This window comes from Hungatella sp. SL.1.14 (assembly GCF_024460495.1).
GTDB classification, from domain to species: domain Bacteria; phylum Bacillota; class Clostridia; order Lachnospirales; family Lachnospiraceae; genus Hungatella; species Hungatella hathewayi.
In genome coordinates this window covers 57672-111219 of record NZ_JANFYJ010000024.1, presented here as the reverse complement: position 1 = coordinate 111219, position 53548 = coordinate 57672, and the positions used below count along the sequence as shown (strand labels likewise).

33 protein-coding genes, 1 tRNA gene and 1 riboswitch (1 of these 35 running past the window's edge) are annotated in these 53548 nt (G+C 49.2%); of the genes, 25 read left to right on the top strand and 9 right to left on the bottom strand.

What is annotated here, in order from left to right:
• Positions 1–2204, top strand: a 2204-nt coding sequence (locus NE473_RS22890; protein WP_256265393.1) for a doubled motif LPXTG anchor domain-containing protein, incomplete at its 5' end; no start/stop codon positions are given.
• Between the two features lie 421 nt (positions 2205–2625).
• Here the strand turns inward: NE473_RS22890 and NE473_RS22885 are convergent.
• Positions 2626–3066, bottom strand: coding sequence for a GNAT family N-acetyltransferase (locus tag NE473_RS22885; protein WP_055652493.1), 441 nt, complete (start codon positions 3064–3066; stop codon positions 2626–2628).
• A 616-nt stretch (positions 3067–3682) separates the two neighbouring features.
• Between NE473_RS22885 and NE473_RS22880 the strand changes: the two genes are divergently transcribed.
• Positions 3683–4558: a hypothetical protein gene (locus NE473_RS22880; protein WP_055651256.1), complete on the top strand. Its 876-nt coding sequence runs from the start codon at positions 3683–3685 to the stop codon at positions 4556–4558.
• 15 nt (positions 4559–4573) lie between these two features.
• Positions 4574–13465 (top strand): doubled motif LPXTG anchor domain-containing protein, encoded by an 8892-nt coding sequence (locus NE473_RS22875; protein WP_256265392.1) that lies wholly within the window; start codon positions 4574–4576, stop codon positions 13463–13465.
• Positions 13466–13565: 100 nt separating this feature from the next.
• On the opposite strand, the gene NE473_RS22870 is transcribed toward NE473_RS22875, so the two are convergent.
• A complete protein-coding gene (locus tag NE473_RS22870) occupies positions 13566–13976 on the bottom strand; it encodes a DUF3842 family protein (RefSeq protein ID WP_081034964.1) in 411 nt (136 codons plus the stop codon).
• Positions 13977–14160: 184 nt separating this feature from the next.
• Between NE473_RS22870 and NE473_RS22865 the strand changes: the two genes are divergently transcribed.
• A complete protein-coding gene (locus tag NE473_RS22865) occupies positions 14161–14487 on the top strand; it encodes a cupin domain-containing protein (protein ID WP_022031041.1) in 327 nt (108 codons plus the stop codon).
• Positions 14488–14585: 98 nt separating this feature from the next.
• Here the strand turns inward: NE473_RS22865 and NE473_RS22860 are convergent, their stop codons facing one another.
• Positions 14586–15995, bottom strand: coding sequence for a spore germination protein (locus tag NE473_RS22860; protein WP_055651253.1), 1410 nt, complete (start codon positions 15993–15995; stop codon positions 14586–14588).
• A gap of 495 nt (positions 15996–16490) precedes the next feature.
• Positions 16491–16563: transfer RNA gene (locus NE473_RS22855), tRNA-Val, on the bottom strand.
• A 149-nt stretch (positions 16564–16712) separates the two neighbouring features.
• Here NE473_RS22855 and NE473_RS22850 point away from each other — a divergent pair.
• A complete protein-coding gene (locus NE473_RS22850) occupies positions 16713–17585 on the top strand; it encodes a YitT family protein (protein ID WP_006772272.1) in 873 nt (290 codons plus the stop codon).
• 14 nt (positions 17586–17599) lie between these two features.
• Here the strand turns inward: NE473_RS22850 and NE473_RS22845 are convergent, their stop codons facing one another.
• Together NE473_RS22845 and NE473_RS22840 are read right to left on the bottom strand one after the other, a co-directional pair.
• Positions 17600–18994, bottom strand: coding sequence for an MATE family efflux transporter (locus NE473_RS22845; protein ID WP_006772273.1), 1395 nt, complete (start codon positions 18992–18994; stop codon positions 17600–17602).
• Positions 18995–19081: 87 nt separating this feature from the next.
• The gene (locus tag NE473_RS22840; protein ID WP_006772274.1) at positions 19082–19522 is read right to left on the bottom strand and encodes an FMN-binding protein; all 441 of its coding nucleotides are present in this window, start codon (positions 19520–19522) and stop codon (positions 19082–19084) included.
• Between the two features lie 118 nt (positions 19523–19640).
• Here NE473_RS22840 and NE473_RS22835 point away from each other — a divergent pair, with 118 nt between their 5' ends.
• Positions 19641–23138, top strand: a complete 3498-nt coding sequence (locus tag NE473_RS22835) for a PD-(D/E)XK nuclease family protein (RefSeq protein WP_055651252.1) — start codon at positions 19641–19643, stop codon at positions 23136–23138.
• The gene (gene addA, locus NE473_RS22830) at positions 23128–26862 is read left to right on the top strand and encodes a helicase-exonuclease AddAB subunit AddA (RefSeq protein ID WP_055651251.1); all 3735 of its coding nucleotides are present in this window, start codon (positions 23128–23130) and stop codon (positions 26860–26862) included. The genes NE473_RS22835 and addA overlap by 11 nt, the downstream gene beginning before the upstream one ends.
• Positions 26863–26951: 89 nt before the next feature.
• On the opposite strand, the gene NE473_RS22825 is transcribed toward addA, so the two are convergent.
• Positions 26952–28421 carry an ATP-binding protein gene (locus tag NE473_RS22825; protein ID WP_022032901.1) on the bottom strand — a complete coding sequence of 490 codons (1470 nt, stop codon included), beginning with the start codon at positions 28419–28421 and terminating at the stop codon, positions 26952–26954.
• 214 nt (positions 28422–28635) lie between these two features.
• On the opposite strand from NE473_RS22825, the gene NE473_RS22820 reads away from it, so the two are divergent.
• The 12 genes from NE473_RS22820 to xdhC all read left to right on the top strand — a co-directional run bounded on the left by NE473_RS22820 (position 28636) and on the right by xdhC (position 41492).
• Entirely contained in the window at positions 28636–29478 is an 843-nt protein-coding gene (locus tag NE473_RS22820) for a hypothetical protein (protein ID WP_055651250.1), read from the top strand.
• 27 nt (positions 29479–29505) lie between these two features.
• Entirely contained in the window at positions 29506–30552 is a 1047-nt protein-coding gene (gene selD / locus NE473_RS22815) for a selenide, water dikinase SelD (RefSeq protein WP_055651249.1), read from the top strand.
• 4 nt (positions 30553–30556) lie between these two features.
• On the top strand, positions 30557–31690 hold the full coding sequence (locus NE473_RS22810; RefSeq protein WP_055651248.1) for an aminotransferase class V-fold PLP-dependent enzyme: 1134 nt from the start codon (positions 30557–30559) through the stop codon (positions 31688–31690).
• A 28-nt stretch (positions 31691–31718) separates the two neighbouring features.
• Positions 31719–32624, top strand: coding sequence for a selenium metabolism-associated LysR family transcriptional regulator (locus NE473_RS22805; RefSeq protein ID WP_006772281.1), 906 nt, complete (start codon positions 31719–31721; stop codon positions 32622–32624).
• Between the two features lie 100 nt (positions 32625–32724).
• Complete coding sequence (gene yedE, locus NE473_RS22800; protein ID WP_055651247.1) at positions 32725–33822, top strand: YedE family putative selenium transporter; 1098 nt, start codon at positions 32725–32727, stop codon at positions 33820–33822.
• 27 nt (positions 33823–33849) lie between these two features.
• The gene (locus NE473_RS22795) at positions 33850–34065 is read left to right on the top strand and encodes a sulfurtransferase TusA family protein (protein WP_055651246.1); all 216 of its coding nucleotides are present in this window, start codon (positions 33850–33852) and stop codon (positions 34063–34065) included.
• Positions 34066–34302 (top strand): putative Se/S carrier protein, encoded by a 237-nt coding sequence (locus NE473_RS22790; RefSeq protein WP_022032894.1) that lies wholly within the window; start codon positions 34066–34068, stop codon positions 34300–34302.
• Between the two features lie 241 nt (positions 34303–34543).
• Positions 34544–34639: riboswitch (purine riboswitch) on the top strand.
• A 141-nt stretch (positions 34640–34780) separates the two neighbouring features.
• A complete protein-coding gene (locus tag NE473_RS22785) occupies positions 34781–36061 on the top strand; it encodes an amidohydrolase family protein (protein ID WP_055651245.1) in 1281 nt (426 codons plus the stop codon).
• A gap of 146 nt (positions 36062–36207) precedes the next feature.
• Positions 36208–37602, top strand: coding sequence for an NCS2 family permease (locus NE473_RS22780; RefSeq protein WP_055651244.1), 1395 nt, complete (start codon positions 36208–36210; stop codon positions 37600–37602).
• Between the two features lie 211 nt (positions 37603–37813).
• Positions 37814–40102 carry a xanthine dehydrogenase subunit XdhA gene (gene xdhA, locus NE473_RS22775; RefSeq protein WP_022032891.1) on the top strand — a complete coding sequence of 763 codons (2289 nt, stop codon included), beginning with the start codon at positions 37814–37816 and terminating at the stop codon, positions 40100–40102.
• Positions 40103–40120: 18 nt separating this feature from the next.
• The gene (gene xdhB, locus NE473_RS22770) at positions 40121–41008 is read left to right on the top strand and encodes a xanthine dehydrogenase subunit XdhB (protein ID WP_055651243.1); all 888 of its coding nucleotides are present in this window, start codon (positions 40121–40123) and stop codon (positions 41006–41008) included.
• Complete coding sequence (gene xdhC / locus NE473_RS22765) at positions 41001–41492, top strand: xanthine dehydrogenase subunit XdhC (protein WP_006772291.1); 492 nt, start codon at positions 41001–41003, stop codon at positions 41490–41492. Before xdhB ends, xdhC begins: the two co-directional genes overlap by 8 nt.
• A 99-nt stretch (positions 41493–41591) precedes the next feature.
• On the opposite strand, the gene NE473_RS22760 is transcribed toward xdhC, so the two are convergent.
• Together NE473_RS22760 and NE473_RS22755 are read right to left on the bottom strand one after the other, a co-directional pair.
• Positions 41592–42980: a condensation domain-containing protein gene (locus tag NE473_RS22760; RefSeq protein WP_055651242.1), complete on the bottom strand. Its 1389-nt coding sequence runs from the start codon at positions 42978–42980 to the stop codon at positions 41592–41594.
• A 91-nt stretch (positions 42981–43071) separates the two neighbouring features.
• Positions 43072–44070 carry a LacI family DNA-binding transcriptional regulator gene (locus tag NE473_RS22755; protein ID WP_022032888.1) on the bottom strand — a complete coding sequence of 333 codons (999 nt, stop codon included), beginning with the start codon at positions 44068–44070 and terminating at the stop codon, positions 43072–43074.
• Between the two features lie 330 nt (positions 44071–44400).
• On the opposite strand from NE473_RS22755, the gene NE473_RS22750 reads away from it, so the two are divergent.
• The 6 genes in view from NE473_RS22750 to NE473_RS22725 are tightly spaced (at most 20 nt apart) and all read left to right on the top strand, a layout consistent with a single transcriptional unit that may run on beyond the window.
• Positions 44401–45630, top strand: a complete 1230-nt coding sequence (locus NE473_RS22750; protein WP_055651241.1) for an extracellular solute-binding protein — start codon at positions 44401–44403, stop codon at positions 45628–45630.
• Between the two features lie 13 nt (positions 45631–45643).
• Positions 45644–47020 carry a carbohydrate ABC transporter permease gene (locus NE473_RS22745; RefSeq protein WP_055651240.1) on the top strand — a complete coding sequence of 459 codons (1377 nt, stop codon included), beginning with the start codon at positions 45644–45646 and terminating at the stop codon, positions 47018–47020.
• A gap of 1 nt (position 47021) precedes the next feature.
• Complete coding sequence (locus tag NE473_RS22740) at positions 47022–47888, top strand: sugar ABC transporter permease (protein WP_022032885.1); 867 nt, start codon at positions 47022–47024, stop codon at positions 47886–47888.
• Between the two features lie 3 nt (positions 47889–47891).
• Positions 47892–49937: a type I pullulanase gene (gene pulA, locus NE473_RS22735; protein WP_055651239.1), complete on the top strand. Its 2046-nt coding sequence runs from the start codon at positions 47892–47894 to the stop codon at positions 49935–49937.
• Positions 49934–51883 carry an amylo-alpha-1,6-glucosidase gene (locus NE473_RS22730; protein ID WP_055651238.1) on the top strand — a complete coding sequence of 650 codons (1950 nt, stop codon included), beginning with the start codon at positions 49934–49936 and terminating at the stop codon, positions 51881–51883. The genes pulA and NE473_RS22730 overlap by 4 nt, the downstream gene beginning before the upstream one ends.
• A 20-nt stretch (positions 51884–51903) precedes the next feature.
• Positions 51904–53548, top strand: partial view of a glycogen/starch/alpha-glucan phosphorylase gene (locus NE473_RS22725; protein WP_055651258.1) — the 5' portion only. 614 nt of this gene lie beyond the right edge of the window; 1645 of the gene's 2259 nt are visible here — the first part of the coding sequence; its start codon is at positions 51904–51906; its stop codon lies beyond the right edge, outside the window.

Genomic DNA, 53548 nt, shown 5'->3' with positions numbered 1-53548 from the left:
CGGTGCTGAGCGGCCAGAGTCTTGCAAATGCAGGAAAAGATCTTGGAATTACAAGCCGTCCCGGCTATACGTTTGGAGGCTGGTACACGGGTAAGGGCGGAACAGGAGTACAATTTACGGCAGATACGGCAATTGCCGGCAGTATGATTGTATTCGCAAAGTGGATTCCCAATGACTCAGTCATGGTGACGTATAATAAGGCGGCAGAAGATGCTTCTGATGTCGTACCAAATACGACAGAGACGGTGCTGAGAGGCCAGAGCCTTAAAGATGTAAAGAGGGTACTTGGAAGTACGAGCCGCCCGGGGTATACATTTGAAGGCTGGTATACAGAAGAAAACGGAGGCGGGAAAAAGTTTGATGAAGTGTTTGCAATAAACGAAAACATGACCGTCTATGCGAAGTGGACAGCAAATGAAAAAGTAACGCTGACGTATGATAAAGCGGCAGAAGATGCAGCGGCAGTCATGCCGAATACCGAAGAAACGGTACTGAGTGGCCAGAGTCTTAAAGATGCAGGAAAAGGACTTGGAATCACAAGCCGTCCAGGTTATACGTTTGCAGGCTGGTATACAGAAGCAACCGGTGGAAGACGATTCACCCAGGAAGATAAGATCACGGAAAGCATGACCGTTTATGCGAGATGGACTGCAAATAATAAGGTAGTGCTGACGTATGACAAGGCAGCTGCAGATGCATCGGAAGTCGTGCCGAATACGACAGAAACCGTGCTGAGCGGCCAGAGCCTTACGAATGCAGGAAAAGAACTTGGAAGAACGAGTCGTCCTGGCTATACGTTTGAAGGCTGGTATACAGAAGAGAACGGAGCTGGAAGCGAATTTACAGAAAATGTGGTATTAGAGTCTGATACTACAGTTTATGCCAACTGGAAGATTAAAAAAGATTTATACAAAGAAATAAATTATTATTATGATGATATTCAAGCTCCTTTGGAAACAATAAAAAGCAATTCTGCGACTTTTGGTGAACTGATATTGCAAAATATTACGGTTCAGGATGAGGTAACGTGGGTAGATGGAAAACACTATGCTTTAGACAAGATTATCGGAAAAGATAAAGTAGTATCAGAAAATGCAGATGATAACATTGTCAATATCTACTACGCCCTTGACGAAATAGGCACTGGACCGGATCCTGATAAGCCGGACCAGATTCCTGATAAGTACCAGATAACCTTTACGTATACTGCAGATACCAATGGTAAGGTAGAGGGACGCTTGAAAGAAGTTGTTACAAGGGAAAAAGCAACAGATGGAAGTTTCAGTACCACGAATCCAGCTTATCCGGAGGCACTGGTGACAGCAACGGCAGATAGCGGCTACAGTTTCCAGAATTGGACCTCCAGTGAGGTGGGAGAAGCTGCTGGAAAACCAGTAAGTACATTTGCATCTGAAGCAGATATCAAGAAAGCTGGTTTTACAACAGATTCAGTTTTCACAGCACATTTTTATGCAAAAGATGATACAACATACAGAGTAGAATACTACTACGAATCTCAGGGCAAGTATCCTGCATCTACAGATAGTTTCGAAATAAGAACTGGTAAAACCGATGCGTCCGTATCTGTTACAGATAACGATAAAGCGAAAAACGGATATGTATATGATACGACAGCGTCAAATGTGGAAAGCGGAATTGTTAAGGGAGATAACAGTCTGGTATTAAAACTCTACTTTAAGCAACAGTTTACAGTAACGTATCAGCCGGGAGATCATGCGTTCTTTACAGAACAAGTGATCGGTGGAATTTCTTACGGTGATAAGACGCCGGAATTTACAGGTGAAATGAATATAACCGGAAGATATGTATTCGATGGTTGGAAACCGTCTGTTGCAGGAACGGTAACAGAAAATGCGGTTTATGTAGCACAGTGGAGATATACTGGCGGCAGTGACGGTGGCGGAGGCGGAAACACTCCGAATCCTAATAAGCCATTCGTTCCGGAAGGCCCTGCCGGCGGAACGGTAACTGTTGAGCCGGGAGATGTGCCTTTGGCTAATCTGCCTGAAGGCGGACCAACAGATAATTTAATCCTGATTGATGATGGCAACGTACCGCTTGCAGGTCTTCCAAAGACCGGTGATCGCGCAGGAGCACATGCAGGATTAGCAGCACTGCTTTCTGGATTCTTGTTGGCAGCGTTTACAGTGTTGAGCAATAGGAAGAAGGAAGAAGAAAAGTAAATAGTTAAAAAGCAATATAAAAAATGGCGGCGGCCTGACAGAGTTTATAATCTGTCAGGCCGCCGCTATTTTTATCCTGTTTTTTTAGAAACATAATTTAATATTATTTATTGCCTGAAAGCGAAAAAATGCTTAAAAAGCTATGCGAATTTTTGCAGTGTGTCCAACAAACCCGCATGAAATCAAGGTTTGCATATATGCATTAAAAGTCCCGTTACGCTTTGCAACGTGCGCTTCCAATCAGGATCATTCTCTAAGGCGGTAAAGTTTCCCCGTATTCAGCGCCCGTAAGGGCGCGTAACCACTCTGCCCTGCTTGCTGCTATTGGAAACAACTAGATTAAGTAGTGTGCCTTATACCAATATGACGTAACTAAGTCAGCACTATGAATCTATAATTTAGTTTATCATATAGAATACCATCAAGTATCAAACCTTTTCAATTCGACAAGAGATTTGTTTCGATACACCAAGTCCGTTCTTGAAGTGAATCCTTGTGCTTCCCAAAAAGAGTTTCCGTTTTCATTCCTATCAAACACTACGAGTGCTACCTTGGTAATACCTATATTTTCAAGAGCCGTCATAGCGGTATCTACAAGTTGGGTAGCAATGCCTTGATGACGATAAGAGGGTAAAACAGCAGTGTGGTATATAAATCCTCTGCGGCCATCGTTGCCAGCCATAATAACCCCAATGAGGGCGTTATTCTCTACTGCAACAAAGCAAGTATCTGGATTTCTGTTCAGAAACCGTTCCACTCCTTTTTTTGAATCATCAATATCATTTAACCCCATTCCCTTGCAAGACATCCACAAATCATATATAGCCGTGTAGTCATCAATTTCCATAATTCTTATATCCATTTAACAATTTCCTCCTGATTTTCAACTTGTTGAGTCCGCCGTATCTGCCAAAGGTGTATATATTTTATTCTAAAGCTGCGCTTTGTAAAAGTCAACTTGAGAGCGACATAGTTAAAAACTGTTTTTTATCTAAAATATTTCATGGCAGTTTCTTTTAAAGAAAGATATTTCAAATCTAACCTCTTAGTAACTCCCCCAACAGTTACGTTTGATTTAGAACTGATTTTCAATAATTGATTGATAATTTGTAAGATTGGAGTCGATTATCATAAAAAGTTGAAAGTTGTGAGAGTATAAAATGAAGATACAGATTAAATATAAGATTGATATTGTGTAGAATAAAATGTAGAAATAAAATATAAAAACAAATAAAAAGATAGAAAATTAATAATAGTACATATAATTTATTTTATTGTATGGTTGAATTGAATTTTTATAGTCAAAATATCATGATGTCTTACAAAAATATTAATTATAAGAGCATTATACTGTAGTGTGGTCACAAACTGGTTACATTTCAAGAATTTTCCATAATTTATTTTCTTTTTTTAGCTTTCCTGTATATCAGACGGTGCGGATTAAAACCCATAAAATAAATTATAGGAAGGTGGACAATTTGTCAATAGCAAAAATGAGTATGATCCATAATTCATATCGTTATTTTACTATTTCCGTAGATAAATATCAGGACCGATGTATGAAGGGGGTTATCTATCATGCAGGAAAAACTCCGGGAATCCGTTTTGATAATTTCCTCGAAATGGTGATACATATGAATCGCATCTTTGACAGTATGGCGTGTCCAAAGCAGGCGATGGAATTGAGACAATTTTCAAATGTTGAATATCCCGAACCGGCAATCCGGGAATGTAACCGCTACCAGAATGGCAGACTGGCAACGTTCCAGGTATACGTGAAGTTTCGATACAACGCCAGCTGGCAGGGAGATATTACCTGGCTGGAAGGTGAGCAGACTGAAAGCTTTGAGAGTCTGCTCCAGATGCTTCAGTTGATTGACAGAATATTTACTGGTCAATCGGAAATGGAGAAGGACATTAAGATTACCAGAGTCTGCCAGATAGCTGTTAATTCCTCTGAAAAGGGTCTGCTAATAGGAAGGGTACAGAACGCAGTTATTAATCGTTTGGAGAAGTTTAAGGGAACGATTGGCCTGGCAGATGCAATGGTACGTCTGTTTGAGGCAGGGGAGGGAGATCATGATTCCGGAAAAATCATCTCAGAGGAAACATGGGATTCCTATCGTTTAGGTGGGAAGGAAGCAACATTCCTGATAAAAATCCTGTTCAGGGAACACTCAACCTGGCAGGGAATCATTTACTGGCGTGAAACCGGTAAAAGGCAGGCTTTCAGAAGCTTTTTGGAAATGGTTATATTGATGGCTTCTGCATTGGAAAGCGGTAAGAAAAGGAGTGAGTGCGAAGATAGATCTATTACAACTAATAATAGAAAGAAAGTCCTGATGGAGGGCTAAGGAAGGAGAAAAAGTATGAAAGGACTTAGAAAAAAGTTCAGACGAGGGCTTGCCGCGTTCCTGGCATTTGTTCTGACCATGACATCGGTTAATACGGTATCATTGGCAGATGTAACAAATGCATTAGAGACAGAAAAGGCTACCTTTGTCATGAGCGGAGAAGATATCGTAGAATCCGCTCAGGCTGCTATTGACAGCGGCAGCACCTTTACTTACGAGGATCTCGGAATCGAGGAGACAGGAAGTACAGCTAAAGAGTATCAGAAGCTATTTACAAATGGCACTGTATATGAAATCGCCCCTTCTTATGACCTGGATGAAGAGGAAAATGCAGACGGAGCGAATCTTCGGATGTTTATTCGGGTAAAAGGTGAAACAGAGGGGTATCAGATCACTGGAGAGGAAGAAATTATTTTCCTTTACATCAATGATTCTGAATCCAAAATTGCATTTCGTTCCAGAATCGATGACTATGTAACGGATAAGGTTACGGTTAAAGGGAATTCTTCTTTTGCAGAAACCGAAAAGCCGGCACTTGATGAGAATGGAAATGCATTGGAGGGAGATAAGCCAGCCCAGAATCAGGAGGAAGCCACTGCTCCCGAAGAGGAAAACGGAAGTGTAGAAGAGACGAAGGAGCCAGAAACAGAGGCACCGACACAAGTTCCGGAAACAGAAGAATCGATACAGGAACCTGAGACAGAAGCACCAGTGCAGGAACCGGAAACAACAGCTCCTGCAAAAGAGCCGGAGACAGAAGCGCCCACACAGGAAGAAATAGAAAAGCCAACGCAGGCTCCGGTACAGGAACCAGAGACTCAGGCTCCGGAAACTGAGGCTGTAACACAGGCCCCGGAAGTACAGGAACCAGAAACAGAAGCACCTGCACAGGAACCGGAAACGGAGGCACCGGCACCGGAAGCAGAGACAGCAGCACCGGATACAGCCAATGAAACTGCATCGATTATAAGGAATAAAACCTTCACTTTAACAACTGCAATGGAAGCAGCTCCAGGAGAATCAGATGTATCAATTGTAGATGAAGAGATACCGAAAGCGGATAGTCCGAAGCTGGATCCGGAAGGAAATAATTCTTCAGAAAGCCCTGCAGCCGTAAGTACAGGAAGCAATGCAGATAAAGGTGATCACGCCGATTCTGGAGAGAATAAACCTTCAGAGAAGATCGAAGGCAAGACCTATGGTCATGTATTGCTCAATGAAGAGAGCTATGCGAAAGCATATGTAACGACTCTTAATAAAATGGGGGTATCTGTTGAAGTAACGGAAGGATTAACTCTTACGATTCATCACAATGCGTTTTATAATGATGAAGATATATCGGAAGATGAAGTGATTAGAGGGCTGAAAGCAGGAGATGTGATCAATCCAGCCGATTATGCGTGGGAAAAAGATACGCTTACCTATTTGGGCAGTATACCGGATCAGATAACAATCAGTGATGAAGCAGATAATAAAATTGAATTGTTTTATGATGAGATTCCGATAGAAAAGGAAGAAGACGAAGTACAAATTCTGAATGCTGTGCCAAGAAATTATTACCGATCGAGACTTTCAGATGATAATACGACGCCTGGTAAAGTGTTTCCTACCAAAACAGCAGAATGGGTAGACGAAGAAAATGGTATTGCTAAAATTGACTTCACTATCTATGGAAATCCTGTTCGTAAGGGCAGTGATGTTATTTTAATAGTCGATAGCTCAGGAAGTATGGCAGGAACTAAATGGTCGACGGCCAAAAGTGGAGCGAAAGGGTTTGTAGACAATTTATACGGAGCGGTCGATGGAGTTCCGTCAGATAATCGAATTGCTATCGTTGATTTTGATAGCAGTGCCAAAGCTTATCCGGGTATCAATAATTCGACACAAACATTTTTAAAAGCGGATGATAAGATTGAGGTTGGCGATAGAAGACCTGTAACCTATTCTGCGAAAGATTATTTCAAAACTTATGTCCTGGATAATCAAATGAGTGCTTCTGGGGGTACAAATTATGATTATGCTTTCCAGGCTGCTCAGAAAATAATTGATAACCGAACGGATACTTCCAGGCCTGTATACATTGTTTTCATGAGTGATGGTGAGCCTCGCAATAATGCCATGTCACCCTACCATGACGGCCAGGCTGAGGCAGCTGAATTAAGAGCGCAAGGAGTAACGATTTATTCAATTGGTCTAAATATTGGAACAACCAATTTTAATAGATTTATCGTTCCATTAGCCTCTGATCCAGCCTCAACTTACGCAAAAAATATAGTTAACACAGGTGATCTGGTAGGCATCTACGACGCCATTGCCAGTTCCATTAAAATCGCCGGAACCGAAGCAACCATCACCGACGTAATCAATACAGAAGCCTTCGAGATTGCAGCGGACTACAACAATGGCATGTGGTATGAAGCAAGCACAGGTACCGTAAGTAAAAGTTCAGACAATAAAACGGTTACATGGGATTTTGGCAATATTTCTGCCAATAAGGAAACACTTACTATCTATATTAAAGTAAAAGATACCGTGCCGGGCGGAACCGCACCGGATACGAACAAAGAAGCCAGAGTCGATTATACGGATCCTGATGAACAGTCACAGACTCAGGATATCCCAAGCCCCAATCTGGCGGTTGGAGATGTTGGTACCATTACATTAAACTACTATCTGGTTAATGAAAATGGTGTTACAATCAATGGAACCGGTGAAGTGATTGATTTCGAACGCCGTCAGCAGCTGGGGACACAGCTCTATGGAGATGCACCTCAGAAGTTTGGCAGCTATTCCGTCCCGGCGCCGTCAACCATAGAATATAATGGCATTCAATATCAGTATGTGGCAGCGAGTGCAGACCATGATGGAAGCAGCAGTCCTGCAAATGTAGAACTGAGTCCTGCTAAAAAGGCAGTTCATTTATACTATGGATATCAGCAAATCAAAGATGTCACAGTAACCTTTAATGGAAATGGAGGTACGCCAAGCGCAGACAGTGTGACAGTACCGAAAGATACTTCTTTGGGCAGCCAGATTGCAACTGCGGAACGTGATGATCACAATTTCCTCGGCTGGAATACACAGCCGGATGGTACAGGAAGTTCCTTTACTTCTAATACCATCGTTACAGATGACATCACTGTATACGCGCAGTGGCAGAAAAAGCAGGCGCTGACCATTAAGGCTTCTGATGTAGAAAAAGTTTATAATGGTGAAACGCAGTCTGTATCAGCAGAAGGTTACGAATGGAGCGGCTTAAAGGCAGGTCATAAAATTAAAGAAATTGAAGCCATCGGTTCTGGCCGCGATGTGAAAGACGGCGGCTATCCGATCAACTTAACAGGCACTGCGAAAATTGTAAATGACTCAGATGTAGATGTAACAAAAGAATATACAATTACAACAGAGCCGGGAACTTTGACTATTTTACCGAAAGCAGTGACGATTACGGTAGATAACAGTTCTAAGTATTATAATTCCAATGACCCGGTTTTCACCGGTAAGGTAGAAGGTCTTGTAAACCAAACGGATCTTGGCAATGTAACATATGTGAGAACGAATAAAGCTGAGGACGTAGGCGTTTATGAAAAGGTACTTGCTGCTAAGTATATTGAAAATAAGAACTATGCAGTAACGGAGACCAGAGGCAATTTTGAAATTAAAGTAGCTACGATACCGGGTGCTTCGTTAACAGCGAAGGGCGGCAGCTGGCCATATGACGGAAACGCACATTATGCGGCGGCAAGTCTTAATAAGGCGGATGGCTATACCGTATACTACAAAGTAAAAGACGGTGAATGGACAATCGATCCGCCAAGCGTGACCAATGTGTCGGAAGGCGTTGTAACCGTATCTGTAAAAGCGACACGAAAGGGCTATGTGGATCTGGTGACTGATGATGTCAAGTTACAGATCACAAAGAAGCCGGTGACTATCACTGTAAAAAATGCTGAAAAGACCTTTGGTGAAACGGATCCTGTTTTTGAAGGAACGGTACAGGGGCTTGTAAATAAAACAGATCTCGGTGAAGTCACTTATAAAAGAACGAATAGTACCGAAAATGTAGGAACCTATAAGGAAGTCCTGATTCCAGAGTACAAAGAAAACACCAATTATAACGTAACTGTAAATAAAGGTGACTTTACGATAAAACCGGCAAAGGATCCGGAAGCAGACTTAAAGATAGCCGGCGGCAGTTGGGTATATGACGGAAAAGAGCACAAAGTTAAGCTGAATGTCATAGATTCTGCACTGGCGGCTCTCAAGAGATATAAAATTGAATACAGTACCGATGGAGGCCTGACCTGGTCGAAGGAAGTACCGGGAGTCACGAATGTAACCGACGGAACAATTACTGTAATTGCCAGAGGAACACGTGAAGGCTATGAAACGCTGGTATCAAACACAGCCGATTTGTCGATTACTCCGGCTCCGGTAACGATTGAGGTTGATGATGCATTTAAGTATTTTGGAGAGAATGATCCCGACTTTACAGGAACGCCAAAAGGGCTTGTAAAGGCCGGAGACATCGGAACCATAACTTACAGCAGAACCAATAAAGATGAAGATGTAGGTGTATATTTGGAAGTATTGACTGCATCTTATACTCCAAATACCAATTACGATGTAACCATAGATGAAGGTGATTTCGAAATCAAAAAAGCATCGATCGAGGGTGCTGTACTGACAGCAGTTGGCGGAGAATGGACTTATGACGGAGATGCACATGCGGCAAAGGCCAGTTTAGAGAATGCATCTGGGTATACAATCTATTATAAGACCGGAAACAGTGAATGGACTACTGCAGCACCAAGTGTGACAAATGTAGCAGAAGGTACTGTAACAGTATCTGTAAAAGCAGACCGGTATGGATATGAAACACTGGAGGCAGACGATATAACACTTAAAATTCTGCCCAGAGATGTGACTATTCAGGTCGCGGATGCAGAGAAGTTCTTCGATAAGCAGGATCCGGCATTTAGTGGAACCGTGTCCGGATTAGTAAAAGCAGGGGATATTGGAACTGTAACATATTTCAGAGAAAACACGGCGGAAGAAGTTGGTAAGTATCCAGAAGTGTTGTCTGCAGACTATACACAAAATGACAACTATACTGTCTATGTGAAAAAAGGCAATTTTGAAATCAAGACGGCGACGATGGAAGGCGCTTCATTAGAAGCAGCCGGAGGAAGCTGGACGTACGATGGAGAAACGCATTACGCACAGGCAAAACTTACAAACGCTGATGGCTATACCATCTATTATCAGGTGGGGAATGGCGAATGGAAGACGGAAATACCAGGCGTCACCAACGTATCAGAGGGTGAATTAACTGTATCAGTGAAGGCAGTGAAAGATGGCTATGTAGATCTTGTGACCGAGGATGTCAAACTTGTCATTACGCCAAGAGAAGCCACGATCGTTGTAAGTGATGCAGAAAAGTTCTTCGATGAAAATGATCCGTTATTTAGTGGAACAGTGAATAATCTGGTAAAGACGGGCGACTTGGGAACTGTTAGATATTACAGAACCAATGATGAAGAGGCAGTAGGAACTTATACCGAAGTATTAACGGCAGATTATACCGCCAACGACAACTATCATGTAAGCGTACAGAATGGCGACTTTACGATTAAGACCGCTTCTATTGCGGGGGCAGAATTAACTGCGACCGGAGGAAGCTGGATCTACGACGGCGCGGCCCATGCAGCAGCCGGAGAAGTAGAGAACGCATCCGGCTATACGGTTTACTACAAAGTCGGAAACGGCGGGTGGACCACAGATGCCCCGAGTGTCACCAATGTAGCGGACGGAATTGTGACGGTATCTGTAAAAGCAACCAGAACCGGTTATGAAGACCTGACAGCTGCCCCGGTTACACTGGAAATTATTCCAAAGGACGTAACGATTATCGTTGATCCTGCGGAGAAGTTCTTTGATGAGGCGGATCCGAAGTTTACAGGAACCGTGACAGGACTTGTAAAGGATGGCGATTTAACAGGGCTGACCTATATCAGAACAAACGATGATGAGGAGGTCGGCATTTATGAGGGAGTACTTGCAGCGGCCTATATCCAAAACGCGAACTACAATGTAACCGAGCATAAGGGAACGTTTGAAATCAAGACAGCGACCATAAAGGATGCCAAAGTGACGGCAGCCGGAGGAAGCTGGGTATATGATGGAAACGCACATGCGGCTACTGCATCTCTTAGAAATGCAGATGGATATACCATTTACTACAAAGCCGGTAACGGCGACTGGACCACAGCTGCCCCGAGTGTCACCAATGTGGCAGATGGAATTGTAACCGTATCCGTCAAGGCAACAAAGACCGGATATACAGATTTAACAACAGAAGATGTAACCATTCAGATTACAAAGAAGCCTGCGGCCATTACGGTAAACAATGCGGAGAAGTTCTTTAACGAGGCAGATCCGGTATTTACCGGAAGCGTAACAGGACTGGTAGCGGACGGCGATCTCGGAAGAGTAACCTATGTGAGAACCAATGATGCATCAGGCGTGGGAACGTATGAGAAGGTGCTGGATGCCGTTTACACAGACAACACAAACTACGAAGTAACCGTAAAACGCGGCGACTTTAAGATTAAGGAAGCGAAGGACCCGGAGGCAGAGCTTAAGATTGCCGGAGGAAGCTGGATCTATGACGGTAAAGAGCACAAAGTTAAACTGGACGTCATCGATTCCGTTCTGGCAACGCTGAAGAGATATAAGATCGAATACAGTACGGACGGAGGAAATACCTGGTCTGAGACTGTACCGGGAGTCACCAATGTAGCAGAAGGAACCGTAACTGTAACCGCAAGAGGAACCCGTGAAGGTTATGAGACTCTGGTATCCAACGAGACAACGATCCAGATCACAGCCAGAACCGCAACGATCCGGGTAAAGGATGCAGAGAAGTTCTTCGATGAAACGGATCCGATATTTACAGGAACAGAAGAGAACCTGGTAAAAGCAGGGGATCTCGGAACGGTAACCTACAGAAGAACCAACACAGACGAAGCGGTCGGAACGTATCAGAAGGTGCTGACAGCTGAGTATACGCCAAACACCAACTACCTTGTAACTGTCGTAAAGGGAGACTTCGAAATTAAAACAGCCTCCATAGAAGGCGCAAAGGTCAGCGCTGTCGGAGGAAGCTGGATCTATGACGGAGCAGCCCATGCAGCGGAAGCGGTCCTGGAACATGCATCCGGCTACACGGTATATTACAAAGCCGGTAACGGAGACTGGACCACAGAGGCCCCGAGTGTGACCAATGTACTGGAAGGAACCGTAACGGTATCCGTAAAGGCGACGAGAAGCGGCTATGCAGATTTAATGACAGACGATGTAACCTTAAAGATTACACCGAGGGAAGCCACGATTACAGTGGATCATGCAGATAAGTTCTTTGATGAGCAGGATCCGGATTTTACCGGAACAACAGCAAACCTTGTCGCATCGGGAGATCTGGGAACCGTAACGTATAAGAGAACCAACACAGATGAGGCAGTCGGAACGTATCAGAAGGTACTGACCGCAGAATATGAGTCAAACAGCAACTACGTTGTAATTGTAGAAAAGGGAGACTTTACCATTAAGACGGCAATCATAGAAGATGCGGTGCTGACAGCAGCCGGAGGAAGCTGGATCTATGACGGAATGGCCCACGAAGCAAAAGCAGAGCTTACTAATGCACCTGGCTATACGATCTACTATAAGACAGGAAACGGCGAATGGAGTACAACAGCTCCGAGTGTAACCAACGTGGACGATGGAACCGTAACGGTATCTGTGAAGGCGACGAGAACCGGTTATGAGGATTTAGCAGCTGAAGATGTGACGATCACCATCACAGCAAGGCCGGCAACGATTGTTGTAGACAACAAGTCAAAATCTTATAGTGATATTGACCCGTTATTTACCGGTCAGATTCAGGGATTGATTGCCGACGGAGATTTAGGCAGTGTGGTTTACCACAGAATTGATGCGGATAAGAACAAAGAGGCGGTTGGTGCAGATATTACATTGACTGCAAGCTACCGTGAAAATTCCAACTATAAGGTAGAAGTTAAAAACGGCAAGCTGAACATTACTGCGTTAAATACTAACACGGTGAATGTGACAGGAGAGACAGTAACTTATGATGGAAAGACACATGGACTGAGAGAAGTGACAGCGCTGAAGGAAGGTTCCACCATTCTTTATTCGGTGGATAACCAGAACTTTAGTGAGACAGCACCTGTATTTACAGAAGCAGGGAATCATACAGTCTATGTAAAGGCTGTTAATCCAAATTATGATGACACGGCAGTTGTAACAGGTATTGTAGTCATTCAGAAACGAGAGATAACAATTACGGCAGCCAGTGCGGAACGGAGATACAATGGATTAGAGTTAACCGCACCGACAGCGGCCATTACGAATGGAACGCTTGCAGACGGCCAGGTTCTGGGATCAGTCAAAGTGACAGGTTCACAGACGGCGGTTGGCAGCAGCCAGAATGTAGCCAGCGATGCAGTGATTGTGGCGAATGATGAGGAAGTTACAGCTAATTATCACATCACTTATCTGGCAGGTACTCTTAGAGTAACGTCAGGCAGCAGCGGAGGTGATAACGGCGGCGGAGGCGGAGATACTCCGAATCCTAATAAGCCATACGTTCCGGGAGGTCCTGGAACTGTAACGATTGAACCGGGCGAAGTACCGTTGGCGAATTTACCTGAGGGCAGCCCGACAGACAACTTAGTTCTGATCGATGATGGCAACGTACCGCTTGCAGGTCTTCCTAAGACCGGCGACCGTGCAGGAGCGCATGCAGGTCTGGCGGCAGTGCTTTCCGGATTCCTGATGGCAGCATTTGCAGTGCTGAGCAGCAAGAAGAAAGAAGAGAACTAACGCCCAGAACTAAAAAATAAGAAGATATAAAAGGCGGCGGCCTGGCAGATAATCACTTCTGTCAGGCCGCCGCCTTCTGTATCCATTCATTTCTGTTTCACTATTTTTCGGTCAGCATCTCTACCTGCGCCACCACCTGGCTGATATAAGCGCTCAAAGGAAGCTCTTCGCAGCCTACCACGTAATGATTGCACTTATTTACCGGTATCAGGATTTTCTTTGCCTGGCTGGAACCGATGGCTTCCGCCATGGCCGGCGTGATCTCACCGAGCAGTGAGTTGGGGATTACGATGCCGATCGGGCCGATAATAATGTCTGCGCTCCGGCTGGCCACTACCACGGGATTTTCACCGGTTGCACCGGCGTCGGCACCGGCTTTCAGCATGGATGAGGTAGCGATGGAGTTTGTTCCGATCGCTGTTATTTCAAGTTCCGGATGGGATTTTTTTAACTGGACGATAACGGCATGTCCCATTTTGCCGCCCTGTCCGTCAATTACGATAAGTTTCATTTGTACATTCCTCTTCATTGTAAGATTTCTTTATCATTATAAAGCATTCCCATCGGGTTTACAAGAACGGTTACGCGAGTCTTCTTTCCCTGTTTACGGAATGACTTACCTTGTAGTATAATTAAAACTATCAATGCGGAGGTACATAACAGATCCGCAATCACAGAAACAGGAGGAAGTTATCATGTATGTAGAAAACAAAAATGTTCCGCTTACAGACTTAGGCGGCGGTGTGGTGCGAAAGGTTCTGGCATACAGTGAGAATTTAATGAATGTGGAACTGAAGTTTGAAAAAGGAGCCATCGGCGCCAAACACAGCCATCCTCATGAGCAGATCGGCTATATCATCTCGGGTTCCCTGTTATTTCAGGAGGAGGGAAAGGAAGATAAAGTTCTGGTAACAGGAGACAGCTACTATGTAGAGCCGAATGCAGTACATGGCGTGGTGGCGTTGGAAGACACCATGCTGCTGGATATCTTTACACCGATGAGAAAAGATTTTGTGGAATAAGGAATCAAAACAAAAAAGAATCGTAGAAAAAGAATTATAAAAAAGAAGCCCGGAAGTACATACATATCTACCGGACTTCTTTTTTTCGTGCGGCTTCCTTATTTCTCCTTATGAGGCAGTCTGCCGCGCAGAAAGCGTTTCTTTAGTTTGTTCCAGTTAAACGGTATCAGCGGATAGATATAGCTCTTTCCCGCGATCGTCTTATTAAATATGACCGCGCAGACGGAGAGGATGACTCCGATGGCAAAGCCCCAGTAATTAAAGACGGCGGTAAGGACCAGCAGGATCATTCGCATGAATTTGAATGCATAGCCCAGTTCGAAGCTGGCCTGGGAATAGTTTGCAACGGTGACGAAGGCCATATAGAGCATGGTTTCGCTGTTGAACCAGCCGGATTTTACGGAGTATTCCCCCAGAACGATACCGGCGATCACACTGAGCGGTGTGGTCAGCATACTGGGCGTATTGACGGCGGCCAGCCTCAGACCGTCGATGGCAAACTCCAGTATGAGCAGCTGAAAGATAAGCGGCACATGGGGCGGCTCAGACAATTGAATGAACTCCAGCCAGGATGGGATGACATCCGGATTCTGCATCAGCAGCAGCCACAGCGGCGTTAAATAAAGTGTCAGCACGGAGATGGCCATACGTGACAGACGCAGATAGGTTCCCGTTACCGGAGGGAAATAGTAATCGTCGGCCTCCTCGATGATATCGAAGACAGATGAGGGCAGAATCATGGCGGCAGGAGAGTTATCTACCAGAATAATGATGTTTCCCTCCAGGATTGAGGCGGCCGCAGTGTCAGGGCGTTCGGAGAATTTAAACTTTGGAAATGGATTATACCATTTATGCGGATAAAGGCATTCCGCCAGGCTTTCCTGGTTCATGGTCAGCGCGTCTACTTCCAGTTTATTGATCCTGTCCTTGATCATGGCCAGAAGCTTTTCATCTATCCGGCCCTGCATGTAGCAGAGGGCGATATCGGTGTGAGAACTCTCTCCGGCGCTGGTAATCTCCATGGTAAGCTTCGGATCGCGGATACGGCGGCGGATCAGGGCCGTGTTGAAAATAAGAGTTTCCACAAACCCGTCACGGGAACCGCGAAGCACCTTGTCCTTTTCCGGTTCCGATACGCCGCGGGCCGGATAGGTGCGGCAGTCGATGGTGAAGCAGCAGTCATATCCATCGATAAACAGGCATGACACACCCATGAGAAGCTGGCCGATCATCTCAGAATCACTCCTGACCAGTCCGACCTCTCCATAGGGCAGGTATTTTTTTGAAAATGCGTGGGCGTCTTCCGGCATGGCGTCTTCCTTCAGCGTTGAAAATGCCTGAAGAATCTTTAACCATACCTCGTCTTTGGTGAAGCCATCTATAAAATAGAGACAGGCCTCCCGCCCACCCACATGGATGACCCGGTAGACGACGTCGAAATTCGTGTCCACATTCAATTTTTCTTTCAGATAAGACATGTTATCAGAAAGCTTACTGGAAAAGTCCATATCATGGTCTCCTTTTTACTGTATTGGTAGTCCGCGGATTCCGCGGCAATGGAAGGGAATTGGTGATAAAGAAAGTATGCGCATTTTTGGTGAAAATATGTTTCATGAAAATGTGTACGCATGACAAAGACGTTTTTGCATACATTGTATAAAAAATTGCGATAATGATTCTTCCAGTCCCGTCCTTTTTTGGTGAAATACACTAAAATGATTGACTTTTTCCAGTATTGATGTTATGATTGTCCATGTGAGAAGCACAAAGGGGTGCCTTGCATGTATGATTTCAGGCATGGGGATGCCAGAATTGTATAAACTTAATAATGTGACGGTTTTAGATCGTGACGAAGGACTGCTTTCTGTGGGGGATAAGCAGTCCTTTTTTGTATATTAAAAACGTGCTCCTGTGACATCAAAAAGCCGTTCGGCAGATTTCCTTCTGAACATGAAAAAAAACGCCGGAACCTTATAAAAGAAAGGTTACCGGCGGTTTCGCCATGGAGACAACAGGGCTCGAACCTGCGACCTTCTACACGTCAAGCAGATGCTCTCCCAGCTGAGCTATATCTCCATACCGCTATTTTAATCGATAAGGGCAAAAAAATCAATAGTAAGAATAAAATTTTTTAAGTTGTCTTAATTTGTATTGATGGAAGCGGGAATTTTACATATAATAGCATTAGACTGCTTCAGATAAGACAAGGAGAGGAGCTTTTTACGATGTGGAGGAAATTAAGGAAGAACAGGCGTTTTCGAACAGTTATGACGACGGTGGCGGTTATTGGTTCCGCGCTGCTTCAGACATTCGTCATTCAGGCGTTCATAAGGCCGGCAGGGCTGCTGTCCGGCGGATTTACGGGAATTGCGATCCTGATTGACCGGGTGACCTCCCTGTTCGGCGTCAATATATCGACTTCCCTGGCCATGGTGATTTTGAATATTCCGGTGGCCTGGGCCTGCAGCAGGAGCATCAGCCGGCGGTTTACATTTTTTTCACTGCTCCAGGTATTTCTGGCCAGTATTTTTTTGAAGCTCTTTCACTTTTCTCCGATTTTCGAGGATGTGATTTTGAATGTGATTTACGGAGGCGTACTGTACGGATTCTGTATCGTGCTGGCTTTAAGAGGCAATGCGTCCACAGGCGGAACGGACTTCATTGCCCTTTACGTATCCAATAAGACCGGGAATTCCATCTGGAGCTATGTATTTGCCGGAAACGTGGTGCTTCTGTGCATCTTTGGTGCCATTTTCGGCTGGGATTACGCAGGGTACTCCATCCTGTTCCAGTTTGTGTCCACGATGATTGTGTCTACGTTCCATCACCGCTATGAGCGGGTGACGATGCAGATTACCACCTCCAAAGGTCCGGAGATCACGAACGCTTACGTAAAGACCTTCCGGCACGGCATATCCTGTGTGGATGCCATCGGAGGCTACAGCAAAAAACACATGTACCTGCTTCATACCGTGGTGTCCTCCTACGAGGTGGAGGATATCATCACTCTGCTTCACGAGGTGGACGACCATGTAATCGTCAATATGTTCCGGACCCAGCAGTTTTACGGCGGTTTTTACCGTGCCCCGATGGAATAGGGCCAATCCTGTTTTTAACGGTTCCGTCTGCGGAATCCATACCAGTGGTATTTTTTCAGCTTGGAAAACCAGTTAAAATAAAAGAAAAACAGGATAGAAGTGATAACCCATGTCAGCGGGTAGCTGAAAATAACAGTCTGAATCGTCGGGCGAAGCGGTACCGCGGCCCAAATCCAGACGACACGCAGCGCACAGACGCCCAGGCAGGTGATGATCATGGGAATCCAGCAGTCACCGACGCCTCGCAGGGAGCCGGAATAGATCTCGATGCAGACGTAGGTGAAGAAGGTCGGAACGAGATACTGCAGGATCTCGGTTCCTTTTTCGATCACCGCCGCGTCTGTTGTGAACAGCAGGTAAATATAGCTTCCGCCGCAGTACAGCAGGATGCTTAACAGGAAGGTGGCGGCAAAGCTCATGGCCAGACACACGTGTACTCCCTTATGAACCCTGTCCTTTTTCCCGGCGCCGTAGTTCTGTCCCACGAAGGTGGTGACGGAGATACCAAAGGCGTTTATGATCATCCAGAATACACTGTCGATCTTGCCGTAGGCGGTCCAGGCTGCGATGGTATCGGTTCCCAGCGCGTTGACGCTGGACTGTATGATGACATTGGAGGCGGAGTACATGACAGACTGAAGCCCTGCAGGGAAGCCGATCTGGATAATCCGCTTCAGCATGTCCAGATCCAGCCGGATGGACTTTGGAATCAGGTGGTACGATTCCTTCGTCTTCATCAGTACGATGATCACCAGCACGGCGCTGACTAACTGGGAGAGGATGGTGGCCAGTGCGGCTCCCATAACGCCCATGTGCAGGCAGACGACGAAGACGATGTCCAGGATAATATTGGTAAAGCAGCTGGCAATCAGGAAGTACAGCGGCCGTTTTGAGTCCCCGATCGCCCGCAGGATACCGGCTCCCATATTATAGATCAGGTTCCCGATGACTCCCAGAAAATAGATTCTCATGTACAGGACCGCATGATTTAGGATGTCGTCCGGAGTTCCCATGGCGGATAAGGCCCACGGCGCGCCGGCCACGCCGATGACCATGAGCACGATGCCTCCGGCAATGGAAAATGCGATCGATGTATGGACCGCCCTGCTTACCCGGTCCGGCTGTTTGGCGCCGTAAAACTGGGAAATAATTACGGTGGCGCCGGAAGAAAGCCCTACGAAGAATCCCACAAGAAGATTGATCAGGGTTCCCGTAGGACCTCCTACGGCCGCCAGTGCTTCCTTCCCAACGAAGCGCCCTACAATCACGGCATCAGCGGTGTTGTAGAGCTGCTGGAAAAACGTTCCGAATAAAATTGGAAAGAAAAACAGAAGAAGCTGTTTCCAGATTACTCCTTCTGTAATTTGATTCTGCCCTATGGCATTCTGTGTCCTGCTTTTCTGACTCATATCCCGTTCCTCTTACTGTAAAAAATTATGTATTCTGATCTCATTATACAGGCAGAAAAGAGAAAACACAATCCCCATACCATATTCTTATTTTGCAGCTTCAGCTTTGGACAGCGCCTTGTCGACTGCTTTTAAGAGGACGGTGGAGGTGTAGCGTGTCTCATCGGAATAGGAGATGTTTTTGGTGGACTGGTTCTTTACAATCTGCTCCGAGAGAGTGTCCATGGCCGGCTGCATCAGCGGATACATGGTGGTGACTGCTTCGCTTAGAGGAACGAGGGTGACCGATGTAATTTTATCCGCGTCCACGGTTACTTCCACATTGACATCCTGGTTATTCAGCGTGATTGCCGAAGAGTAAACTCCGGGTACATAGGCGGCCGCTTCTCCGGAAGTGGGAACGGTATCTTTTTTCGGCCGGAACATAATAAGAAACAGTGTGATTAACAGGATTCCGAGGCCGACAAAGATGGCGGTGTAGATGATTTCTTTCATCCGCAGTACAACAATTTTTGTTTTAGAGCTCATATAAAATAAGGTCCTCCGAACGGGTTTTGATATAATGTATTCTGCTTGGGGGCGGTTTATGTTATACTATTCCTTACAGTGAGAAAAGACTTGACAGAGAAGGAGCATCAGAAGAGATATGTCCATACAGCTGCTTTTAGGCGGTTCCGGTTCCGGAAAGACGCACCGCCTGTATACTGATTTAATAAAGGATTCCATGGAGAATCCGGATACAAAGTATTTTGCCATTGTCCCGGAGCAGTTTACCATGCAGACGCAGAAGGAGATTGTGACGCTGCATCCGAACCACGGGGTGATGAATATTGATATTGTCAGCTTTCAGCGCCTGGCATACCGTGTTTTCGAGGAGCTTGCCATCGTAAATCCGGACGTTCTGGATGATATGGGGAAATCCATGATATTGAGAAAGGTGACGGGGGGAAAGCAGAAGGAGCTGCCGCTGTATCAGTCGCATTTGAACCAGAACGGCTTTATCGGTCAGTTAAAGTCCATGCTTTCTGAGCTTTACCAGTATGGAATCACGCCGGATATGCTGGAGGCGAAGATTCCCGAGACGACCAGCCCCATGCTTCGCCAGAAGCTGGAGGATATCTCCGTGATATACAAGGCGTTTCAGGAGTATATCAGGGACCGCTATATTACGACGGAGGAGATTCTGGATGTGCTTTGCAGGCATCTGCCGGAATCAAAGCTGATCAGGGACAGCGTGATCACCCTGGACGGCTATACCGGCTTCACACCGGTCCAGTACCGCCTGCTGGATCTTTTTCTCCGTTACAGCCGGCGGGTGGTGGTGACCGTGACCGTCGATCCGGCCGTGCCGGAGCGGGGAAAAAGAGGAGTGCAGGATTTATTTTACATGAGCTGTGAGATGATTGATAAGTTAAACGCGCTGGCCCATCAGAATCACGTGAAGCGGGAACCGGATATCGTACTCGACGAGCATCCGGCCGTCCGGTACCGCAGGGGAGCAAAGAGGCGGGCGGAGCAGGAGGCGCGGGTGGAGCGGAAGGCGCAGGCGGGTCAGGAGACGCTGACGGTCTCTCCAGCTTCTTCCGCCCTCGATTTTCTGGAACAGAATCTTTACCGCTACAGCGGCCGCGAGTATTCCGGCAAAGCGGAGGAGATCCGCCTGGTGCAGGCCGTGAATCCGGCGGAGGAGATCTCCTGTGTGGTCCGTGAGATCGGAAAAATGCTGCGCGAGGGTTACCGGTACCGCGATATGGCGGTGATCACCGGTGATATCGGAAGCTTTGCGGGAGAACTGATTCATCAGTTTGATGCGTCGGAGATCCCTTACTTTCTGGATGACAAAAAGAGTATTCTGAAAAACCCCATGGTCGAGCTGGTGCGCGCGGCCCTGGAGACGATTCAGAAGGATTTCTCATACGAAACCATGTTCCGCTACTTAAGAACCGGCCTCGTGGTGAAGCCGGAGGATGAGCGTAAGCTGGACCGGCTGGAGAATTACGTGATCGCCATGGGAATCCGGGGACATAAGCGTTGGAACACCCCCTGGGAGGGCTGGTACCGCGGCGGCAGGGATTTGAATTTAGAAGAGTTAAACCAGCTCCGGGAAGAGATTATGGCGCCTCTCACGGCCTTTATCGAAGCATTCCGGGAAGAGGACAGAACGGTTCGCACGATGAGCGAGGCTGTGGTGCGTCTGCTGGAAGCGCTTTCAGTGGAAGAAAAGATGCTGGCCAGAGAGTCCGCATTTCAGGAACAGGGAGAGTTTGGACTCTCTAAGGAATACGGTCAGGTGTACGGCCTCGTCGTCGATTTGATGGATCGTCTCGCCAGGCTTCTGGGGGAGGAGAAGGTGAGCCGGAGGGAGTATGCGGAGATTCTGGACGCAGGATTTTCTGAAATCAAGGTGGGCCTGATTCCGGCGGCTGTAGACCGGATCGTGGTTGGAGATATTACCAGAACGCGTCTGGATCATATCAAGATTCTGTTTTTTATCGGGGTGAATGACGGAATTGTACCGCAGAAGAAGGAAAACAGCAGCCTGTTTACCGATAAGGAGCGGGAATTCTTAGGCAGCCATCACATCGAGCTGGCTCCCACCGTGCGGGTGGAGAGCTTCCGGCAGAGATTTTATCTGTATCTCGCCCTGACGAAGCCGGAGGAACGGCTTTACCTTTCTTATTCGGCCATGGATGCGTCGGGGAAGAGCCTGCGGCCGTCTATTTTGCTGGGAGAATTAAAAAAGCTGTTTCCGCAGCTGACTGCCGTGGCCGCGTCGGATGAAGCAGCGGGGATACCGTTTTCCATAAGAGAGGCCAGAGGAAGGCTGACCCGCGGGCTCCGGAATTACGGGATCAGCCGGGAGGATTCGGAGTTTCTGGAACTGTTCCGCCATTTTATGATGAATGAGGAGCAGAGGGAGAGCGTGGAGAAGCTGGTGGATGCGGCGTTTTATGCCTATGAGGAGCGTGGAATCGGTAAGATGGCGGCGAAGGCGCTGTACGGTACCGTGCTGGGAGGCAGCGTCACGAGGCTGGAACAGTATGCGTCCTGTGCCTATGCCCACTTTTTAAATTACGGTCTGGAACTGGCGGAGCGTCAGCAGTATGAGCTGGCTGCCATGGATATCGGCAATCTGTTTCACGATTCCATCGATCTTTGCTTTAAGCGGATGAAGGAACAGGGAGGGGACTGGAAGACCATCGGAGAAGAGGAGCGGAAGGCGCTGGTGCACGGTGTCGTGACCGAAGTGACGGAGGAATACGGCAATACGATATTGAAGAGCTCCGCCAGAAACGCCTGGCTGGCCCGCAAGGTGGAGAAAATCACGGACCGCACCATATGGGCGCTGGCGGAACAGCTGAAGAAAGGCGATTTCACACCGGTAGGATTCGAGGTTTCCTTCTCGGCCGCAGATAACTTAAAGGCGATGAAAATCCGTCTTTCAGAGGCGGAGGCCCTGCATTTGAAGGGGCGTATCGACCGTATGGACTTATGCGAGGACGAGGAACACATCTATGTAAAGATTATCGATTATAAATCCGGCGGGACTTCCTTTGACTTAACCGCACTTTATTATGGCCTGCAGCTTCAGCTGGTGGTCTATATGGATGCGGCCCTGGAGATGGAGGAACGGCGCAATCCGGACAAGACGGTGATTCCGGCCGGTATATTCTATTATAATATCAACGACCCGGTGATTGAGCGGGAAGGCGATATGTCGCCGGAAGCCATCGACAGGCGGATTTTAAAAGAACTGCGTATGAACGGCCTGGTAAACAGCGAGCTGGAGGTCATCAGCCATCTGGATCATGAAATTGAGACGGAGTCCGATGTCATTCCGGTGGCGATGAAGAACGGTCTGATTCAGGAGGCGAAATCGTCTGTAGCGGGCGGAAAACGGTTCTCTGCTTTAAAGCGATATGTCAATGAGAAGCTGAAGACTGAGGGACGCGAAATACTGGACGGAGTCGTGGCGGTGAATCCGTACAAGCAGGGAAATAAGACGGCCTGCGACTACTGTCCGTACCATGCGGTGTGCGGTTTCGATTTAAAGACTTCCGGTTTTGGCTTCCGGAAATTCAAACCACTGAAATCAGAAGAAATATGGCCGGTCATAGAAGGAGAGCAGCAGGATGGCAATTAACTGGACAAAAGAACAGAAAGCGGTTATTGAAAGCAGAAACCGCAATCTTCTCGTTTCCGCTGCGGCGGGCAGCGGAAAGACGGCGGTTTTAGTGGAGCGGATCATCCGCATGATAACAGAGGGGAAGAACCCCCTGGACATTGATCAGCTTCTCGTCATGACCTTTACGAAGGCGGCGGCGGACGAGATGAGGGAGCGTGTGCTTCTGGCCGTCGATGAAAAACTGAAGGAGGACCCTGAAAACAGCCATCTGCAGATGCAGGCAGCCATGATACCGTATGCGCGGATTACCACCATCGACAGCTTCTGCCTGGGAATTATCAGGGAGCACTATAACCGTCTGGATATCGATCCCGCCTTCCGCGTGGGAGATGAGGGAGAACTTCTTCTGCTCCGCGGTTCCGTGATGGAGCAGATGCTGGAGGACTATTACGAGGCCGGGGACGAGGAATTTTCACGGTTTGTGGAAACGTATGCCACAGGCAAATCGGACCGGGGCATCGAGGATCATATTATGGCCGTCTACAATTTTTCCGGCAGTAATCCGTGGCCGGAGGAATGGCTTACGGCCTGTGAAACGGAGCTGGAGAACTGTGAGGAAGAACGGCTCATGGAGACGGAGTGGATGCATTTTCTGATGTGGGATGTCGCAATGCAGACCGGGGAGCTGTGCGTCCAGCTGGAGGAGGCGGTTACCGTCTGTGAAGAGGAAAACGGCCCTGCGGCCTATATTCCCATGCTGACATCAGATTTACGCATGCTGCGGGAGATTGGAAAGGCGGAAGATTATGCCAGTCTTAACGAACTGTTAGGCTGCGCAGCCTTCGACCGTCTGGCCTCTATCCGGAGTAAGGATATTGATGTGGACAAGAAGGCGTTTGTGACGGGCTGCAGGGACCGGGTAAAGAAGGCGGTCGGAAAGCTCCGTGATTTGTACTGCTTTGAATCCATGGAAACCGTGGTGCGCGATATGAGGGGAACCGCGGGCGCGGTGCGGATGCTCTTAAAGCTGGCCGGAGAATTTAACGACCGGTACCAGGCGGCGAAGCAGGAAAAGAACCTGGTGGATTTCGGGGATCTGGAGCATTACGCGCTGGAGGTGCTTCTGGAGAAGCCGGGCGGAGAGTCAGAGGAATGTGCGGGAGATTCTATGGATGATTCCCTGGATGCGAGCGGACGAAGGCCCTCGGCGGTGGCCGATGAATTGAGCCGCCAGTTTGAAGAAATCCTGGTGGACGAGTATCAGGACAGCAACGACGTGCAGGAGACGCTGATTCACGCCATCTCCAGGGAGCGGTTCGGAACCCCCAACGTGTTTATGGTGGGGGACGTCAAGCAGAGCATCTATAAATTCCGCCTGGCCAGGCCGGAACTGTTTTTAAAGAAGTATGAGTCTTATCCAAGGGAAGAAGGATTATACCAGACGATCGAGCTGCATCAGAATTTCCGGAGCCGGGACAGCGTCCTTTCCGGCATCAATGAGGTTTTCTATCAGATTATGACAAAGGGTCTGGGCGGAATCCTCTATACGGAAGACGCGGCGCTCCATCCCGGAGCGGTATTTGAGCCCACGGAAGAGACGGTGGGAGGAAAACTGGAGCTTCACCTGGTAAATACAGGAGGGATCCAGCTCAAACAGCTGGAAACGGAAAGTGATGCCTTAGATTACACATCCCGCGAGATGGAGGCCAGGCTCATCGTCAGCCGAATGAAGGAACTGGTAAATCCTGAGACCGGGTTAAAGATATGGGATAAAAAGGAGAAGCGCTACAGGACCGCCTGTTACGGCGATATGGTAATCCTTCTGCGCAGCTTAAGCGGATTTGCGGAAGATTTCGTCAATATCTTAATGAACGAGGGAATACCGGCCTATGCGGAGCGGAGAACAGGCTATTTTACCGCGATCGAGGTGGAAACGGTGCTGTGCTTCTTAAGCGTCATCGATAATCCGATGCAGGATATTCCGCTGGCAGCAGTCCTTAAGTCCCCCATGGTGGGCGCCTCAGACGAGGATCTGGCCCGTCTCATGGCTGTTTTCAAGAGAACCGCGAAAAAGGGCCAGGACAGGGGAATCTATGGGGCGTGGCTGTATTATCTGGAAAACTGCCCGGAGGAAGAGCGGGAAGAAGAGCTGTACAGAAAGCTGGCGCTGTTTTTCGATGAATTGGCGGAGTACCGGCGTATGGCCGGATACTTATCCATCCATGAGCTTTTGTATGTCATTTATGAGAATACCGGATATTACGATTATGTCGCAGCCATGCCTGCCGGAGATGCAAGGCAGGCGAACCTGGATATGCTGGTGGAAAAGGCGTCAGCCTATGAAAAGACCAGCTACTCGGGACTGTTTCATTTTATCCGCTATATCGAGAAGTTAAAGAAATACGACACGGATTTCGGAGAGGCCGCTCTGGCCGGAGACGGGAATACGGTCCGCATCCTGAGTATCCATAAGAGCAAAGGACTGGAATTTCCGATCGTATTTCTGACTGGTATGGGGAAGAAATTTAATAAGCAGGATTTGTACGGTAAGATCCTGATTGATCCGGATCTGGGAATCGCTACGGATTATCTGGATCTGGATCTGCGGGTAAAGACATCGACGCTAAAGAAGAACGTCCTACGGCGGCGCCTGGAGCTGGAAGCGCTGGGAGAAGAACTGCGCGTCCTGTACGTGGCCATGACCAGGGCAAAGGAAAAACTGATTATGACGGGAACGGACCGTTATCTCGATAAAAAGCTGGAGCGATTCTCCGATATTAAGAGAACAGCCGGCCAGATTCCGTTTACGATTCTGTCCACGGCGGATTCGTTTCTGGACTGGCTGCTTATGAGTCTTTCCGGTAAGCTGTCGGAGTCGGCCCTTCTGTCGGAAGCAGGCGTGGAAACCGGCCTCATGACCGTGCGGGAATATTCTGTGGCTGACCTGGTTGGTGTGGAAATCGAACATCAGGCGGAGAAAAAGCTGTCAAAGGAGGAACTGCTGAACTTCGACTGCAGCCGTATTTATGATGAAGCGTATGCCGCAGGAATTTCCGCAGCATTTTCCTACCATTATCCGCATACCGCAGACATCGGCCTTCATACGAAGCTTTCCGTATCAGAACTTAAGAAGCAGGGACAGATGGTCGATGAGGAGGAGAGTACGTTTCTGCCTACGATTCCGGCTTTCCTGATGGAAGAGAACGGGAAAAAGGAGCAGGGAGGAGGAGCCTTCCGCGGTACCGCCTATCACCGGGCGCTGGAGCTGCTGGAATTCCCCGCCATCAAGACTTTTGCCGATGTGGAGACGGCTCTGGAGACATTTCACAGAGAGAAATACATGGACGAAGAGAGTCTGGCTCTTCTGGATGCAGGGATTATATGGAACTTCTTAAGTTCCCCTCTGGGCAGGCGCATGAGTGCCGCACAGTCCAAAGGTCTTCTTTACAAGGAGCAGCAGTTTGTCATCGGAATTCCGGCCCGCGAGATGGAGGTCTGCGATTCCGGTGAACTCGTCCTGATCCAGGGAATCATTGACGCGTACATGGAAGAGGGGGACGGCCTCGTTCTGATCGACTATAAGACTGATCACGTGGTGAAAGGCCATGAATCGCTGCTGACCGAGCGGTATGGAATTCAGCTGGAGTACTATAAGCGGGCGCTGGAACAGATGACGGGGAAACGGGTGCTGGAGAAAATAATATATTCGCTGACGCTGCAGGAGGAGATTGTGATAGAGTAAGGGATGGTTTAGGGCATTTCTCTAAAAGATAAAATTAGAGTAATGCCCTTTTTTGCTCCAACGTTTTTTTGCAGCGGGCAGTAAAGTGGTTACTTATACTCACTGCTCTTTGAAAAACGGGATACCATCTGATCCATACTGATACAAACCAATTTTTCTTCTGCCTCGAGCTGAAGGACCTGCTCCGTAAAACCGCTTTGGGAAAAAAGATAAAAGGAACATTCGGTATCTCCTGTATTTTCCCATTTGGATTTCAGGGTTTTATAATCTCTCAGATCGAAGGGAGAGGCTTTATACTTGCATTCCCCGAGAAGATAGTGTTTGCTTTGATGATCCACGGCCATAATATCAATTTCGGTTTCATATGTTCTGCGGGATTTATGTCCATTTCCGCCATCTGTAAGCTTTGTGATTTTTCCCCACCATCGGCCGATCTTTGTGTATCGGTATGGTAATTGTTCCTGCCTGTTCAGCAGGCGAATATAATCACGGCACAGGCTTTCGAACACGAAGGCCGTGAATTCGTGTAATTGAGGGGTTACCACATATTTCATTACACCTTCCGTATCTCCGGCTTCTAAGTCTGAGTACGTAGTGAAGACGAAGGAATACCAGAAACGGAAGAAGTTATCTGTCAGCTGATAAAGTCCTTTGTTTGATTTTGCACGTTCCTTTACACTGTCAGAAACCGAGAACTCCCGTATGACTATCTGGAGATCCATTAGATTTTTTAAGTATACAGCAAGTTTTGATTTTTCGATTTGAGTTTTGTTGAAAATATCATTTAAAGTGGTGTTTCCTAATGCAATGGCTTCAATAATAGTATTATAAACGGCAGTTTCTCTGAGTTCCTGCCGCAATAAAAATTCTACTTCACTGTATAATACGGATCCTTTTGTTAATATATTTTTCCTGATATTCTCTTCCACACTGATACGATGGTCAAATTGTTTTAAATAGTGAGGAATTCCTCCTAAAATTGCGTAGACCGTTATCTGGTCCTCAGGCGGATAATCAGGAAAGAATTTTATAACATCAGAAAACGGCATTTCTGTCATTTTGTAGATACCTGTAGCACGTCCATAGAGGGGATTTTTTTCCGCCAGTATCTCCTTTTCGATAAAACTCATTGCACTGCCACATAGAATAATCATGATATCAGCATTTTTTAGAGATGAATCCCACAGATTTTGAAGAATGGAGGGGATGCTCCCATTTGCTCTGCACATATAGGGAAACTCATCGATCACAAGCAGTTTTTTACCGTTTCCAGGGAGCTCTAAGCTGCTTGTAATGGCCGATTCCCAGTCCTGAAATTCGTGTATATATTGTGCTGCCGGAATCCCTGCTTTTAATACTTTTTCTGAATAAGAAAGTAATTGCTGCCGGTCTGTACATTCGCGGCAGGAATAAAAGATATGGGGTTTCCCTTTACAGAATTCTTTTAATGTTTCGGTTTTTCCAACGCGGCGCCGTCCGTATAGAACGATCAGTTGTCCTTCTTTACTTTTATATTTTTCTTCTAAAAAAGATAATTCCATTTTGCGTCCTATAAACATTTTGAACCTTCTTTCTAATCGTGATTATTATAATCATGATTATATTTTACCCTGTTTTATGTAAAATATCAACTGTATACGATACAATTTTCTACCTAAAAACTATTTAGCATTGCTAAAATATTTTTATGTGATACAATGATAATAGATAATATCTATAAATAAAGGACGAAGGACGTCAATCTGAAAGCAAACGATTTAGCAGGAGGGCGATATGGATATAAACTATCATGAAATTGCGGAAAGGGCCGCTTCCCATGCGTTAAAGAGCAATATTACACTTGACTATTCAGAAAAAAGCATTGCGGAAGTTGAGTCAATCTTAGGAACGTATTATGACCATCTTGCAGAGTATGACGGGAAGGATGGAGCAGATACGCTGTGGAATGTGGCAGTTCACTATGGCATTTATCTGGGTGAAACCATGCTGCGCCTCGGGATGAAGGAAAAGGGATTTGCCTGGTACATAGACGACGACATGCCGGTTCTGAAAAATCAGGCGAAAGCTCAGATTTCTCCCGTCACAAAGGCTCACAAGCGAATTTTAAATGGACCGGAGGACAATGTAAAGAGCTTCTGCGATGTGGCTTTTCTGCTTGCAGACGGGAAGTTCCCGGATAAAAACGTTCATCGGGCAATCAACGTGCAGCTGCCCTCCGGTCAGGTGATAGAAAATGTGTTATACCGGGATATCGCTTCTTACATTACGATGATTGAAACGGGCAGGGAGGATTTCCTGATTCTGGAATCCCAGGACGGCTTCTTTCAGTTTTACGGTGTGAACAACCAATTCGTCTGCGAGGTGCGCGTAAATCTGCCGGATGGCGACTTTCATACCTACTCTGTCATTGATAAGGCTAAAGAGCAGCAGACCCGGAGGGTTCAGCTTACCACGCCTTATGGACAGTTTACACCTGCAGAGCGGGAGGTGGTGTCTCTGGAAGTGGTGAACATGGTTGTCCGGGCATACTATGAACATGTGAAGACAGACGACTTTCTTGGAGCGATTCCATATATTGATACCACGGAGATAACGAAGCGGTGTATGGGGCTTTAAATCTATGAATAAAGGAGCAGAGAAATCATGATACCAGACAACGAAGTAAGGCTGACACAAATGACAAAGACAGCAGGATGTGCTGCAAAGATTGGTCCGGGGACTCTGGCAGGAGTTCTGGAAAACCTTCCAAAAGCCGATGATCCGAACCTGATGGTCGGAATCGAGACCTCTGATGATGGAGCCGTATACCGGGTGAATGACGAGCTGGCGCTTATACAGACGCTGGATTTCTTCACACCGGTGGTGGACGACCCTTATACCTTCGGCCAGGTGGCGGCTGCCAACGCATTGAGCGATATCTATGCCATGGGCGGAGAACCGAAGGTGGCGCTTAACATTGTGGCGTGGCCCAACTGCGTCAATCCGGCATTTCTCGGTAAGATACTGGAGGGCGGCGCTTCGAAGGTCGCGGAAGCGGGCGCTGTCCTGGCAGGAGGACATTCCGTCCAGGATGATGAACCAAAGTACGGCTTAAGTGTGACGGGGTTTGTTCATCCGGACAAGATTTTTAAAAACTGCGGTGCAAGACCGGGAGACGTACTGATTCTGACGAAGCCGCTGGGAACCGGCATCGTGAATACGGCGGTGAAGGCTGATATGGCTTCCGCGGAGGCGAAGGAGGAGGTGATCCGGGTTATGACCTCTTTAAACAGGACGGCCAAGCGTGTGATCGAGCAGTTTGACGTACACAGCTGTACCGACGTGACCGGATTCGGTCTGGCCGGACACAGTGTCGAGATGGCTGAGGGCAGCGGTGTGACACTGGAAATCCATATGTCGCAGCTGCCGATTCAAAAGGAGGCTCCGGATCTGGCAAAGATGGGGCTCATTCCGGCGGGAGCATACAGAAACCGTGCGTTCGTTGAGCATAAGGTGGACTTTGGGGACACGGAGGAATTCCTGTGTGATATCTTCTGCGATCCACAGACATCCGGAGGACTTTTAGTCAGCGTGACACCGGAGGATGGGGAAAAGATCGCGGCCGGGCTTCGGGAAGCCGGTCTGGAGACCGCATTTGCAGTAATCGGATGTGTGAAAGAGCTGGAAGATAAATTTGTGAAGCTGAGGTGAGCGTATGATCTATCTTGATAATGCGGCCACCTCGTACCGAAAACCGGAGGCGGTATACCAGGCGGTCTTAGAGGCCATGCGCCATATGGGTAACTCCGGCAGAGGGGCCCACGGCGCGTCTTTGGATGCCTCCAGGCAGATTTATGCTGCCAGAGAACTGCTGGCGGAGCTGTTTCATGCGGGAGATCCCTCCAGAGTGGCGTTCACGTCCAACTCCACGGAAAGCCTGAATATGGCGCTCTTCGGTCTCTTTGGACCGGGTGATCACGTAATCACCACAATGCTGGAGCACAATTCTGTTCTGCGGCCGTTATATGCGTTGGAAGAGGCAGGGATGGAACTGACGGTTCTTCCTGCCGATCAAAAGGGCTGTATCTGTTACGGGGATTTCGAAAAAGCGCTCAGACCCAATACAAAGGGGATCGTCTCTACCCATGCCTCTAATTTGACCGGAAATATGGTGGATATCGGGTGGATTGGACGCTTCTGCAGAGAAAAAAAACTCCTTTATGTCGTGGATGCTTCTCAGACCGCAGGCGTGTTCGACATTAATATGGAAGAAATGAAGATAGATGTTCTCTGCTTCACCGGACACAAAGGTCTTCTGGGACCCCAGGGGACGGGAGGAATCTGTGTGCGCGAGGGCATTGCCGTGAGGCCTCTCATCGTGGGCGGAAGCGGCGTCCACAGCTACTCAAAGACCCATCCGGCGGATATGCCGGCGGCTTTGGAGGCGGGAACTCTAAATGGTCATGGAATTGCAGGACTTTATGCGGCCTTGTGCTACATCCGGGAAACGGGCATGGATCAGATCCGGGAAAGAGAGCTTTCTCTTATGAGGCAGTTTTACGACGGGGTGAGAGCGATTCCAGGGGTGACCGTATACGGTGATTTCTCCGGCCTGCGGGCTCCGATCGTATCGCTGAATATCAGGGATTACGATTCCGGCGAGGTGGCGGATGAACTGGCATACCGCTATGAGATCTGCACCCGGGCGGGCGCTCACTGCGCTCCGCTGATGCACCGGGCTCTGGGGACGGAGAGTACCGGAGCCGTCCGTTTTTCCATGTCCCACTTTAATACGGAAGCGGAGATCGATGAGGCTGTCCGCGCGGTGAGCGAGATTGCGGCGGAATAGCAGGCTGCTTTTGACAGGGGAAATACTTATGAATCTGAAACAACTGGAGGCCTTTGTCTGTGTGGCAGAGGTGAAAAGCTTTTCTCAGGCCGCTAAAAAACTGTATCTGACCCAGCCCACGGTCAGCGCCCATATCCATTCGCTGGAAAAGGAGCTGGGCGCCAGGCTGTTTATCCGGACGACGAAGGACGTGGAATTATCCCCGGCCGGAGAACTGCTGTACGGCAACGCCAGGAAGATGCTGCAGCTGGAAAAGAATATTCTCCGCGATTTTACGAGAGCGGATACGCCGGGAATTCAAAAGATTACGGTGGGCGCTTCCACTGTTCCGGGGCAGTATATTCTTCCTCAGATCCTCTCTCTGTTTTCCAGGACGTATCCGGGGAACCAGCTGGAACTGATGGAGGCGGACAGCCTGGAGGTCGTCCGCATGGTTCTGGATGGAAAGGTGGAGATCGGCTTTACCGGCACACGTCTGGAGGATCCGACCTGCGTATTTGAACCGTTTTACTATGACCGCCTCGTGGTGATCACGCCCAATGCAGAGGCATACCGGGAATACGAGAAGACCGGCTTTCCGATAGAACGCTTCTATGAGGAAAAATGGATTATCCGGGAGGAAGGGTCCGGGACGCGGAAGGAAACGGAACGGTATTTAAAGGAGCACGGCGTGGACTTGAGGCGCATGAATGTAGTGGCGACCATCAGCAATCAGGAGACCATCAAAAAGTCAGTCAGCACCGCCATGGGAATCGCCATGATCTCCAGCGCAGCGGTGGAAGACTATGTGGCTTCCGGCCAGCTTCTACGTTTTCCGCTGGCGGAGGGCGACATTTACCGGAAACTTTACATGGTCTGGAGCAAGAGCAATAAGCCAGGTAAAGCCGCCAGGCTGTTCATACAGTTTGTGAGGGAACTGTATGCTTACTTATAGATGAAAGCTATAAGTATAATGCGATTATCAATTAGACAGGTGTCCCTTTCTTTGCTACACTGAATTCATAAATTTTTCCATTTATGAAAAGGGGGACAACATGAATTTGACGGAATCGAAAAAAACACTGGCGCTATCGGGGGTAATGCTGGGGATCACGGCGGCGGCGCTGGCCTTCTTCGGAAACCCGAAGAACATGGCAATCTGTATCGCCTGCTTTATCCGTGATACAGCGGGAGCCATGAAATTACACCAGGCGGCGGTGGTACAGTATGTGCGGCCTGAGATTGCCGGAATTGTGGCCGGGGCGTTCTTAATCTCTCTGATTACAAAAGAATACCGCTCCACGGCAGGCTCTTCACCGATGATACGGTTTGTGCTGGGGATGGTCATGATGACCGGCGCCCTTGTATTTCTGGGCTGTCCGCTGCGTATGCTGATCCGTATGTCGGCAGGCGATTTGAACGCCTATGTGGCGCTGGCTGGCTTTGTGGGCGGTGTTTTTACCGGAACAGCTGCACTTAAGAGGGGCTTCAGCCTGGGAAGATCGTATGAATCACGAAGCGCCAGCGGATATGTTCTGCCTGTTCTTCTGGTTCTCATACTGATCTTGAGCGTGACGACGAGCCTGATGGCGGTCAGCGAGAAGGGGCCGGGAAGCATGCACGCGCCTGTACTCATCGCACTTGTGGGCGGACTGGTATTCGGAGCCGTCTCACAGAAATGCAGGACCTGCTTTGCCGGAAGCTTCCGTGATGTGATATTAATGAAAAACTTTGATTTAATAACAATTATCGGAGCATTTTTCGCAGTGATGCTTCTGTTTAACATGGTAACCGGAGGCTTTAAGCTTTCCTTCGACGGTCAGCCGGTAGCCCATGCACAGCATTTGTGGAATATACTCGGTATGTATGTGGTTGGATTTGCAGCCGTGCTTGCAGGCGGATGTCCACTCAGGCAGCTGGTTCTGGCGGGACAGGGCTCTTCCGATTCCGCTGTCACCTTCCTGGGAATGTTCATCGGAGCGGCCCTCTGCCATAACTTCGGACTTGCCGGAGCGGCGGCAGCGGCAGCGACGGACACCTCGCCGGCGGCAGCAGGAGGCCCGGGAACAGCCGGAAAAGCCGCGGTCATCATCTGTATTGCGGTGCTGTTTGCCATTGGTTTTCTGCCGGGAATTCAGCGGGAGAAAAAATAGAAGAACAGAGATCAGGAGGAACCCCACATGTATGAGGTAGACGCAAGAGGCTTATCGTGCCCCGAACCGTTAATGCTGGTATCGGAAGCGCTTGAATCCCACCCGGGAGAGCAGATAAAGGTTCTGGTGAGCGAGCCGCATTCCAGAACGAATGTAGAAAAGTTTGTGAAGAACAGAGGACTTACCGTACTGGTAAAAGAGACTGGTTCGGAGTTCGAACTGACGATAGAAGGACAGAGATAGATGAGGCAGAAAGAAAATAAAGTGATCGTGACGTTCCATACAACGGCGGAAGCGATCGCGATGGAGAAAGCCTGTTTAAACGGCAAAATTCCGGGCCGTCTGATTCCGGTTCCGCGCCAGATTTCTTCCGGATGCGGATTGGCCTACTGTGCCGCTGCAGAGCTGGAAGAGATGGTTTTAACGTATATGGAGGAACACGGGCTGCATTATGAGGCGGTTGGCGTGTATCTGATTTGATTCAGGGATAGAAAAGGCGGTCAGAATTCCGGCCGCCTTTTCTGATGCGGCCGGCGCGGAAGAAAACCTGATAAATTTTTAGACTTATAGAAAATAACTATAAGTACTCTGCCTGAATTGTATTCAAAATATCCTTCTAAAGGACGGAAATAAAGAAAAATGCACAAAAATGAAAATAGTATTGACAAATAGTTGTACAATATGGTAGACTCAAACTGTCAGAGGTCAGAAAATTTAATAGAGATAAGTATTCAACAAAACTTATATATGCTCATAATTGGTTGAGCGTTTCTACCAACTACCGTAATAGTTGTCTATAAGTTTTTGCATGACTGTCAGCACGATCAGTAAAGACTGCATAAGACACCAGTCATGTGAAAATTATAGGGGTGACGGTGGTTTTTTTTTGAAATGGAAGTCGTCCGGACGCGGTTTTTAGCTGTCTCTCCTATAACAGGAATACGGAATAGGAGGGAAAATGACCGGAGATAAGAATTTTGTACTGAAGGGAAACATCTGCTACAGTGAAGATGCGAAGAACTTAAAACTGGTGGAGGCAGGATGGCTTGTCTGTAAGGAAGGGCTGTGTGCCGGAGTTTTCGAGACGCTGCCGGAGGAATATGCATCGTATCCGGTAACCGACTGCGGCGATCAGATCATCACACCGGGGCTTGTGGATTTACATGTCCATGCACCGCAGTACGCGTTCCGCGGCCTGGGAATGGATTTAGAGCTTCTGGACTGGCTGAATACCAACACGTTTCCGGAGGAATCCAAGTACCGCGACTTAGAGTACGCGAAGAGCGCCTATGGAATTTTTGCTGATGCCATGAAGAACAGCGCGACCACGAGAGCCTGTATATTCGCCACCATCCACAATCAGGCGACGGAGCTTCTCATGGATCTGATGGAGGAAACCGGATTAAAGACCATGATCGGCAAGGTCAACATGGACCGGAACTCACCGGAGTATCTGTGTGAAGAGAGCGCGGAGCAGTCCGCGGCCGATACGGTGAAGTGGCTGGAGGACACGGCGGGAAAGTACGAGAACGTCCGTCCGATTCTGACGCCGCGTTTTATACCGTCCTGTACGGATGACCTGATGAGAAAGTTAAAAGCGATTCAGAAGAAGTATGACCTTCCGGTTCAGTCTCATTTATCTGAGAATCAGGGTGAGATTGCATGGGTACAGGAACTCTGTCCGGAATCACGCTTCTACGGCGATGCCTACGATCAGTTTGGCCTGTTCGGAGGCGGTGTAAAGACAATTATGGCTCACTGCGTATCCTCGACAGAGGCGGAGATTGAGTTAATGAGGGAACGGGGCGTATACGTCGCCCACTGCCCTGAATCCAATACAAATCTGTCATCCGGTGTAGCGCCGGTGAGAGAATATCTGGACCGGGGAGTTCACACGGGGCTGGGCTCTGACGTGGCCGGCGGCAGCAGGGAATCCATTTTCTATGCCATGGCCCATGCGATACAGGTGTCAAAGCTGAGATGGAGACTTCAGGATACCGGCTTAAAGCCGCTTACCGTGGAAGAGGCCTTCTATCTGGGAACCCTGGGCGGAGGCTCATTCTTTGGAAAGGTCGGAAGTTTCATGGAAGGCTACGAATTTGATGCGTTGATCCTTGATGACAGTGCAATTCGCCATCCACAGCCGCTTACTTTAAAAGAGAGGCTGGAGCGTTTTATCTATCTGTCCGATGAGAGGCACATAAAAGGAAAGATCGTAGCGGGAAAACGGATTTTTTGATATAATGAATAAAAATGGATTGAATTACAACTGAATATTGAAATTCAAATAGTTCCATATACGAAAGAAACCAATATATAATGAGCTGCGTGGGGCTGCTCTGTTATATAAACGAAAATCATTCAACTATCAAGGAGGTAGGAAGTATGGAAACGAAGGGAAACGAGAACTTTTTAGAGAAAATGTTCCATTTGTCAGCGAACCACACGGATGTCAAGACTGAAGTAGTAGCCGGTATCACCACTTTTATGACCATGGCTTACATACTCGCAGTCAACCCGAGCATTTTAAGTGCGGCAGGTATGGACAGCGGAGCCGTATTTACGGCAACAGCACTGGCGGCGCTGGTAGCGACACTGTTAATGGCAGTATTTGCAAACTATCCTTTTGTACTTGCACCTGGTATGGGATTAAATGCATACTTCGCATACACGGTTGTTTTAAACATGGGCTACACCTGGGAGATGGCACTGGCGGCCGTATTCGTAGAAGGTCTCATCTTTATCCTTCTGTCTCTCACCAATGTGCGTGAAGCGATCTTCAATGCGATCCCGATGAACTTAAAACACGCGGTATCCGTTGGTATCGGTCTGTTTATCGCATTTATCGGTCTTCAGAACGCGAAAATCGTTGTGGACGGTGCAACACTTGTTTCTGTTTACTCCTTTAAGGGTGCTTTAAGTGATGGAACCTTCAATTCCGTAGGAATTACTGTTTTATTAGCGATCATCGGTATTCTGATCACCGCGATTTTAGTTGTTAAGAATGTAAAGGGCAATATCTTATGGGGAATCCTGGCAACCTGGATCCTCGGAATGATCTGCCAGGCGGTTGGCTTATATCAGCCGAACCCGGAACTCGGCATGTACAGTGTATTCCCGGATTTATCCTCCGGTTTTGGAATCAAGAGCATGGCTCCAACCTTCTTAAAGGTAGATTTCTCCAGGGTACTGTCGCTTGACTTTGTGGTCGTCATGTTTGCATTCCTGTTTGTAGATATGTTTGATACGTTAGGAACGCTGATTGGTGTTGCTTCCAAGGCCGACATGCTTGATAAAGACGGAAAGCTTCCGCGCATCAAGGGCGCTTTGATGGCAGACGCCGTCGGTACATCGGTAGGTGCGTTATTCGGTACCTCCACAACCACTACCTTCGTAGAGAGCGCTTCCGGCGTTTCCGAAGGCGGCAGAACAGGTTTAACGGCAGTGGTAGCAGCCATTTTATTCGGCTTATCCTTATTCCTGTCCCCGATTTTCTTAGCCATTCCGTCCTTCGCGACGGCTCCGGCTTTGGTAGTAGTAGGCTTCTTAATGCTTACCTCCATTACCAAGATCGACTTCAACGATTTTACCGAAGCGATTCCGTGCTACATCGCAATCATCGCAATGCCGTTTATGTACAGCATTTCTGAAGGTATTGCCATGGGCGTTATCTCCTATGTAGTAATCAACCTGGTGACAGGCCATGCAAAGGAGAAGAAGATCAGTACGCTGATGTATGTTCTGGCGGTACTGTTTGTACTAAAATATATATTGATTTAATAATATATAGAGCAACTGAAAATAGCAGCCTGAGCAAATCAGGAGAACCGGTCATGTAGACACTGTCAAACGGCTGGCGGCGACATCACTTTGATGGACGAAATTGTCCTGAAAAAGTCTCGTCGCTGCCAGCTTTTCTTATTTTTTAAGAACGGGAAACAGCCGGAAGCCTGATTAGCAGGAGAATAAAAGAAACAGGAGGTAGGATACCATGGGAGTTGGTAATAACATGGTCCGCGTTGACGCCATCGAGAAAGTGACCGGCGGCGCTAAATATACAGCGGATTTGGAACCCAAAGGACTTCTTGTGGCTAAGGTCGTAAGAAGCACAATTGCCAATGGTGTAGTAAAAAGCTTTGACTTGGAGGAGGCGCTGGCTGTACCGGGAGTCGTTAAGATCGTTACGTGTTTTGACGTTCCGGATATCCAGTTTCCGACGCCGGGCCATCCGTGGTCTGTGGAGACCGCACATCAGGATATTGCGGACAGAAAGCTGTTAAACACCAGAGTACGCGTCTACGGCGACGATATCGCGGCAGTCATTGCCGAGGATGAGATCGCGGCAAACCGCGCGGCACGTCTGGTAAAGGCAGAGTATGAGGAGTACGAGCCCATGCTCACCGTCGAGGCAGCCATGGCCGAGGGCGCCACGGTGCTCCATGAGGAGAAGCCGGGCAACGTGATCGCACATTCCAGCTTTGTTGTAGGGGAAGGAACCTATAAGGAGGCGGTGGAAGGCGAGGACGTGGTGGAGATTGATCATGTCTATGAGACGCAGAGCGTTCAGCACTGCCATATCGAGACTCCGATTTCCTTTGCCTACATGGAAAAAGGCAGAATTGTGGTGACGACATCGACGCAGATTCCTCATATCGTACGGCGTGTCATCAGCCAGGCGCTGGGAATCCCGGCCGGTGAAATCCGCGTGATCAAGCCTTATATCGGCGGCGGTTTCGGCAACAAGCAGGACGTTCTGTACGAACCGTTAAATGCGTTCCTCTGCACCCAGGTGGGCGGAAGGGGCGTCCGTATGGAGATTTCCAGGGAAGAGACTCTGGCCTGCACGAGAGTGCGCCATGCCATTAAATGCCATGTGAAGGCGGCTGTCAAAAAGGACGGCACGCTGGTGGCGAGAAAATTTGAGGCGTATTCCAACCAGGGCGGTTACGCGTCCCATGCCCATGCGATTGTGGCAAACACATCCAATGAGTTTAAGCAGATTTATCACGATGAGAAAACACTGGAATCCGACGCATATACCGTCTATACAAACATTACCACAGGCGGCGCCATGAGAGGATACGGAATTCCGCAGGCGGCATTTGCGGCGGAATGTATGGCGGATGACCTGGCCGCGGCCATTCATATGGACCCGCTGGAATTCAGAATGAAAAACTGTATGCCGGAGGGCTATGTAGATCCTCATACCCACGTTGCATGTAATACATACGGCTTAAAGGAATGTATGGAAAAGGGCCGGAACTATATTCACTGGGATGAAAAACGGAAAGAGTATGAGAATCAGACCGGTCCTGTCAGAAAAGGAATTGGCATGGCGATCTTCTGTTATAAGACAGGCGTTTACCCGATCTCTCTGGAGACTGCTTCCTGCCGTATGATTCTGAACCAGGATGGCTCCATGCAGCTGCAGATGGGCGCTACAGAGATCGGCCAGGGCGCGGATACCGTATTTACCCAGATGGCGGCGGAGACAACCGGAATTACGGAGGACAGAGTTCACATCCTTTCCACCCAGGATACGGATATCACACCGTTTGATACGGGCGCTTACGCATCCCGGCAGACGTATGTCAGCGGTATGGCCGTGAAGAAGGCCGGACTCATTTTCAAGGACAAAATTCTGGATTATGCGGCATACATGCTGGATAAAGAGAAGGACTCCATGGATATCCGTAATAACGTGGTAGTCGATAAAGAAAGCGGAGAAAAGCTTCTCGATATGGCCGAGCTTGCGACGACGGCGTTCTACAGCCTCGACCGTTCCATCCACATCACGGCGGAGGCGACCAGCCACTGCAAGGACAATACCTTTGCAACAGGCGCCTGTTTTGCAGAGGTGGAAGTGGATATGCCGCTTGGCAAGGTGAAGGTGACTAACATTGTCAATGTTCACGACAGCGGCACGCTGATTAATCCGAAGCTGGCTGAGGCACAGGTACACGGCGGCATGAGCATGGGACTCGGATACGCGCTCAGTGAAGAACTTCTCTTTGATAAGAACGGCAGGCCGTTAAATGACAACCTGCTGGACTACAAACTGCCTACCTCCATGGACACGCCGGATCTCCATGTACAATTTGTGGAACTGGACGATCCGACGGGTCCATTTGGAAATAAAGCGTTAGGGGAGCCGCCGGCCATTCCGGTCGCACCGGCCATCCGGAACGCAGTGTTAAATGCAACTGGTGTAGCGGTAGATTCCCTGCCTCTTGACCCGCAGAAGCTTGTGGCTCATTTTAAGGCAGCGGAACTGATATAGAAGGGACGGTGATAATCCATGTATGATATTGAAAAATTATACCAGGCAAAAGATATAGGGGATGCGATCCGTGCCTTGAAGGAAGACCCGGAGGCCGTCGTCATTTCCGGCGGCAGCGACGTGCTCATTAAGATCAGGGAGGGCAGGCTTGCCGGATGTTCCCTGGTCAGCATTCACGGAATCAAAGAGCTGGAAGGCGTGAGAATGGAAGAGGACGGCACCATCGTTATCGGTCCGGCGACTACATTTTCCCATGTGACCAATAACAGGATCATTCAGAAGTATATCCCGATTTTAGGGGACGCCGTGGATCAGGCAGGCGGACCGCAGCTGCGCAACATCGGTACGGTGGGCGGCAATGTCTGCAACGGTGTGACCAGTGCGGACAGCGCATCGTCACTCTGCTGCCTCGACGCCATTCTGGTGGTGGAAGGACCGGAGGGAGTGCGGGAGATACCGATCCGCGAGTGGTATACCGGTCCGGGAAAGACGGTTCGGAAGCATGATGAGATCCTGACGGCGATTAAGATTAAAAAGGAATCGTATGAAGGATTTGGCGGCCATTACATCAAGTACGGCAAGAGAAACGCCATGGAGATCGCTACCATGGGCTGTGCGGTCACGGTAAAACTGACCGGAGATAAGAAACACATCGAAGAAATACACATCGGCTACGGTGTCGCCGCTCCGACCCCCATCCGCTGTTTTAAGGCAGAGGAAAAGGTAAAAGGCATGGAAATCGGAAACGAGCTGTTTGGGACACTGGGCAAGAGCGTTCTGGAGGAAGTAAATCCGCGTACCAGCTGGAGAGCTTCCAAGGAATTCCGTTTACAGCTCATCGAAGAGATGGCAAAACGTGCCCTGAAACAGGCGATTATAAATGCAGGGGGTGAGTGCAATGCTTAAGATTGTTCATATGATTGTCAACGATAAAGAGGTTGAGGTGGCAGTAGACGACAGGGAATCCTTACTGGAGACGCTGAGAAACCGTCTGGGCCTTACCAGCGTGAAAAAAGGCTGTGAGGTTGGAGAGTGCGGCGCCTGTACTGTCCTGGTGGACGGCGAGGCCATCGACAGCTGTATCTACTTAACCATGTGGGCGGAAGGCCGCCGGATCATGACGGTAGAGGGCTTAAAAGGTCCTAACGGCGAACTGAGTCCGATTCAAAAGGCATTTGTGGAGGAAGCGGCTGTTCAGTGCGGCTTCTGTACACCGGGCCTGATTATGACCGCAGTGGAGATCGTGGGAACCGGCAAACGGTACAACCGCGAGGAACTGAGGAAGATGATATCCGGTCATCTCTGCCGGTGCACGGGATATGAGAATATCTTAAACGCCATGGAGAGAATCGTGGAAGAGACCTATAAGGTCGTTGGAAAAGAGGATTAAAGGGAGAAGCGGAAAACTTTTGGTTAAACGTGTTTCATAGAGAGCAAAAAGCCGGAGCCGGGACATTTGGGAGAGTGTCCCGGCTCCGGCTTTTTGGCGTCACAGCTGCCGCATCAATTCCCCTACAGGAAGCGATTCACGGCGAACTCCGAGGGAGAGGACCGCTGAAAGAAGTTCATAGACAGCGTCGATATCTGATTTTCCAAGCTCGGCCTTCTGGTATTTGAAATAGAAGTCAAGCCCCTGATCGCATGAGGTCTGCATGACGGTTAAGTAGAGCTTCTGGATATCCGCCCTGTTTGAGAACCATTCGGTTCTCAGCGGGATGCGATTCAGCCACGGGTTGGAGGAGGAGAGGGGAAGCGGCTGATAAGTCAGTGCGGCTCCCTCGTAGGTGGTGAGCGGCGGCATGGGAAAGGTATCGGCAAAGAGCCTGTTTACCGTTTCCGGATCCATATTGCTGTGGCGGTAAATGCTGTTTTGACAGGAGGTGATCTGCCGGATTCCGCTTAGAAAAGGCGTGTCGGGGGAGATCACGGTGCGGCAGGGGTAACAATGAATCCGGCAGCCCCCGCAGGTGCGGCTCTGCCTTGAAGTGCGGCGTGATATGTAGTTGCGGATGGTGACATCCCTTTCCTCCCCATTAGTGAAGGACAGAGCGGTGCGCATGGACATGAGAAACAGATTCGTCATGGACACCGAATGTTCCCGGCAAAAGGACTGCAGGCGGGCTGTTTCCTTTTTGGACAGGGTAAAACGCGCCATATCGCCCTCCATAGGCTGTATGACCCGGTCGGCCGCCCGAAGGCCAGGCATGCCGTGGCGGAGACGGCTCTGCTCCAGCGTCCGGGAACCGCCAAAATCGGTATAGACGGGCTCTCCCGCCGTCAGCAGCTGCTTCCAGAAGGCGAGATCCTTCTCCTGTCTCAGGGAATCCTGTTCCCGTTTTAAATCGGACTGCAGGACTTCTTCATAACGCGCGGGCATGGCCGGGACAGGGGCTCCGTAAAGATAGTGGCAGTACAGCCGGAAGGTATCGTTCATCATGGAAATCAGCCCTGCGGAATCCATGATGCGGTGGTCGATGCAGAGATAGACACCGTTAAAGCCGCCGGGAAGGGATACCATGACATAGCGGTGGAGAGGGGCGTCTGCCTTCTCGAAGCCAATGGTGCTCCAGGAGGTCATCAGGTCTTTGATCTCCGCTTTGGTTTTATCCTTCAGATTCCGGTAGGTGATATCGGGAGTGTGTTCAGGAACGATGTACTGGCGGATTCCGCCTTCCCTGTCAGGGGAGGTAAGCTGAACCCGCAGACAGTCGAGACGTTCGGTCTCTTCCGTCAGACATGCCTTTAACAGAGAAAAATCCACCGGCATGCGTATGGAAACACACACGCCGATGGTAAGGACCTGAGTCGTGCCGAATTCTTCGCAAGCGTTCTGAAGCATACGCTGGGAAGCCGTAAGGGGATAGAGATGGTATGCCATGGAGTCACACAGCCTTTCTTATGATGCATAGGTGTTACAGTATATGTGCAATGGGGAAGGCAAATACCATCTTTGTTCAGCAGTCCTTTCTCTATTGGATTGGGCCGCAGGATCCCCGCATCACCAGCTGGGAATGCAGGAGAATGGTGCCGATCGGTACGTCATTTAAGAGGCTGTCGAGAGCGTAGTATCCGCATTTGCCCAGCTTTGGGCGGTCCTGGCGGATGGTGGTGAGAGGGGGATCGGTGTAAGGGCTGATCGGGAGGTCGTCAAAGCCGATGATACTTAACTCCTCCGGAACTCGCTTTCCCAGCTCCTTAAGCTGGACTAAAGCAGCGTTGGCCAGCTGGTCGTGGCTGCATACAATCGCGGTTACGCCGCGGTCTAAGAGCCGCGGCAGGTGCTTCTGGATACATTCGGAGATGTAATAGGAGCTTCCGGAGAGCTGCGGGTCCGAGGAAAGGCCGTTTTGTTTAAGCGCTCCATAGAAGGCCCTGTGACGGAGCAGAAAGACCTGGGAGCCCAGAGCGCCGCTTAAGTAGCCGATCTTTTTGTGGCCCAGGCTTTTTAAGTATTCCACCGCCAGCTCCATCCCTTCATTATTATCGACGCCTACGCTGGCGACGGCCGGATTGCCCTTGATGTCGTTGTCAAAGAGTACCGCCGGGGTGTGGCTTGTCCGGAAATCTTTCATCCAGGCATCGTTTAAGGAAATGCCGAGAACGAAGGAACCAATGTAGTCGTTCTCCAGCATGAATACGTCGTATGGGGTGGATTTCTGCAGCTTGTCGGTAAAGGGGACGACATCCACGGTCAGGCCGGCCGGCTCCGCCATCTTGCGGAAGCCGATGATCAAATCGTAGCCGAAATGGCCAGGCGAGGTGTATTCCATGTTTCCCTCGCCGATCAGGACACATACTTTTTTTGAAACACTTCGTCTGCGTCTCATTTTCGTGTATCCCATCTCGACAGCTGTCTCTAAAATTGTTTTTCGTAATGTTTCGCTGATATCCGGGGCATCGTTTAAGGCCTTGGACACCGTACCTTTGGAAATTCCCAGTTTATCAGCAATATCTGTTATGGTTGCCATTTTTCTTCTCCAGTCGTATCGATCGTTACGTTTCGAAATAAGCGGCTGCATGGCGGAACGCCGTTGCAGCTGACTTTCTTATTATAGTAAAAATAGTGAGAAAAAGCAATAAAATGGCAGCAAATAAAATAAGAAATTTCGACTTGTTTCGTCTGCGGCGAAAAAATAATGAATTATACCATGGTGATACAATGGAAAAACGGAAATATCTAATAGAAAAATTTGGAAAAAATAACGAAAAACGGGTTGACGAACAGAAAAAGAAGGAGTATGATACAACTATACGAAACATAACGAAACTTTTATGGAGAAATCAGGAGGAAGAATGCAATGAAGAGAGGGTTGGTTTTAGCTCTGGCTCTGGCTGTGACGGCGGCTGTGGTAAGCGGCTGCGGGAAGGCGGCTTCGGGGCAGGGAAGCGGGGAGGAAGTCCGGCTGATGGTCTGGTCCCCTTCGGAGGATCAGTCGAAGGACAGCGGCCAGTGGCTGCAAAAAAGCTGCGAGCGCTTTGCCGAACTGCATCCGGAATGGAATATTACGTTTGTGTATGGTGTGGCGGACGAGGCGACGGCGGCGAATCAGGTCTCCCAGGACGCGGAGGCCAGCGCGGATGTGTTCCTCTATGCCAATGATACGCTGACGATCATGACGGACGCCAACGCCCTGGTGAAGTTCGGAGGAAAGTACCGGGAGGAGATCGAGGCGATGAACTCTGCGGAGGTCATCAATTCCGTGACCATGGACGGCGAGCTTTACGGAGTCCCGTTTACGACCAACACCTGGTATATGTACTATGACAAGAGCGTATTTTCGGAGGAAGATATTAAGAATCTCGATACGATGCTTTCCAAGGGCACGGTTTCATTTCCATTTACAAACTCCTGGTATCTGCCTGCATTTTATATAGGAAACGGATGTACTCTGTTCGGAGACGGAACAGACGAGTCAAAGGGGGTGGACTTCGGAGGGGAGAAGGCCGTTGAAGTTACGGAATATCTGGTTGATTTAATCGCGAATCCGAATTTTGTCGTGGATGCCGACGGTTCAGGGATGGCGGGGCTCCGTGACGGGAGTATCCATGCGCTCTTCTCCGGTTCCTGGGATATGGCGTCGGTGAAGGAAATTCTTGGCGGCAATATGGGAGTAGCGGCACTCCCCACTTACACGCTAAACGGTGAGGAGAAGCAGATGAAGTCCTATGCCGGTTCCAAGGCCGTAGGCGTGAATCCTGAATCTTCCTATATGGTGCCGGCCGTCCAGCTGGCCGTTTACTTAGGATCGGCGGAGGCCCAGAAGCTTCACTACGAACTGAGAAACGTGGTACCGTGTAATCTGGAGCTGATGGAGAATCCGGACATCGCGTCGGATGCGCTGGTTACAGCCCAGAACGACACATTCAACCGCACGTCAATTCTTCAGCCGTTTGTGGCAGGCATGAATAACTGCTGGGTGCCTGTGGAGAATATGGGAAAAGGGATCCGGAACAAGAGCGTGACCCATGAGAATGCGAAGGAACAGACGGAAGCCATGAATGCTGCGATGAACAGCAACGGAATCTAAGGGGGACAGGGAAATGGGAAAGTTAAATAGAATCAATGAATTTACAACGCCGTATTCCTTTCGGGAGGCGCTGCGCCGCGGAGGCCTGGAGACGAAGCTTTCCATGATTTTGGCGGGGCTGGGGAATATCGTACATAAACAGGTTGGGAAGGGCCTTCTGTTTCTGGCGGCTGAGGCTGCCTATGTGGTCTTCATGATGACAACCGGTTTTCGCTGCATTGCAATGCTGGGGAGTCTGGGAACCGTGGGTCAGCAGGAAATCTGGGATGAAGTGAATCAGGTCTACCGGTACACCAAGGGAGACCAGTCCGTGCTGATCCTGCTGTACGGCGTGGCGGTGCTGTTTCTGACCGCTTTGATGGCGGCCGCATGGCACGGTGCCGTGAAGAGCGCCTACAAAGCGGAATGTCTGGATAAAGCGGGAAAACACGTGAACAGTTTTTTTGAGGACTTAAAGAGCCTGCTTCATGAGAATCTGTATCGCTTATTTATGACTCCTCCGCTGACCTTTATTTTCGGGTTTACCGTGCTGCCGCTGATCTTTATGATCTGCATGGCCTTTACCAATTACAGCAAGATTGACAACCATCTCGTCCTGTTTGACTGGGTAGGACTCGATAATTTCCGGGCGCTGTTCGATTCCGGCAGTATCCTGGGAAGTACCTTCTGGTCCGTGCTGTCGTGGACTCTGGTCTGGGCGTTTTTTGCAACCTTTACCAACTATATTTTCGGGATGATCCTGGCCATGGCCATCAACCGGAAGGAGACGAAGGCAAAGGGATTCTGGAGGTTCTGCTTCGTGTTATCCTGCGCCGTTCCCATGTTTGTGTCCCTTCTGATCATGAGAACGATGCTGCAGCCTAACGGCGCGGTCAACGTCCTTTTAAGAAATGTGGGGCTGATCGGCGCGGATGCCAGCCTTCCGTTTTTCACGAATCCCACCTGGGCCCGTGTGACGATTATTGTGATCAATATCTGGGTCGGTGTTCCCTACACCCTGCTTCAGCTGACAGGCGTCCTTCAGAGTATTCCGGAGGATTTATACGAGGCGGCAAGAGTGGATGGCGCGAATTCCTTCCAGACCTTCTTTAAGATTACGCTTCCGTATATGCTTTATATCACCACACCGTATTTAATTGCCACCTTTACCGGCAATGTGAATAATTTCAATGTCATCTACTTACTGTCCAGCGGCGATCCGGTGACGGATTTGGCATCCACGGCGGGGAAGACGGATCTTCTCGTCACATGGCTTTACAAGCTGACCATTGATAAGCAGTATTACAATATCGGCGCGGTAATCGGTATCCTGACATTTATCATTCTGGCCGTGGGGGCGCTGTTTACGTACAGAAACAGCAAATCCTATAAAGAGGAGGAGGCGTTCTAAGATGAAAAAGATGAGATCGGCAAAGCAGGTACGGACTGTAAATAATATTCTGGTTCACACGGCGCTTGCCATACTGGCGGCTGTCTGGGTGTTTCCGATCCTGTGGGTGATACTTACCAGCTTCCGTGCGGAGAAGGGGTCCTATGTGTCCACATTTTTCCCGAAGGCATTTACACTGGCTAATTACAGCAGGCTTTTTACAGATACCACCATTTTGAATTTTCCCCGAATGTTTGCCAACACGCTGTTTATCGCAGTGTGCTCCTGCATTCTGTCCACATTTTACGTTCTGGCAGTTTCCTACTGCCTTTCAAGACTGAAATTCCGCATGAGGAAGCCTTACATGAACATGGCGATGATTCTCGGCCTGTTTCCGGGATTTATGTCCATGGTGGCGGTGTATTTCATCTTAAAGGCACTGGGGCTGACAGAGGGGAATCTGATTCGTCTGGCGCTCATTCTCTGCTATTCGGGAGGCGCAGGCCTGACGTTCCAGATCGCCAAGGGCTTCTTCGACACGGTTCCGAGGGCGATCGACGAGGCTGCCTTAATCGACGGCTGCAACCGCTGGCAGATCTTTTCACGGATTACACTGCCGCTCAGCAAGCCGATTATTATTTACACGGTACTGACATCCTTCATTGCACCGTGGGTGGATTTTATCTTTGCAAAGGTGATCTGCCGGGCCAATTCCGACCAGTACACCGTAGCCATCGGCCTGTGGAGGATGCTGGAGAAAGAATACATTGACAGCTGGTATACAAGCTTCGCAGCCAGCGCGGTACTGATCTCCATACCGATTGCAGTCCTGTTTTTGTGTATGCAGAAGTATTACGTCAACGGTATGTCCGGGGCGGTGAAAGGTTAACTTATGACGACAGAGAAAATGACAGCGAGAGAGCTGAAACGCTTCTATGCGGACAGCACATTTAAGAAAAATTATATATATGACGGCCATGACCTGGGCGTTTCCTGCGGTGGTGATGGAACCGTGTTTAAACTGTGGAGCCCAACCGCAGAACGGGTGGAGCTTCATCTCTACCCGGATGGCGGCGAAAGCGGCTGTATGCGCTCTGTCTCCATGGAACAGGGGGAACAGGGGGTATGGCTGTACCGGACGGAGGAAAATCTTCACGGTACCTATTACGATTACGATGTGACTTCCGGCGGAGAGACACGCCGGACGGCGGATCCGTATGCGAAGGCCTGCGGAACCAACGGCAGACGCAGCATGGCGGTGGAACTTGAGAGGACGGACCCGGAAGGCTGGAAGGCAGACCGGGCTCCCGAGCGGCAGCGGGAGGACATTATCTATGAGCTTCATGTAAAAGAATTTTCCTGGGATGAGAGCGCGGGATTTCCGGAGGAGTTGCGGGGAACGTACCGGGCGTTTACGGAGGAGGATACCACGCTGTCAGGAGACTGCGTTCATCCGACCGGTATCCGGTATTTAAAGGAACTGGGCGTGACTCATATTCAGCTGATGCCGGTCTATGATTTCGGCTCGGTCGACGAGGCGGGGGACAGGGAGCAGTTTAACTGGGGATATGATCCGGTCTTTTACAATGTGCCGGAGGGGTCCTATTCCTCTGATCCCTCCCGCGGGGAAGTGCGCATTACGGAGCTGAAAGAACTGGTACAGGCACTGCACCGAAACGGGTTCCGCGTTATCATGGATGTGGTTTACAACCACACCTACTCAGCGGATTCTCCGTTTCAGTGCGTGGCGCCGTGGTATTACTACCGCCAGAACGAGGATGGTACCCTGTCCGACGGTTCGGGATGCGGCAATGACTTTGCCGCCGAGCGGGAGATGGCTGCATCGTTTATTCTGGATTCGGTCCTCTACTGGACGGAGGAGTACCATATGGATGGATTCCGGTTTGATTTGATGGGGCTGCTTCCCACTGAACTGATGAACCGGATTGGCCGCGCCCTGGATTTGAGATACGGCGCCGGTGAAAAGCTGATCTACGGGGAGCCGTGGGCCGCGGACAGGACTCCTATGGAACCGGGGTTCCACCAGGCACTTAAGGATCAGGAAAAGAGACTGGATCCCCGTGTCGCCATGTTCTGCGACAACACGAGGGATGCGATAAAGGGTCACGTCTTTGACGCCCTGCAGCCTGGATTTGTAAATGGAGGAGAAGGGCTGGAACGGGAGATTCTGCACGCGGTTTCGGCCTGGTGTGACAGAGGCGGCGCATTCCGGGCCGGTTCGCCGGAACGGATCTTAAGCTACGTTTCGGCCCACGATAACCTGACTCTGTGGGATAAGCTGATTCTTTCCATGACGGGCCGCTGCGGCAGGAACGTCTTTTACGAAAGGCCGGAGGAGGTCATAAGGGCGTATAAACTGGCCGCTTCGATCTATTTTACGTGCCAGGGGCATTTGTTCTTTCTGTCGGGAGAGGAATTTGCCCGGACGAAGGAGGGGAATGACAACAGCTTCTGCGCCCCCATTTCTTTAAACCGCCTGGATTATAACAGGGCGTATCAATTGGAGGATCTGGTTCAGTTTTACAAAGATTTAATCGCACTGAGAAAATGTCTCCCGGGCCTCTGCGATAAATCGGCGGAAGCAGGAAAACGCATCTTCCGGAAGAATGCCGGCCGGAAAGGCGTGGTGAGTTTTCAGGTGGATAACCGGTGCAAAGAGGCGGAAACGGGGAACAGGAAACAGGATACAGGTTCCGGCGGACTCTGCGATACGCTCTTTATTGCCTATAACAGCCGCCGGCGTCCGGTTAAGATGGCGCTTCCGGCCGGGGAGTGGGAGGCGTTTTTAAAGGACGGAGACAGCGGGATGTGGAGACGGCCGCAGAGAGAGACGTATTCGGGGATTTTCATGGTTCCGCCTGTCTCGGCGGTTATTATGGGGAAGAAAAGGGAGATCATGCAGGAGGCGGAGCGATGAAGTTTATATATGGGAAACAGGATTTTAAGACTCTGGAACGCGGTCAGGAAACCTGCTGCCTTCTGACCAACGGGCTTGGCGGTTTCTCCTCGGTTACGGCGATTGGCTCGTCGGCCCGCAGCGATCATGCGTTTTTCATGGCCTGCATGAAAGCTCCGAATCACAGATACAACATGATTCACCGGCTGTGTGAGCGGCTGGTAACGGCAGAGAAAGCGGTATTCCTTTCCAGTCAGGAGTTTGCAGGTGAAAGGGAACCGGAAGACGGATTTCTCCGCCTCTCCTCCTTTCAGTTTGAGGACTGTCCCGTGTGGGTCTATCACGCGGATGGGGTCGAGGTCATAAAGACGACGGCCATGAAACAGGGGGAGAACACGATTGCCGTCCGGTATGAGATCCATAATCACAGGAGAGAGGCGTGTCATCTCGAGGTGATTCCCTTTATGCAGTTTGTGAAGAAGGGCGGCGATTTAAGCCCGGATCAGGTATTTACCTGTTCAGACGGCAGAATCAGCTCGGCGGGGATGACGCTCTATTTTACAGCAGGCGGCAGTGTGAAGACCTTTGAACCGGTCTCTGAGACGTACTATTACGCCTGTGACGCCTGTGACGGACGGCGAGAGACGGGAACGGCGCTGGCCAATCATGCGGTCTGCTGTACCACCGGTCCCGGGGGCAGTTCAAAGCTGGAGCTTGTATACTCCACGGAGCCTGTGACGGAAACGGCGGAAAAAATCATAGATGATGCGGTCCGGTACAGAAAGGACTTAGAGAGGCAGGCTGGTTTTAAGTCTGAGGCGGCTTCCATGCTGGCGAAAAGCGCGGCTCAGTTTATCTCCCGCCGGGAATCCACCGGAGGGGATACGATTTTGGCCGGATATCCGTTTTTCGAGGACTGGGGCCGGGATACCATGATTGCGCTGAGCGGCTGTGCACTGGCGACAGGGCGGTACGGGACGGCAAAGAGGATATTGAGGACATTTTTGAAGGCGGAGAGGAACGGGCTGATGCCGAATCTCTTCCCGGAAGGCGGCAGCGAACCCATGTATAATACGGTGGATGCGGCTCTTCTCTTTATCAACAGTGTTTATCTGTATTTTGAGAGGACAAATGACATATCCTTGGTAAGAGAGTGCTGTCCGGTCATGGAGCATATTGTGAAACAGTATGAGACAGGGACGGATTTCGGTATTCATATGGATGAAGACGGGCTGATCACAGCGGGACAGGGCTTCGATCAGGTAACCTGGATGGATGTGCGGATCGGTGACATACTCCCTACGCCGCGCCACGGAAAACCGGTGGAGATCAACGCCTACTGGTACAATGCACTGCGGATTATGGAGAAATTTACTGAGAGCCCGGAGGCGGCCAGGCATTATGGTCATCTGGCGGAATTGGTAAAGCAGTCGTTTCAGGAGAAATTCTGGCTGGAGGAGAAGCACTGCCTGAGGGATGTGGTCTCCGGGGCGGAAGAACGTGATATCCCCGACAACCAGATCCGCTGCAACCAGATCTGGGCGGTTTCCATGAATTTTTCCATGCTTCCTCCGGAAAAAGAGAAACAGGTGGTGGAAACTGTGGCGGAAAAGTTGTATACTCCTTATGGACTGAGAACGCTGTCGGAGGATGACAGAGAGTTCAGACCATGTTACGGAGGCAGCCAGTTTGACAGGGATTTAGCGTATCATCAGGGTACGGTCTGGGTATTTCCGCTGGGCGGATACTACCTTGCGTATTTGAAGGTGCATGGATACAGCGAAGCTGCAAAAGCGGAGGTGTACCGCCGGCTGGAGGTTTTGGAAGGCGCCATGCGGGAAGGATGCGCCGGACAGCTGCCTGAGATCTATGACGGGAAAAATCCCGTTTCCTCGAAGGGCTGTTTTGCCCAGGCGTGGAGTGTGGGAGAAATCCTCCGTGTATATGAAGCTTTGGAAAGATCATGAGAAAAGGAGAATCGATGATGATGGAACAGGAATTAAATAAAGTTCTCGGCGAAAGATTTGGAAAAACGATTGAGGAGGCCTGCATGGAGGAAATTTACCATGCGCTTCTTACCATTGTAAAGGGGAAAATGAAGGATCTCACCCCAAATACGGGAAGCAGGAAACTCTACTATATTTCGGCAGAATTTTTGATCGGAAAGCTGCTCTCCAACAATTTGATCAATCTCGGACTTTTTGATGAGACGGCGGAAGTTTTAAAGAAGCACGGTATCGATATTGCAGATATTGAGGAGGCGGAACTGGAACCGTCACTGGGAAACGGCGGCCTTGGAAGACTGGCGGCCTGCTTCCTTGATTCCATTGCGACGCTGAAGCTGCCGGGCGACGGCGTGGGTTTAAATTACCATGACGGCCTCTTTAAACAGACCTTTGCGGATCATAAACAGAGGGAGGAAAAGAATCCGTGGATGACCGGGGACGACTGGCTGACGAGGACGGATGTTCACTTCGAGGTGCCGTTTAAGGATCTTACGGTAACCTCCACCATGTATGACATCGACGTGCCGGGTTACGAAGGCGGAAAGAATTCCCTCCATTTATTCGATTTAGACTCGGTGGACGAATCCATCATCCATGACGGAATCGAGTTCGATAAAGAAGATATCCGGCGTGGGCTGACTCTCTTCCTCTATCCGGATGACAGCGACGAAAAGGGACAGCTTCTGCGTATCTATCAGCAGTATTTTATGGTAAGCAACGCGGCTCAGCTGATTTTAAAGGAGACGGAAGAGCGTGGATTTGATCTGTACCATCTCCATGAGCATGTAGTAATCCAGATCAACGATACCCATCCGACCATGGTGATCCCGGAACTGGTTCGCCTTCTGATGGCAAGAGGCTTTAACATCGACACAGCCATCGATGTGGTGAGAAAAACGTGTGCGTACACCAACCACACGATTCTGGCAGAGGCCCTGGAAAAATGGCCTGCTTCCTATTTGGAAAAGGTGGTTCCGCAGCTGATGCCGATTATCCGGGAACTGGATAAGAGGGTGAGACGCGATTTCCACGATGAGAAAGTCTATATCATCGACGCACAGGAGCGCGTTCATATGGCTCATATCGATATCCATTACGGACAGAGCGTCAACGGTGTTGCGGCTCTTCATACGGAGATTCTTGAGGAGTCAGAGTTAAAGCCGTTTTACGATATTTACCCGGAAAAATTCAATAATAAGACGAACGGAATTACATTCCGCAGATGGCTGCTGCACTGCAACCATGAACTGTCTTCCTATATCGAGGAGCTGATCGGATCCGGCTTTAAGATTCACGCGGAAGAACTGGAAAAACTCCTTGCATATCAGGATGACGAGGCAGTTCTGGACCGTCTCCGCCAGATTAAGCAGAATGCCAAGCTGGACTTAAAGAAGTATTTGAAGAACACACAGGGAATCGAGATCGACGAGAATTCTGTCTACGATATTCAGGTGAAGCGTCTCCATGAGTACAAGCGCCAGCAGATGAACGCACTTTACGCTGTTTATAAGTATCTGGAGATCAAGAAGGGCAATCTGCCGAAGCGTCCGGTTACCATGATCTTCGGCGCAAAGGCGGCTCCGGCCTATACGATAGCCAAGGATATAATCCATTTGATTCTCTGTC

Coding starts and splice junctions, on each gene's coding strand:
- NE473_RS22785 (WP_055651245.1), top strand. CDS start 34,781: ATGACCGGAGATAAGAATTTTGTACTGAAGGGAAACATCTGCTACAGT.
- NE473_RS22780 (WP_055651244.1), top strand. CDS start 36,208: ATGGAAACGAAGGGAAACGAGAACTTTTTAGAGAAAATGTTCCATTTG.
- yedE (WP_055651247.1), top strand. CDS start 32,725: ATGAATTTGACGGAATCGAAAAAAACACTGGCGCTATCGGGGGTAATG.
- NE473_RS22875 (WP_256265392.1), top strand. CDS start 4,574: ATGAAAGGACTTAGAAAAAAGTTCAGACGAGGGCTTGCCGCGTTCCTG.
- NE473_RS22810 (WP_055651248.1), top strand. CDS start 30,557: ATGATCTATCTTGATAATGCGGCCACCTCGTACCGAAAACCGGAGGCG.
- NE473_RS22840 (WP_006772274.1), bottom strand. CDS start 19,522: ATGAGCTCTAAAACAAAAATTGTTGTACTGCGGATGAAAGAAATCATC.
- NE473_RS22825 (WP_022032901.1), bottom strand. CDS start 28,421: ATGTTTATAGGACGCAAAATGGAATTATCTTTTTTAGAAGAAAAATAT.
- NE473_RS22745 (WP_055651240.1), top strand. CDS start 45,644: ATGGGAAAGTTAAATAGAATCAATGAATTTACAACGCCGTATTCCTTT.
- NE473_RS22750 (WP_055651241.1), top strand. CDS start 44,401: ATGAAGAGAGGGTTGGTTTTAGCTCTGGCTCTGGCTGTGACGGCGGCT.
- NE473_RS22740 (WP_022032885.1), top strand. CDS start 47,022: ATGAAAAAGATGAGATCGGCAAAGCAGGTACGGACTGTAAATAATATT.
- NE473_RS22790 (WP_022032894.1), top strand. CDS start 34,066: ATGAGGCAGAAAGAAAATAAAGTGATCGTGACGTTCCATACAACGGCG.
- NE473_RS22730 (WP_055651238.1), top strand. CDS start 49,934: ATGAAGTTTATATATGGGAAACAGGATTTTAAGACTCTGGAACGCGGT.
- pulA (WP_055651239.1), top strand. CDS start 47,892: ATGACGACAGAGAAAATGACAGCGAGAGAGCTGAAACGCTTCTATGCG.
- NE473_RS22760 (WP_055651242.1), bottom strand. CDS start 42,980: ATGGCATACCATCTCTATCCCCTTACGGCTTCCCAGCGTATGCTTCAG.
- NE473_RS22870 (WP_081034964.1), bottom strand. CDS start 13,976: ATGAAACTTATCGTAATTGACGGACAGGGCGGCAAAATGGGACATGCC.
- NE473_RS22865 (WP_022031041.1), top strand. CDS start 14,161: ATGTATGTAGAAAACAAAAATGTTCCGCTTACAGACTTAGGCGGCGGT.
- NE473_RS22850 (WP_006772272.1), top strand. CDS start 16,713: ATGTGGAGGAAATTAAGGAAGAACAGGCGTTTTCGAACAGTTATGACG.
- selD (WP_055651249.1), top strand. CDS start 29,506: ATGATACCAGACAACGAAGTAAGGCTGACACAAATGACAAAGACAGCA.
- xdhB (WP_055651243.1), top strand. CDS start 40,121: ATGTATGATATTGAAAAATTATACCAGGCAAAAGATATAGGGGATGCG.
- NE473_RS22795 (WP_055651246.1), top strand. CDS start 33,850: ATGTATGAGGTAGACGCAAGAGGCTTATCGTGCCCCGAACCGTTAATG.
- xdhA (WP_022032891.1), top strand. CDS start 37,814: ATGGGAGTTGGTAATAACATGGTCCGCGTTGACGCCATCGAGAAAGTG.
- addA (WP_055651251.1), top strand. CDS start 23,128: ATGGCAATTAACTGGACAAAAGAACAGAAAGCGGTTATTGAAAGCAGA.
- NE473_RS22755 (WP_022032888.1), bottom strand. CDS start 44,070: ATGGCAACCATAACAGATATTGCTGATAAACTGGGAATTTCCAAAGGT.
- NE473_RS22885 (WP_055652493.1), bottom strand. CDS start 3,066: ATGGATATAAGAATTATGGAAATTGATGACTACACGGCTATATATGAT.
- NE473_RS22820 (WP_055651250.1), top strand. CDS start 28,636: ATGGATATAAACTATCATGAAATTGCGGAAAGGGCCGCTTCCCATGCG.
- NE473_RS22835 (WP_055651252.1), top strand. CDS start 19,641: ATGTCCATACAGCTGCTTTTAGGCGGTTCCGGTTCCGGAAAGACGCAC.
- NE473_RS22860 (WP_055651253.1), bottom strand. CDS start 15,995: ATGGACTTTTCCAGTAAGCTTTCTGATAACATGTCTTATCTGAAAGAA.
- xdhC (WP_006772291.1), top strand. CDS start 41,001: ATGCTTAAGATTGTTCATATGATTGTCAACGATAAAGAGGTTGAGGTG.
- NE473_RS22845 (WP_006772273.1), bottom strand. CDS start 18,994: ATGAGTCAGAAAAGCAGGACACAGAATGCCATAGGGCAGAATCAAATT.
- NE473_RS22805 (WP_006772281.1), top strand. CDS start 31,719: ATGAATCTGAAACAACTGGAGGCCTTTGTCTGTGTGGCAGAGGTGAAA.